The 52,448-nt window shown below is 68.8% G+C and carries 48 protein-coding genes and 4 pseudogenes; 35 read left to right on the forward strand and 17 right to left on the reverse strand.

All coding sequences use genetic code 11. The features are described from left to right. Positions 1-521 precede the first annotated feature (521 nt). From QMK30_RS32910 to QMK30_RS32985, 16 genes are all read left to right on the forward strand, one after another. Positions 522-2,138, forward strand: a complete 1,617-nt coding sequence (locus tag QMK30_RS32910; RefSeq protein WP_283521996.1) for a phage tail sheath family protein — start codon at positions 522-524, stop codon at positions 2,136-2,138. A 55-nt stretch (positions 2,139-2,193) separates the two neighbouring features. After that, positions 2,194-2,646, forward strand: coding sequence for a phage tail protein (locus QMK30_RS32915; protein ID WP_283521997.1), 453 nt, complete (start codon positions 2,194-2,196; stop codon positions 2,644-2,646). Further along, positions 2,643-3,122: a hypothetical protein gene (locus tag QMK30_RS32920; RefSeq protein WP_502963271.1), complete on the forward strand. Its 480-nt coding sequence runs from the start codon at positions 2,643-2,645 to the stop codon at positions 3,120-3,122. Before QMK30_RS32915 ends, QMK30_RS32920 begins: the two co-directional genes overlap by 4 nt. Continuing rightward, positions 3,119-3,280, forward strand: a complete 162-nt coding sequence (locus QMK30_RS32925; protein WP_283521999.1) for a hypothetical protein — start codon at positions 3,119-3,121, stop codon at positions 3,278-3,280. Before QMK30_RS32920 ends, QMK30_RS32925 begins: the two co-directional genes overlap by 4 nt. Before the next feature lie 4 nt (positions 3,281-3,284). Further along, on the forward strand, positions 3,285-3,644 hold the full coding sequence (locus QMK30_RS32930) for a hypothetical protein (RefSeq protein WP_283522000.1): 360 nt from the start codon (positions 3,285-3,287) through the stop codon (positions 3,642-3,644). A gap of 8 nt (positions 3,645-3,652) precedes the next feature. Further along, a complete protein-coding gene (locus QMK30_RS32935) occupies positions 3,653-4,087 on the forward strand; it encodes a phage tail protein (protein ID WP_283522001.1) in 435 nt (144 codons plus the stop codon). Positions 4,088-4,135: 48 nt separating this feature from the next. Continuing rightward, positions 4,136-4,840 carry a CIS tube protein gene (locus QMK30_RS32940; RefSeq protein ID WP_283522002.1) on the forward strand — a complete coding sequence of 235 codons (705 nt, stop codon included), beginning with the start codon at positions 4,136-4,138 and terminating at the stop codon, positions 4,838-4,840. 43 nt (positions 4,841-4,883) lie between these two features. Further along, a complete protein-coding gene (locus QMK30_RS32945; protein ID WP_283522003.1) occupies positions 4,884-6,674 on the forward strand; it encodes a VgrG-related protein in 1,791 nt (596 codons plus the stop codon). Between the two features lie 75 nt (positions 6,675-6,749). Continuing rightward, positions 6,750-7,079 carry a PAAR domain-containing protein gene (locus tag QMK30_RS32950; protein ID WP_283522004.1) on the forward strand — a complete coding sequence of 110 codons (330 nt, stop codon included), beginning with the start codon at positions 6,750-6,752 and terminating at the stop codon, positions 7,077-7,079. Between the two features lie 2 nt (positions 7,080-7,081). Continuing rightward, positions 7,082-7,555: a GPW/gp25 family protein gene (locus QMK30_RS32955; protein ID WP_283522005.1), complete on the forward strand. Its 474-nt coding sequence runs from the start codon at positions 7,082-7,084 to the stop codon at positions 7,553-7,555. Continuing rightward, positions 7,542-9,494, forward strand: a complete 1,953-nt coding sequence (locus QMK30_RS32960; protein WP_283522006.1) for a putative baseplate assembly protein — start codon at positions 7,542-7,544, stop codon at positions 9,492-9,494. The genes QMK30_RS32955 and QMK30_RS32960 overlap by 14 nt, the downstream gene beginning before the upstream one ends. A 62-nt stretch (positions 9,495-9,556) precedes the next feature. Continuing rightward, complete coding sequence (locus tag QMK30_RS32965) at positions 9,557-10,195, forward strand: phage tail protein (protein ID WP_283522007.1); 639 nt, start codon at positions 9,557-9,559, stop codon at positions 10,193-10,195. Between the two features lie 360 nt (positions 10,196-10,555). Then, a complete protein-coding gene (locus QMK30_RS32970; protein WP_283522008.1) occupies positions 10,556-11,425 on the forward strand; it encodes an NADase-type glycan-binding domain-containing protein in 870 nt (289 codons plus the stop codon). Then, a complete protein-coding gene (locus QMK30_RS32975) occupies positions 11,422-12,771 on the forward strand; it encodes a COG1470 family protein (RefSeq protein ID WP_283522009.1) in 1,350 nt (449 codons plus the stop codon). The genes QMK30_RS32970 and QMK30_RS32975 overlap by 4 nt, the downstream gene beginning before the upstream one ends. Before the next feature lie 42 nt (positions 12,772-12,813). Continuing rightward, a complete protein-coding gene (locus tag QMK30_RS32980) occupies positions 12,814-13,470 on the forward strand; it encodes a Pvc16 family protein (RefSeq protein ID WP_283522010.1) in 657 nt (218 codons plus the stop codon). Next, positions 13,467-15,479 (forward strand): ATP-binding protein, encoded by a 2,013-nt coding sequence (locus QMK30_RS32985; protein ID WP_283522011.1) that lies wholly within the window; start codon positions 13,467-13,469, stop codon positions 15,477-15,479. The genes QMK30_RS32980 and QMK30_RS32985 overlap by 4 nt, the downstream gene beginning before the upstream one ends. 19 nt (positions 15,480-15,498) lie before the next feature. Here the strand turns inward: QMK30_RS32985 and QMK30_RS32990 are convergent, their stop codons facing one another. The 3 genes from QMK30_RS32990 to QMK30_RS33000 all read right to left on the reverse strand — a co-directional run bounded on the left by QMK30_RS32990 (position 15,499) and on the right by QMK30_RS33000 (position 19,279). Further along, on the reverse strand, positions 15,499-16,257 hold the full coding sequence (locus QMK30_RS32990) for a transporter substrate-binding domain-containing protein (protein WP_283522041.1): 759 nt from the start codon (positions 16,255-16,257) through the stop codon (positions 15,499-15,501). A 273-nt stretch (positions 16,258-16,530) separates the two neighbouring features. Beyond that, a complete protein-coding gene (locus tag QMK30_RS32995; RefSeq protein ID WP_283522012.1) occupies positions 16,531-17,016 on the reverse strand; it encodes a roadblock/LC7 domain-containing protein in 486 nt (161 codons plus the stop codon). After that, the gene (locus QMK30_RS33000) at positions 17,009-19,279 is read right to left on the reverse strand and encodes a sensor histidine kinase (protein WP_283522013.1); all 2,271 of its coding nucleotides are present in this window, start codon (positions 19,277-19,279) and stop codon (positions 17,009-17,011) included. The genes QMK30_RS32995 and QMK30_RS33000 overlap by 8 nt, the downstream gene beginning before the upstream one ends. A gap of 178 nt (positions 19,280-19,457) precedes the next feature. Here QMK30_RS33000 and QMK30_RS33005 point away from each other — a divergent pair, with 178 nt between their 5' ends. Continuing rightward, positions 19,458-20,621 (forward strand): IS630 family transposase, encoded by a 1,164-nt coding sequence (locus QMK30_RS33005; RefSeq protein WP_283522014.1) that lies wholly within the window; start codon positions 19,458-19,460, stop codon positions 20,619-20,621. 189 nt (positions 20,622-20,810) lie between these two features. Here QMK30_RS33005 and QMK30_RS33010 read toward each other — a convergent pair whose 3' ends face one another. Further along, entirely contained in the window at positions 20,811-21,128 is a 318-nt protein-coding gene (locus QMK30_RS33010) for a hypothetical protein (protein ID WP_283522015.1), read from the reverse strand. A gap of 886 nt (positions 21,129-22,014) precedes the next feature. Between QMK30_RS33010 and QMK30_RS33015 the strand changes: the two genes are divergently transcribed. Then, positions 22,015-22,440: a nuclear transport factor 2 family protein gene (locus QMK30_RS33015; protein WP_283522016.1), complete on the forward strand. Its 426-nt coding sequence runs from the start codon at positions 22,015-22,017 to the stop codon at positions 22,438-22,440. A gap of 14 nt (positions 22,441-22,454) precedes the next feature. On the opposite strand, the gene QMK30_RS33020 is transcribed toward QMK30_RS33015, so the two are convergent. Further along, positions 22,455-23,717 (reverse strand): sensor histidine kinase, encoded by a 1,263-nt coding sequence (locus QMK30_RS33020; RefSeq protein WP_283522017.1) that lies wholly within the window; start codon positions 23,715-23,717, stop codon positions 22,455-22,457. Continuing rightward, positions 23,714-24,391 carry a response regulator transcription factor gene (locus QMK30_RS33025; protein WP_283522018.1) on the reverse strand — a complete coding sequence of 226 codons (678 nt, stop codon included), beginning with the start codon at positions 24,389-24,391 and terminating at the stop codon, positions 23,714-23,716. Before QMK30_RS33025 ends, QMK30_RS33020 begins: the two co-directional genes overlap by 4 nt. A 115-nt stretch (positions 24,392-24,506) precedes the next feature. Between QMK30_RS33025 and QMK30_RS33030 the strand changes: the two genes are divergently transcribed. Genes QMK30_RS33030 through QMK30_RS33045 form a run of 4 tightly spaced genes read left to right on the forward strand, consistent with a single transcriptional unit; the run spans position 24,507 to position 28,070 of the window. Further along, positions 24,507-25,004, forward strand: a complete 498-nt coding sequence (locus tag QMK30_RS33030; RefSeq protein WP_283522019.1) for a hypothetical protein — start codon at positions 24,507-24,509, stop codon at positions 25,002-25,004. Beyond that, positions 25,004-26,089, forward strand: coding sequence for an efflux RND transporter periplasmic adaptor subunit (locus QMK30_RS33035; RefSeq protein WP_283522020.1), 1,086 nt, complete (start codon positions 25,004-25,006; stop codon positions 26,087-26,089). The genes QMK30_RS33030 and QMK30_RS33035 overlap by 1 nt, the downstream gene beginning before the upstream one ends. Beyond that, the gene (locus QMK30_RS33040) at positions 26,086-26,868 is read left to right on the forward strand and encodes an ABC transporter ATP-binding protein (RefSeq protein ID WP_283522021.1); all 783 of its coding nucleotides are present in this window, start codon (positions 26,086-26,088) and stop codon (positions 26,866-26,868) included. Before QMK30_RS33035 ends, QMK30_RS33040 begins: the two co-directional genes overlap by 4 nt. After that, positions 26,865-28,070, forward strand: a complete 1,206-nt coding sequence (locus tag QMK30_RS33045) for an ABC transporter permease (RefSeq protein ID WP_283522022.1) — start codon at positions 26,865-26,867, stop codon at positions 28,068-28,070. Before QMK30_RS33040 ends, QMK30_RS33045 begins: the two co-directional genes overlap by 4 nt. 299 nt (positions 28,071-28,369) lie before the next feature. Here the strand turns inward: QMK30_RS33045 and QMK30_RS33050 are convergent, their stop codons facing one another. Next, a complete protein-coding gene (locus tag QMK30_RS33050; RefSeq protein WP_283522023.1) occupies positions 28,370-28,939 on the reverse strand; it encodes a nucleosidase in 570 nt (189 codons plus the stop codon). Positions 28,940-29,188: 249 nt separating this feature from the next. Here QMK30_RS33050 and QMK30_RS33055 point away from each other — a divergent pair. The 8 genes and pseudogenes from QMK30_RS33055 to QMK30_RS33090 all read left to right on the forward strand — a co-directional run. Further along, a pseudogene (locus QMK30_RS33055) lies at positions 29,189-29,422 on the forward strand (transposase family protein); the annotation flags it as partial. A gap of 35 nt (positions 29,423-29,457) precedes the next feature. After that, a complete protein-coding gene (locus QMK30_RS33060) occupies positions 29,458-30,084 on the forward strand; it encodes an ISAs1 family transposase (RefSeq protein ID WP_283522024.1) in 627 nt (208 codons plus the stop codon). 43 nt (positions 30,085-30,127) lie between these two features. Then, a pseudogene (locus QMK30_RS33065) lies at positions 30,128-31,090 on the forward strand (Tn3 family transposase); the annotation flags it as partial. Positions 31,091-31,820: 730 nt separating this feature from the next. After that, the gene (locus tag QMK30_RS33070; RefSeq protein WP_283522026.1) at positions 31,821-35,855 is read left to right on the forward strand and encodes an alpha/beta hydrolase; all 4,035 of its coding nucleotides are present in this window, start codon (positions 31,821-31,823) and stop codon (positions 35,853-35,855) included. A gap of 328 nt (positions 35,856-36,183) precedes the next feature. Then, on the forward strand, positions 36,184-36,555 hold the full coding sequence (locus QMK30_RS33075) for a transposase (RefSeq protein ID WP_283522027.1): 372 nt from the start codon (positions 36,184-36,186) through the stop codon (positions 36,553-36,555). A 115-nt stretch (positions 36,556-36,670) separates the two neighbouring features. Then, positions 36,671-36,964, forward strand: a complete 294-nt coding sequence (locus QMK30_RS33080) for a transposase (RefSeq protein ID WP_283522028.1) — start codon at positions 36,671-36,673, stop codon at positions 36,962-36,964. A 75-nt stretch (positions 36,965-37,039) separates the two neighbouring features. Then, positions 37,040-37,494: pseudogene (locus QMK30_RS33085) on the forward strand (MMPL family transporter); the annotation flags it as partial. A 390-nt stretch (positions 37,495-37,884) separates the two neighbouring features. Further along, positions 37,885-38,409, forward strand: a complete 525-nt coding sequence (locus tag QMK30_RS33090) for a hypothetical protein (RefSeq protein ID WP_283522029.1) — start codon at positions 37,885-37,887, stop codon at positions 38,407-38,409. A gap of 34 nt (positions 38,410-38,443) precedes the next feature. On the opposite strand, the gene QMK30_RS33095 is transcribed toward QMK30_RS33090, so the two are convergent. Both QMK30_RS33095 and QMK30_RS33100 read right to left on the reverse strand, forming a co-directional pair. Continuing rightward, on the reverse strand, positions 38,444-38,626 hold the full coding sequence (locus QMK30_RS33095) for a hypothetical protein (protein ID WP_283522030.1): 183 nt from the start codon (positions 38,624-38,626) through the stop codon (positions 38,444-38,446). A gap of 342 nt (positions 38,627-38,968) precedes the next feature. Next, positions 38,969-39,664: a type 1 glutamine amidotransferase domain-containing protein gene (locus tag QMK30_RS33100; protein ID WP_283522031.1), complete on the reverse strand. Its 696-nt coding sequence runs from the start codon at positions 39,662-39,664 to the stop codon at positions 38,969-38,971. Between the two features lie 112 nt (positions 39,665-39,776). Here QMK30_RS33100 and QMK30_RS33105 point away from each other — a divergent pair, with 112 nt between their 5' ends. Further along, positions 39,777-40,766 (forward strand): LysR family transcriptional regulator, encoded by a 990-nt coding sequence (locus QMK30_RS33105; protein WP_283522032.1) that lies wholly within the window; start codon positions 39,777-39,779, stop codon positions 40,764-40,766. A 33-nt stretch (positions 40,767-40,799) separates the two neighbouring features. Here QMK30_RS33105 and QMK30_RS33110 read toward each other — a convergent pair whose 3' ends face one another. Both QMK30_RS33110 and QMK30_RS33115 read right to left on the reverse strand, forming a co-directional pair. Then, on the reverse strand, positions 40,800-41,048 hold the full coding sequence (locus QMK30_RS33110; RefSeq protein ID WP_283522033.1) for an oxidoreductase C-terminal domain-containing protein: 249 nt from the start codon (positions 41,046-41,048) through the stop codon (positions 40,800-40,802). Positions 41,049-41,191: 143 nt separating this feature from the next. Further along, a pseudogene (locus tag QMK30_RS33115) lies at positions 41,192-41,479 on the reverse strand (FAD-dependent oxidoreductase); the annotation flags it as partial. Between QMK30_RS33115 and QMK30_RS33120 the strand changes: the two are divergent. Next, positions 41,370-41,891: a cytochrome d ubiquinol oxidase subunit II gene (locus tag QMK30_RS33120; protein ID WP_283522042.1), complete on the forward strand. Its 522-nt coding sequence runs from the start codon at positions 41,370-41,372 to the stop codon at positions 41,889-41,891. The pseudogene QMK30_RS33115 and the gene QMK30_RS33120 overlap by 110 nt on opposite strands. Positions 41,892-41,904: 13 nt before the next feature. Beyond that, positions 41,905-42,372, forward strand: a complete 468-nt coding sequence (locus QMK30_RS33125) for a hypothetical protein (RefSeq protein WP_283522034.1) — start codon at positions 41,905-41,907, stop codon at positions 42,370-42,372. A 49-nt stretch (positions 42,373-42,421) separates the two neighbouring features. Here the strand turns inward: QMK30_RS33125 and QMK30_RS33130 are convergent, their stop codons facing one another. From QMK30_RS33130 to QMK30_RS33155, 6 genes are all read right to left on the reverse strand, one after another. After that, positions 42,422-45,439 (reverse strand): lantibiotic dehydratase, encoded by a 3,018-nt coding sequence (locus QMK30_RS33130; protein WP_283522035.1) that lies wholly within the window; start codon positions 45,437-45,439, stop codon positions 42,422-42,424. Between the two features lie 174 nt (positions 45,440-45,613). Next, a complete protein-coding gene (locus QMK30_RS33135; RefSeq protein ID WP_283522036.1) occupies positions 45,614-45,862 on the reverse strand; it encodes a hypothetical protein in 249 nt (82 codons plus the stop codon). Between the two features lie 137 nt (positions 45,863-45,999). Continuing rightward, positions 46,000-46,224 (reverse strand): ferredoxin, encoded by a 225-nt coding sequence (locus QMK30_RS33140; protein WP_349362135.1) that lies wholly within the window; start codon positions 46,222-46,224, stop codon positions 46,000-46,002. 7 nt (positions 46,225-46,231) lie between these two features. Beyond that, the gene (locus QMK30_RS33145) at positions 46,232-47,128 is read right to left on the reverse strand and encodes a cytochrome P450 (protein WP_283522037.1); all 897 of its coding nucleotides are present in this window, start codon (positions 47,126-47,128) and stop codon (positions 46,232-46,234) included. 322 nt (positions 47,129-47,450) lie between these two features. Further along, the gene (asnB, locus tag QMK30_RS33150; RefSeq protein ID WP_283522038.1) at positions 47,451-49,307 is read right to left on the reverse strand and encodes an asparagine synthase (glutamine-hydrolyzing); all 1,857 of its coding nucleotides are present in this window, start codon (positions 49,305-49,307) and stop codon (positions 47,451-47,453) included. Between the two features lie 245 nt (positions 49,308-49,552). After that, complete coding sequence (locus QMK30_RS33155; RefSeq protein ID WP_283522039.1) at positions 49,553-50,551, reverse strand: NAD(P)/FAD-dependent oxidoreductase; 999 nt, start codon at positions 50,549-50,551, stop codon at positions 49,553-49,555. 626 nt (positions 50,552-51,177) lie between these two features. On the opposite strand from QMK30_RS33155, the gene QMK30_RS33160 reads away from it, so the two are divergent. Further along, entirely contained in the window at positions 51,178-52,236 is a 1,059-nt protein-coding gene (locus tag QMK30_RS33160) for an ISAs1 family transposase (protein ID WP_283522044.1), read from the forward strand. Positions 52,237-52,249: 13 nt separating this feature from the next. Then, a partial coding sequence (locus QMK30_RS33165; RefSeq protein WP_283522040.1) for a hypothetical protein occupies positions 52,250-52,448 on the forward strand: 199 nt, incomplete at its 3' end.

Here is a 52,448-nt window from a genome sequence, read left to right on the forward strand (position 1 = left end):
CCACGGCCACCGCTACGGCGACTTCGACTCCGACACGGAGAAGTCCGTGCGGAAATTCCAGAGTTGGGCGGCGGTGGCGGACCAGGTCGCGGCCGACACTCCAGGAACGTACGGTCCAGCCACCAGGACGGCGCTGGATCGCTGGACCTCTTGAGGGGTCACGAAAGAACGGCGCCGACATTCCAGCGTGCCACCAACTCGCGCTCCGCGTAAGAGAAAGAAAGTCGACCGCGAGCGACGGAAGTTGATGCGCCCGAGATTTGGGAGAATCCTTGGTTGAAATCCCGGCGAAGTCATCGGATTAATTTGACAGACCTGAAACGGACTGACGATGATCAGACCAAGATCAGACGCACCCTCACCGGGCGACAACACGCCTTGTGCAGAACCATGGTGACGCCCTGGCACATTTTCGCAGGGGCTCGCAGAATCGCGCGGGCCGCGGGCTTCACATCCCGTCGGCCGTGCATCGGCGCGCCGTCTGATCTCCTCTCAGTCGCACTTCAGAAAAGGACAGCTGGATGCCGAACTACTTGTCTCCGGGTGTGTTCATGGAGGAGGTGACGGGCGGCTCCCGTCCGGTGGACGGCGTGGGCACGGCGATCGCCGCCTTCGTCGGCTTCGCCGAACAGGGCCCGCTCAACGAACCCGTCCGGATCACGAATTGGAGCCAGTACACCAAGACTTTCGGCGAGTTCAGCGACGGCACCTATCTCGGGCACTCCGTCTACGGCTTCTTCGCGAACGGCGGCGGCACCTGCTACGTCGTCCGGGTCGGCGGGCAGTCGGCGGCCTCCGGAACCGAGACGGCGTCGGTCACCGCCGCGAGCCCCCAGGAGCTCGGTGGCTTCCGTGTCGCGGCGCTCCCTGCCGCAGCGGGTCGGGACGTCTCTCTCGACGTACAGCGCAAGGCACCCGACGCCGACGCCTCCGGCAAGCCGCGGCGTCCGGCGGGCGAGAAGCCGAAGACCGGCAAGGACGGCGACAGCGAGGCCTCCGACACGTACACCCTCACGGTGAAGGTGGACGGCTCCCCGGTGGAGACCTTCGAGGTCTGCGGCGACAAGTCGTCCCCCCAGTACGTGGTCACGCAGGTCAAGGAGCGTTCCCAGTACGTCCTGTTCGAGGAGCCCGCCGCCGCGACGACGAGCACTGTGCTCGCCCTGCCCGAGAAGAGCTCGCTCTCCCTGACGAGCCAGGCGGGGAATGCCGGTGCCACGGACACCAAGGATGTGGTCGGCGGGTACATCGGCGACGTCAGCCGGCGCTCCGGACTGTCCGGCCTCGAGGCGATCGACGACGTGACGATGGTCGTTGCCCCCGACCTGATGGCCGCCTACGAGCGCGGCGCGCTCAACCGCGAGCAGGTCAAGGCCATCCAAATGGCGATGGTCAACCACTGCGAGAACATGGCCAACCGCATGGCCATCCTCGACCCGCTACCGGACATGACGCCCAGCGACGTCTACGAGTGGCGACAGAACGAGGCCGGTTTTGACTCGAAGTTCGCCGCCCTGTACTACCCCTGGATCAAGGTCGCGGACCCCACCAGCGGCAAGGGGTTCCTGATGCCCCCGTCGGGCCACGTCGCGGGCCTGTGGGCGCGCAGCGACGAGGCACGCGGCGTCCACAAGGCCCCGGCGAACGAGGTCCTGCGCGGCGTGCTCGACCTGGGCATGCAGGTGACCAAGGGCGAGCAGGAACAGCTCAACCCGGCGGGCATCAACTGCATCCGCAGCTTCCCCGGCCGGGGCATCCGGGTGTGGGGCGCCCGCACCCTCTCCAGCGACGCGGCCTGGCGCTATCTCAATGTGCGCCGCCTCTTCAACTACCTGGAGGAGTCCATCTACCAGGGCTCGCAGTGGGTCGTCTTCGAGCCGAACGACGAGCGCCTGTGGGCCACGATCCGGCGCAACGTCTCCGCCTTCCTGATCGGCGAGTGGCGGCAGGGAGCGCTCTTCGGCAGCACGCCGGAGGAGGCGTTCTACGTCAAGTGCGACGCGGAGACCAACCCGCCGGACGTCATCGAGTCCGGTCAGGTCGTCTGCGAGGTCGGAGTCGCTCCGGTGAAGCCCGCGGAGTTCGTCGTCTTCCGGCTCTCGCAGGAATCGCTGTCCGGTAACTCGTCCGGCGAGTAGCGCAGACCGGCTTTGCCCCTTTCCATCCCGTATCCCGCGGCACTGAGGAGTTCCGATGGCGGAGCAGCAGTCCAATCAGTTCATCGTCTACACCTTCGGCATCCAGATCGACGGCGTCCAGCTCGAACAGCTGAAGACCGTCAGTGGAATCAGCCAGGAGCGTGAGGTCGTCACCACACATCACACGACGGACAAGGGCGTCGAGTTCATCTCGAAGCAGCCCGGCAAGCGAACCGTCCCCAGCGTCACGATCACCCGGGGCATGGACAAGAGCAAGGCGCTGAACGACTGGATCAAGATCTCGCACGACGAGGGCGACATCGACAAGGCGCGCAAGAACGTCACCATCGAGATGAAGGACAACAAGGGCACGACTGTGCGTCGGGTGACGCTGGAGCGGGCCTGGGTCAGCAAGTGGGTCAGCGGTGACCTCACGGCCGGCGAGAGCAACGCCATCGACGAGACCGTCACCATCGAGTGCGAATCCCTGAAGGTCGAGCACGCATGAGGCGGAGGAGTGTGACCGAGGGGCCGACCGCCATCGCGGCGCCGTCGCCAACACCGGATTCCACGCCCTCGCCTTCCGCGGGGGCCGCAGGATCGCAGGACGAACCTGCGGCCCTCCGCACGGAGTTCCCCTTCACGCTGCCGCGCGGCTACGTCGACTCCCGGGGGACGGTGCATCGCGAGGGCGTGATGCGGCTCGCGACCGCGCGGGACGAACTCGTGCCGCTCACCGACACCCGGGTCCGGGAGAATCCCGCGTATCTGTCCGTGGTGCTCATCAGCAGGCTGATCACTCGGCTCGGTGGGCTGACGGACGTTCACGTGGGAATCGTGGAGCAGATGTTCGCGGCGGACCTCGGCTACCTCCAGAGGTTCTACGAGAAGATCAATACGGATGGCTCCTCTCTGGCGGCCACGGTGTGTCCCGAATGTGGTCACGGCTTCGATATCGACATGGGGAGCCGCCTGGGGGAATGACGACGTACGCGGCCGACGACCTCCACTCCGAGATCGCGTACCTCGCCCATCACCTCCACTGGCCGTTCAACGAGCTCCTCGACCTGGAGCACGTGCGGCGCTCGCAATTCCTGCGCCATGTCAAGGACTTCGACCACCATCTGCGGGACAGGAACTAAGACCATGCTGCGCTGGATACGCCGGATGCACGGAGTCCGTCGCGACGCCGCCCGTGCGGAGGAGGCGGTGGCGGAGCCGGTGCGCCGCCCCGCCGTCGTACAGCCGCGACCCCTGCGCCTGTGCTGCGTTGACGTACGTCCGGTGACCGAACCGGGGCGCATGCGGTCCCGGTTGGCCGCCTGGCGGGATCACCGGCTGAACGGCGCCCCGTTCACCGCCGTGGATCCCGAGGCTCCGCTGGTCTTCGTCACGGCGGGGCCGCTGGGAGCAGCCGGGCTTCCCCGGCCCCGGGGTGCCGCACCTCTGTACTGGCCGGCCGACCGGGACACGGCGGCCCGGCACGGCCGCTCCTCGAGGAAGTGAGGTGGGCCGTGCCCGAGAGCTTCACGCAGACCACGGCGTCGCACCGGTTCTCCCTGACCATCGACGGGAAGAGGTTCGAGTTCTTCACCCGGTGCACCGGACTCGCCCTGTCGGTGGATCTGGACGAGTTCGTCGAAGGCGGGATCAGCGACTCCCTCGTTCATCTGCCCAAGCACATCAGGTATGCGCCGCTGGTTCTGACCAGGCCCGTCACCGGCCTGACCATGGAGACGTGCCGATGGGTCCAGGAGTCGGTGCGCCGTCCGACACGACGGACCGGGCGGATCGCCTGTCTCGACGCCTCGGGCGCCCAGGTCGCCAAGTGGGACCTGCTGAATGTCATGCCCGTGGCGTGGCGTGGCCCCACGCTCGACGCCGAGGGCACGCAGCTCGCCATGGAGGAGATCGAACTCGTGCATGAGGGCTTCCTTCCCATCACCTGAGGTCCATGCGCCTTCCGGCGGCGACCGAGAAAACAGAAGGGAGGCGGCATGGCGAACAACAACCACGACAAGATGGTCAAGGCCGTTCTGAAGATCTACGCACCGCCCAGCGGTGGCGGCACGGACCCCGGCACTTTCCTGGAAGAGATCTCCCTGCAGTTCAACCCGGCCGAGATCTCCCTCGTCAAGGAGGTCTCGTGGGCTCGCCATCAGGCACGCTCGGCGGAGCACACGGCCATGCCGGAGTTCCTCGGCAGCCGTCCGCGCACCCTCTCGATGAACGTGATGCTCGACGAGAAGGACAAGCAGGGGCAGTCGGTGGACCGTCGCGTGAAGCGGCTGATGGAGCACTGCGTACCGACCGAGTACAGCCGGGGCAACGAACTGCCGTCACCACCCTGGGTCAGCTTCCACTGGGGCACCTTCGAGTCGGTGTCCTTTCTCGCCTTTCTGAGCAGGGTCAAGGCGACGTACACCCGGTTCTCGGCCCAGGGCGATCCGCTGCGCGCGGTCTGTGAGGTCACGCTCGAGGAGATCGGCACGGCGATCAAGGGGCAGAACCCGACGTCCGGATCCCCCACGTCGCGCGACTCGTACACCTTCGTCCAGGGCGACTCGCTGCAGTCGGTCGCCACGCGCCAGAGCGGCCGTCCCGGTGACTGGCGTGCCGTAGCGGCGCTCAACGGAATCGACGATCCCTCGAAGATACGGCCCGGCCACGAACTGCTGCTCCCCAGCAGCACGGGCCAGTGACCAGCCGGTCGGCCACCCCCAATATGCGCAAGGAGAAACGGATATGGCGACGCATCACACATCGTCGCTCATCGTATGGGCCGACGGGAGGCAGCTCTCCGCGCGCCACGGCGCGGCACTGGTCTGGGCGACAGTCGAGGAGAGCGGGCACGCTTCCGCCGGTGCGGAGATCGGGTTCCGCGATCCGTCCCGGGCTTCGCTGCTGTCGTCGAGCGGGATCGAGTTGGGCAGCGCCCTGAAGCTGGTCGCCGTCACGCCCGGTCGCAGCACCGACCTGTTCGAGGGCGAGGTGACCGGCTGCGAGGCGCGGGCGGCGGGCGACGACGGCGTGTTCACCGTGATCCGGGCGGAGGACGGCGCCCACCGTCTGAAGCGGGGCAGCAGGACCGTCGCGTACCACCAGAAGTCGGCGGACCAGATCGCCCGGAAGCTCGCCGAGGATGCGGGGCTCAAGACCGGTGAGATCGACGCCACCTCGGTGGTGTATGAGTTCCTCACCCAACCGGCCGTCTCCGACTGGGAGTTCCTGCACCATCTGGCCCGCGAGAACGGCTGTGACGTCTTCGTCCGCGCGGGCGCGCTGCACTTCACGAAGCCCGCCAGGGCCTCGGGCGCCCCGGCCAAGGGCTCTCCCGCGCGGCAGAGCCCGTTCGCCCTCGAGTACGGGCAGAACGTGGTCAAGGTGTCCTCGGTGGCGACGCTGCGGGAGCAGGTGACGGGGGTGTCGGTACGGGGCTGGGACCCCGAGCAGAAGGGGCCGGTCACCGCACACCGCTCCCCCGCCGCCCCGCCCACCCGCGACGTGGCATGGCAAGCCGGATCCGGCGTAGTACGGGGAGAACCGCTACTGCTGGTGGGGCTGTCCCGCGCGGCCCAGCACGAGGTCGAGCAGGTGGCCGAGGCTATGGCCCAGGAGGTCGCCGCCGGACTCACCGAACTCCACGCCGTGGTACGGGGGGAGCCCCGGCTGCGGCTGCGCTCCGCCGTCTCCCTCACCGGACTCGGCCCCCGGTTCGAGGGCCGCTACACCGTCACCTCGGTGCGGCACGAGTACCGCGCGGAATCCGGCTACCTCACGGAGCTGACCGTGCGCGAGGGTGCCGACCGCGCGGTCGCCGGGCGCGTCGGCGACGGCGAGGCCGGGCTGCGCCGCTTCTTCGGGCTCGTGCCGGGCACAGTCGTCAACATCAAGGACCCTCGCAAGCAGGGCCGGGTCAAGGTGGAACTGCCGTGGCTCGCGAAGGAGTACGAGAGCAACTGGGCCCGTACCGTCCAGCTCGGCGGCGGCCGACAGCACGGTGTCGTCCTGCCGGAGCTCAAGGACGAGGTGCTCGTGGGCTTCGAGCAGGGCTGCCTGGACCGCCCCTATGTGCTGGGCGGGCTCTTCAACGGTGTCGACAAACCGGAGCCCAAGCAGAGCGGCCTCGAGCTGTACGACGGCACCAAGGGCACCGCCAACCGGCGTTCGTTCGCGTCCAAGGAGGGGCACCGCCTCGAACTCCTCGACGCGGGCGCGCAGGGCATGGGTGCGGTCCTGGTCAGCGGCGACGGCAAGCTGCGCATCCAGCTCGACCAGCACAAGACCGTCATCTCGGTGCGCAGCGACGGAACCGTCGAGATCGAGGCGAAGAAGGAGGTCCGGGTGAAGGGCGAGGGCATCATCCTCGACGCCGGCGGGAAGACGCTGGAGCTCAAGGGCCAGGAAGTCAAGGTCTCCGGGACCCAGGTGGAGATGTCCGCGACCGCCGACATGCGGGTGTCCGGGAGCGGAACGGTGAAGGTAAAGGGCGGTGCCCTGGCCGAGCTCTCCGCGACCATCGTCAAGATCAACTGATGCCTCGACCAACTGCCGCCCCCACCGACGGACGCCCCGATCGGCGCGCTCCCCGACCGCAAGGAGACAACGACCGTGCCTGCCGCAGTGCGCATCGGTGACGCCACTTCCCACGTGCCCAACCCGACACCCGTGCCCGTCCCTGCGGGAACGGGCGCGGTGACCGGCCCGCCGCTGGCTGCGACCGTCCTCATCGGCGGTCAACCCGCCGCCGTGGGCGGCTCGTTGGCGGGCTGCGCCTTCCCGGGTCACATACCACCGCTGCCGCCCATGCCGCTGATCTCCGTGCCCAAGCCGGGCAAGACGGTACTGATCGCCGGCCAGCCCGCCGCCGTCATGGGCGACAAGCTCCCCTGCGGCGCCGCGGTGGTCGGCGGCTGCCCTACCGTCACGATCGGCGGCTGAGCGTGTCCGAGCACTTCATCGGCCGGGGCTGGGCGTTCCCGATGGGCGTGAGCGCGTCCGGCGGCATCTCGATGGCGGAGGGCCGCTTCGACGTCGAGCAGTCCATCCGGCTCATCCTGAGCACGGAGCCGGGCGAGCGGCCCATGCGCCCGGAGTTCGGCTGCGCGATACGCGACAAGGTCTTCGGCTCCTTCGACGCGTCCACGAGCGGGGTGATCGCTCAGGAGGTGCGGCGTGCGCTGGACCGCTGGGAGCCGCGCGTCGTCGTCGACGGTGTGGACGTCTCCCAGGACGGCGAGCAGCAGGAAGTCCTGTACATCCATGTCGACTACCACCTGGCGCGCACCAACAGCCGCCGCAATCTGGTCTGTCCCTTCTACGTGATCCCCGCCCGCGAGGGCGAGGGGGCGCCGTCGCCCGGCAGGTCCGAGGGCGGCCCCCTCAGCTCCCGGAGTGATACCGATGTCGCTGCCTAGTCCCGATCTCGACGACCGCCGATTCCAGGATCTCGTCGACGACGCCAAACGCTTCATCCAGCGCCGCTGCCCGGAGTGGACCGACCACAACGTCTCCGACCCCGGTGTCGCCCTGGTCGAGGCTTTCGCGCAGATGGTGGACCAGCTCTCGTACCGCCTGAACCGGGTGCCCGACAAGATCCATCTGGAGTTCCTCAATCTGCTGGGTGCGCAGCTGATGGCACCTCAGGCGGCGTGCGGCGAGCTGACGTTCTGGCTGTCCGCGCCGCAGGAGGCGACCGTGACCGTCCCGGTCGGCGCGGAGGTCGCCACGCCTCGTGCCGGGAACGCCGAGGCTTGTGTGTTCACCGTCGAGCGCGCACTGGACATCCTGCCCGCCTCGTTCCGCCAGCTCGGCACCGCGACGGCGGGGCAGCCCCCGGCCCTGATCACCGAACGGTTCCTGTCCGGTGAGCCGGTGGTCTGCTTCGCGCAGCCGCCCGCCGTGGACGACAGCCTGCTCGTCGGTCTGTCGCAGGCCGTGCCCCGCTGCGCGGTGGCCCTGCGGATCGACTGCTCGCTGGACGGCGTGGGCGTCGATCCGCGCCGCCCGCCTCGGGCCTGGGAGGCCTGGTGCGGGGAGTCGTGGGTGGCCTGCGAGATCGCCAGTGACGGCACGGGCGGGCTCAACCGCCCCGGTGAAGTGGTGCTGCACGTCCCGCAGGGGCACACGGCCTCGCTGATCGGGCGCCGCCGGGCGGGCTGGCTGCGCTGCCGTGTGGTCGACACCGCCCCGGGCCAGCCTGCCTACTCGGCCTCCCCCAAGGTGAGCGCGCTGGAGGCGTACACGATCGGCGGGACCACCGGCGCGGTGCACGGCGAGCCCGTCGCGCACGACGAGCTCGGCATCTCGGACGGCACTCCCGGCCAGTCGTTCACGGTGCAGCACACACCCACCGTCGGCTCCCTGAGCTCGGTCGTCGTCGAGACCCGGACGGGAGGCGCGCAGACCTGGGTTGCGGTGGCGACGTTCGCGGACTCCGGCCCCGACGACCGCCATGTGACGGTGGACGAGGCCTCGGGGACCGTCCGGTTCGGTCCGGCGGTGCGCCAGCCGGACGGCGGGGTCCGCCAGTACGGGGCCGTTCCGGCCGTCAGCGCCCGGATCGTCGCCGGTACGTACCGGCGGGGCGGGGGCCGGGAAGGAAATGTGGCCGCGCACACCCTCACGGTGTTGCGCACCCCGATCTCGCTGGTCGCCACCGTGGAGAACCGGGCGAGCGCGGTCGGCGGCGTGGACGCCGAGACGCTCGACAACGTACGCCAGCGGGCCGGGCAGTGGCTGCGCACCCAGGAGCGAGCGGTGACCGCGCGGGACTACGAGGCCATCGCGGCCGCCGCCTGCCGCGAGGCGGGCCGGATCGAGTGTGTCGCCGACCCCTCGGGGCCGGACGGGCCCGGCCTGGTGCGCGTGCTGCTCGTACCACGCGTACGCGATGCCCGCGAGGAGGACAGCTGGCGTGAACTGGTGCCCACACAAAGGATGTTGGAGTCCGCCGCCCGGGCCGTCGAGGCCGCCCGGCCACTGGGCGTGCGGGTGTCCGTCAGCGGACCCGCCTACCAGGGCGTCACGGTCGTCGCCGGGGTCGAGGCGGTCAAAGGGGCGGACCGCCAGGAAGTGGAGGAGCGCGTGCTGCGCGCCCTGTACGAGTGCCTGAGCCCGCTGCCCGCCGCGGACGGCAACCGGCCGGGCTGGCCGCTGGGGCGCGCCCTGCGGCTGAGCGATCTGTACACCGAGGCGGCGGGCTGCGAGGGCGTCGAGTCGGTGATCAAACTGCAGATGTATCCGGCGGACTTGAGCACCGGTGAGCGGCAGGCGCCCACCGAACGGCTCGACGTCGGCCCGGCCACGCTGTTCCTCTCCTACCGCCACCAGGTCGCCGTCAAGAAGGCCCGCTGACCCCACAGGACCGGCCGTCGTACGCGAGATCCGCCGTACCGCGTCTTCGAAAGGAGGACCAAATGGACGCACACCGACCCTCCGGGCATCCCGGCGAGCTCGCCTCGCCGCCGAGTCCGGCACTCCCCCCGCTGGTGCCAGGGAGCCGCTCGTTGCGGGCGCTCCTGCCCGAGAGCTACCGGCAGGGGGACTTCGTCGACCGGTTCATCGCCGGATTCGACGACACCCTCGCGCCGGTCATCACCGCGCTCGACTGCCTGGGCGCCCATCTCAGCGCCCGGACCGCACCGGACGACTTCCTGACGTGGATGCTCCGCTGGAGCGACACCGAACTGCCCGCCTGCGTCGGCACGACCGGGCGGCGCAACGCGCTGCTTCTCGGCCGCCGCCTGCACGGTCTGCGGGGCACCCGCGCGGGTCTGGAGCTGCTCGTACGAGACGTGCTCGGCGCCAGGCTCGAGATCTCCGAGTCGGGTACGACGCACTACTCGCACGGGCCCGAGGAACATCCCGCGCCCGAGGGCGGTGCTCGGGTGCGGATCCGTGTCCTGCTCCCCTACGGCTCCACGGCCCGCGCCGGGGTGGCCGAGGACCTCGAGGACCTGGTCCGCGAGTGGGTTCCGGTCCATGTGACCGCGTCGGTCGCCGTGCTGGACGACGTGGATCCGCTGTCGGCGGCGCCGTCCGGAAGCGGTCGGTAGATGGCCTCGAATGGTTACGGGGGTCCCGGGCAGGACGGCCTGGGAGGGCGGGGGATCTGTGCCACCTGCGGCACGCCCGCCTACCGCGGGGAGATGTTCTGCGTGTCCTGCGGCGGCTACCAGGGGTGGGACATCACGGGCAGCCAGGCGGTGCTGCGTCCGGATCCGGTGGGACCCGCTCCCGGTTCGGACCCGCTGACGGCTCCGCCTCCGTCCGGGCCCGTCGGTCAGGGGCCCGGCGCGCAGGGCAACTCTGCTGACTCTGCGGGGCTTTGGGGCCGACCAGGCTCGTGGGAGCGGCCGGGTCCGTCGGAGCGGCCGGGCTCGTGGGAGCGGCCGGGCTCGTGGGAGCGGCCCGCGATGGAGGCGGCGCACCCGCCTGTCTCCGCCGAGCCCCTGGTCATCAGAGGCGAAGTGCTGGCCGGGCCACCGGTGTCGGAACCGGCACCGGTGGCAGCCGAGGCGGAGACGGCGTTCGTCGACGTTCCGCGGCTGCTGCTGTGCCCCGAGTGCCGGAGCGGCAATCCCGAGACGCGCCAGTACTGCCACCCCTGCGGGGCCCTGCTGCGCCCTGCCCCCCAGCCGTCCGAGACCTCCGAGCCGACGCGCCTGGAGCAGCTGCGCGCGAAGTGCTTCGAGCGGCCCGAGGTCTGGCACTGGGACCGGCGCTGGCTGACCATCATGGCCGCCCTGCCGCTGTTCTTCACGGCGGGCATCGCGGCAGGCGCCACGGTGGTCGCCGCAGGGGAGGCGCTGCCCTGGGTCAAGGACCGGTTCGCGGGGCAGAGCAGTGTCGCCCCGGACACAGTGGAGGCCTCCAGCGCGGCCAAAGGGTTCGACGCCAAGCTCGCCGCGGACGGGGTGGACAACCGTGCTTGGGCGCCCGAGGAGCGGGGCCAGGACCCGGTGGGCCAGACCTGGACGGCCACGTTCCAGCAGCCCTTCCGGCTCACCACCCTGGCCCTCATCAGCGGCAGCTCCCCCAAGCCGAAGGAATTCCTGCGGAACGGACGGCCCGCGAAGGTCACCGTCACGGTCACCACCGCGGGCGGCGGCAAGGTCACCAAGACCCTGCCCCTCTTCGACCAGCCGGGCCCGCAGCGATTCCCCCTCGGCATCGACGGGGCGGTGGCCGTGGAGATACGGATCGACGCCGTGCGGACCGGCCTGCAGCCCAAGTCGCCGATCGTGCTGGCGGAAGTGCAGTTCTTCACCAGGCGGACCGCATGACCCTGCGAGCCGAACTGATCGTTCCCGACGAGCCGGTGCCGCCCGGCGAGAGCCTCACCGCCCATCTGCATGTGTGGAACGAGGGCCGGATCGTCGACGCGTACGACCTGGAACTGCTCGGACCGCCGGCCGTGTGGAGCGAGGGCGGGGCATCGTTGGGCCAGCTTCCGGTCTATCCGGGCAACCACGAGAAGATCAACATTCCGATCGCGGTGCCGCGCGACGGCGACCTCGCCCCGGGCGCCCTGCCGTTCGCCATCCGTGTGGTGTCGACGGAGAATCCCGATGTGGTGGAGGTCCCCGAAGCCGCCGTCGTCATAGGCGAGTTCCGCGACGTCGAACTCGAACCGGTCCGCTCCCGCACGGCAGGCGCACTGTGGGCGAACAATCTGGTCGTACTGCGCAACACCGGGAACGTCACGATGACGGTGCGGCTGAAGTCGGCCCCGGAGCAGACGGACGCACCGCTGCGCGTCCGCATCCGCCGCTCCCGGCTGGCCCTGGCTCCCGGCGAGAAGGCGCGGGTCGCGCTCGCGGTGCGGATGGCTCCGCCGGTGTGGGTGGGTGCCCCGGCGCAGTGGAAGGTGACCACAAGCGCCACGTGGGGGGAGGAGCAGACGCGCTCCGCCGACTTCGTCCACCGGCAGCGTGCCCTGCTGCCCAAGCCGGTCTTCAAGGCACTGACGGTCTTGACCGCTCTGGTGGTGGCGGCCGCGGTGCTGTGGTTCTCCCCGGCCGGCAAGAAGACGCCGACGGCCAAGACCGAGTCGGCTCCCGGGCTTTCGCAGGCGGATGCGGTGGAGCAGAAGGAGAAGAAGGCGGCGGCGCGGGAGAAGGAGCAGGAGGAGAAGGACAAGCGACAGGAAGAGGCGGAAGGGGCACTGCGGAAGAAGACCCTGCAGAAGGCCCTGTTCGTCGACTCCGAGAGCAAGGTGCTCACCGACCGCTACAAGGTCCCCAAGGGCTACCGGCTGGTGCTGAAGACCGCGCAGATCACCGCCTCCGGTACTGAGACCAGCACGCTGCTCCTTGAGGCCGGAGGCAAGCCGCTGGCGAGCATGAGCACGCGCAGCGCCCAGGACTTCACCCCCAAGACCCCCGTCGTCGTAAAGGCGGGAGACACGGTCACGCTGACCCTGGACTGCAAGGCACCACCGCCCCCGGCCGACGACGAGAAGCCCGACACCGAAGCCGGGGGCGGGTCCGACGACGGAGACGGATCCGGTGCCGGAGGCGGGTCAGGAGAGACCGCGGCCTGCACGGCGACCGCTCTGGTCAGCGGGGACCTGGTCCCCCTCGAAGGGCCGTTCTCCGAACCCGATCCGTCCCGACCGTCCGCTTCCTGACGCTATGTCAGACATAGCCACCTGTACCCCGGAGATGACCTGGTGAGCCTGGTCCAGCACGTCGATGAACTCCTCGCGGAGCACCTGCGGAAAGGCCCGTTGCACGGCGTGAACGCGCAGGTCGTGTTCGACACGCCCAACGCCGACTGGGTTGCGCGACGCTCGGGCCCGTGCGTCAACGTCTACTTGTACGGTATCGACGAGGATCCGACCCGGCGGCAGTCGGGCGAGACCAGCATCATCGACGAGGACGGCAAGGTCGTCGGCTACAGCCACCCCCACCGCTACTTCCGGATGAGCTACGCGCTCACCGTCTGGGCCCAGTCCGTGCAGGACGAACACCGCATGCTGGGAACGCTGTTGGAGTGGTGCGTGGGCACCGACACCCTGACTCCGCTTTCCCCACGGCACCCGCAGGAGCCGCTGTCGCTGCGGCTGCGCGACAGCAAGGAGGGTGGGGAGAGCCCGCTCTCCCGCATCTGGACCGGCCTGAACTGCGCCGTGCGCCCGGCCCTCGACCTGCTGGTGACTGTGCCGGTCGGCCGCCCCGACAGCAGCGCGCAGACCCCGCCGGTGGAGGGGATGACGCTCAAGGCACGCCGCACCGACGCCACGCCCGGCCAGGGCCCCGCACCGGACTCACCGTCCGGCGCGCACGAACCCGCGCGGCCCCGGCGGCGCGTGGAGGAGATCGCATGACCGAGTCCCCGTCCGAGGACCGCACCGGCTCTCCCCTCGATGACCGCACCGGGTCCCTCTTCGAGGACCGCATGGCCGCACTGGAGGACCGGCTGCGGCGCCTGTACGCGAGCCGCTCGTCGGACCTGCCTCCCGACGCCGCCCCGTACGAGCCCGGCGCACCGGCCGAAGCGCCGGACCTCGCGGCGTTCGGCCCCGACGATCCCCTGGCCACGCTGTGCCAGGAGTTCGGTCTGAGCGCCGACGAGGCCGACCTGCTGGTCGCCGCCACGCTGCCCGAGGTGAACGGCAACTGTGCCGCCGCCTACCGCGTGCTCGGCCGCTCCGCACGCCCGACAGCCGCCGTCGCCCTGGAACTGCTCGGCCTTTCCCTCGCGGAGGGCGTGGTCAGGGGGCTGTTGCACGAGGGCTCCGCGCTCCTGTCCGGCGGGCTCGTCATCTTCGAGAACCCGCGCGACCCGTTCTCCGAGCGCTGTCTGCGCGTCCCGGACCGGGTGATCGGCCATCTCCTGGCCGGGCCGCACGACCCGCCTGCCTCTGGCGACCGGCGGCTGAGCACCGTACCGCCGCTTCCGCACACACCGGACGAGGAGGCGCTCGCCGCCGTGACCGCGCAGCTGCGCGCGGACGGCGTCGGCACGCTGTACCTGCGGGAGAGCATCACCAGTGCGGCGCTGCCCACGGCGTGCGCCGCGCTGCGAGCGACGGGCCGGACTCCGTTGCTGCTGGATCCCTTCGACCTGGAGCACACCGACGCGGAACTCCTGGACGCCGTACGCCTCGAAGGACGGCTGGCCGGGGGCGGCATCGTGATCCCGGTGTACGCGGAGGAAGGCGACCCCGGGGTGCCGGCCCTCAGCCGGCTGATCTCGGGTCTCGCCCGCAGCCCTCTGCCCGTGCTCCTGTACGGCAGCGAGGTGTGGCAGGAGAAGGTGTGGCGGACCGTGCCGCGGGCCACGTTCGACGTACGGGGCGGCAGCCGGAGCCGGCCGCTGCCCACCGCGGCGGGCGCGGTGATCGACATCGCCCGGCGCGACGCCGCGCTGCGGGGCGCGACCGTGCCGGTCGAGACCGTGCGGCGCATCGCCCATGTGCAGGCCGCCCGCAGCCTCGAACAGCTCGCCCGGCACGTCGAGCCGCAGGTCGCACCGGACGACCTGGTGCTCCCCGAACGCGTGCGGGAGCAGCTGGACATGCTGGTGTTCCGGATCGAGCGGCGTGAGGAGGTCCTCGGCACGCATGGGCTGCGGCGCGGCGGCGGCCGCGGCTGGGGTGCGACGGCACTGTTCACCGGTGAGTCCGGCACCGGCAAGACGATGGCGGCGGAGGCGGTCGCCGGACGTCTCGGCCTGGACCTGTACATCGTCAGCCTGCCCGGTGTCGTGTCGAAGTACATCGGCGAGACCGAGAAGAACCTGGAGCGGATCTTCTCCGCGGCGGAGGCGCTGGACTGTGTCGTCCTGTTCGACGAGGCCGACACGCTCTTCTCCAAGCGCGGCGCGGTCAAGGACTCCAACGACCGGCACGGCAACCTACAGATCGGCTACATGCTCCAACGGCTCGAGCAGTTCAACGGCCTGGCGATCCTGACCACCAATCTGCGCTCCAACATGGACAGCGCCTTCACTCGCCGCTTCGAGGAGATCGTCGAGTTCGGGAGTCCGACGGCGGAGGTGCGGGCGGAGCTGTGGCGCCGCTACCTCGCCGAGAGCCCGGACGCGGCGTGCGACATCGGCGCCATCGCGCACGACTACTCGCTGGCGGGCGGAAACATCCGCGCGGCCGTGGAGACCGCCGTCTTCCGGGCGGCTGCGGGCGGGCGGGCGGTGGCGGCCGGGGATGTGCTCAAGGGAGTCGAGACGGAGTACGGGAAGCTCGGGCGGCTGTTTCAGCGTCCGAGTCCGGCTTCGGGTCCGGCTCCGGACCCAGGTCCGGCTTCGGCTTCGGGTCTGGATCCGGCTTCGGGTCTGGATCCGGCTTCGGGTCTGGATCCGGCTTCGGGCGAGTAGCCGGCTCGCGGCCGCGCCGCTATTGGCCGGACAGCCTCAGGGCGCCCTTGGAGATGTGCCACTTCTTCAGGATCTTCGCGTAGTCGCCGCTGCCGAAGACGGACTTGAGAGCCGCCGCGACGGCCTCGCGCAGCTTGTCCGCGTCCTTGGAGAACGCGATCCCGTACGGCTTGCGGTCGGTCTGGGGCCCGACCACCTCGAAGTTCCCGTCTCCTTGGGCATCCCCTTGCGCTTCTCGCGCGCTGTGGGCGGCGCTCGGGTAGTCCATCAGCGCGGCGTCGGCACGGCCGCTCTCCAAGGCATCGAGAACACCCTTGTGGCTGTCATTCGGATCGACCTTCAGCTCCCCCGCGCCCGACTCCTTGCAGGCGCGCGCCTGTTGGCGTGCCGCCGCCTCCACCGTCGTGTCCGCCTGGACGGCGACCTTCCTGCCGCACAGGTCGGAGAGCCCAGCCACGAGGCGGCCGCCGCCCGTGCGGACCAGGGTCGAGGTGCCCGCGGTGAGGTAGCGGACGAAGTCGACTCCGGGACCGACCCGCGTACCGTCGTCGCCCGGGCCCCGGCGCCGGCCGGGTGTGTCGTGGATGCCGGACATGACGGCGTCGAAGCGGTTGGCCCGCAGACCCGTGAGCAGATCGGCGAACTCGGCGTGCTCGAACTGGAAGGTCACGCCGAGCCGTTCGCCCAACGCCTCGACGGGGTCGGGTTCGACGCCGACCGTCCTGCCGCCCTCCGGGCAGGCCAGGGGCGGATCGCTGTTGGTGCCTACGCGGACCAGCCCCGACCGCTGCTACTTGTCGGGGAGCATCCCGAAGAGCGGCGCGTCCGGGCGCGTCGGGTCGGACGCGGCCGAGGAGCCGGGCGGCTGTCCGCAGGCGAGACAGCCGGTGAGCAGGACGGCGGCCAGTCCGGAGGCGCGAAACGCCTTCGTACGGCAGCGGGAAGGGTGGGGCGTGACACGTCGGCCACCAGGTTCGGTTCTTCAGGCTGAAGGGCGGAGGGGCTGTAGGTCTGCGGCTGAGGGCAACGGGGCGTGGTGAGCGGGGTGTTGTCAGGCGAGCAGTACGCGGCGCAGTTCGCTGCGTACTTCGGGAGTGAGGCTGGGGCCGACCCGGTCCGCGAGCCGGGCGGCCTCGTAGGCGACGAGGCCGATGTCGCACGCGGGACCGCACAGCACGCCCATCGCGGAGCCCTCGGAGACGGACATGATGCAGAGGAATCCGCCGTCGGCGTCCATGTCCACCAGGATCTGGTTCATCCGGCCGCGGCCGTGGATCGAGACCGCTCCCCTGGCCAGGGCCACGAAGCCTGAGACGACGGCGGCGAGGCATTCCCGGTTCTCTCGGGGCAGGCCGCCCGAGTCCGCCAGGGTCAGCCCATCCGCGTAGACCAGGACAGTACTGGTCACGCCGGGCGTCTGCGCGGTGAACTCGTCGATCAGCCGGCCGACTTGGACCTCTGCGGCCTCCGGTGCGTTCAAGGCATTCAAGGAGTTCAGATTGTTCAGTGCGTTCCAGGGCACGTGGGTCTCAGTCATCGGGTCGGCCTTCCTTGTCGCTGTCGTTGTCCTGCCGGGCCCGGCTCGTGCCGGTGCAGAAGCCGCTCACCCTGCGCCGTGTCTCGGCCGGGTCCGTCCGCCGGGCCATGCTGTCGTGCGCCGGTGGAGGCAGATGCCCGCGCAGCGTCGCCCGGGGATCGCGGCGCGGGAGGCCGCCCGGTCCGGGGCGCTGCGCCGCCGGCATGGTCCGGGTCTCTCCGGCGGGGTCCTGGGCCGGGGCCTGCGGGGGCGGATCCTGCGCCAGCGGGTGCTGCGGAGGAGATTCCTGCGGGAGCGGGCCCGACATCGGCGGCGGGGGCGGGGCCACGGACAACACCGTGTCCGGGACGACCACCGACGCCGTGGCGCCCTTGCCCGTCGACCCGATCCTGACCCGGATCCCGTGGGCGGAGGCCAGTCGGCTGACGACGTAGAGCCCCATCCGGTGGGTGGTCGAGGGGGCGACGCCCGGCGTCTCGCGCAAGGCGGCGTTGAGCCGGACCAGTTGCGCGGGCCCGATGCCCACTCCGCTGTCCTCGATGGCGATCAGTACGTCGCCGGTGACGGTGACCCGGCTGACCGCCATGACCCGGGTGGCCGGGCTCGAGTACTGCGTGGCGTTCTCCATCAACTCGGCCAGGAGATGAGTGAGGTCGTGGACCACGGGCGCCGCCACCCACGCCTCGGCACCGCCGACCACCTGGATGCGGGCGAACTGCTCCACCTCGGCGGCGGCTGCCCGGAGTACGTCGACGAGCGGGGCCGGAGCCCCGTACACCCGGCCGGGGTTCTGACCGGCGAGCACAAGGAGGTTCTCGCCGTGCCTACGCATACGCGTCGCCAGGTGGTCGATGCGGAACAGCTCCCCCAGCTTGTCCGGATCGGCCTCCGTGCGTTCGAGGGCTGAGATGACCGCCAGTTGACGGTGGATGAGGACCTGGCCGCGCCGGGCCATGGAGGCCAGCACGTCGTTCACGCTGCTGCGCAGCTTGGCCTGTTCGGCGGTCTGCTTGAGGGCTTCCGCGAAGACCTGCTCGAAGGCGCGCGATACGTCGCCGATCTCGTCCCGCGTACCCAGGTCCAGCGCCACGGACCGGTCAGGGGCCACCGACTGGTCCGCGTCCTTTGACTGTTCCGGGGCAGCTGAAGGGCTCGGGGCGGACGACGGAGCCTGGGCGGCCGAACGGTACGAGGCCACGTCCGGGCCGCCTTCGGCGATCGACGCCGCCAGCGCCGGCAGTTCCTGGCGCGCGGCCCGCAGCGCGGTGCGCCGCAACCGGCTGAGCTGGCGCACCGTGGCCTGCACGATCCACGTGGCGAGCAGGAGGGCCAACAGCAGCGCGAACCCCACGACGCCGCCGCTCCACCAGGCCTCCTTCTGCGCCTCGTAGCGTTCATGCGCGACGTCGTCGGTGATGCGCTGGGCGATCCGGGTCTCGATGCGGTTCAGGTCCTCGATGACGCGGGTCGCGGACGTGTTCCACTCCTTGACCAGGGCCGCGTCCAGTTCGGACGGCTCGGCGTTGGCGGCCTTGCTCACCATCGCCGCGATGTACGCGGAGTCGAACGCCTTCCGGAACTGCTCGGCGTCCTTCTCGTCGGCGGCGACCAGGAACTGGCGGAACACGACCTTCTGCAGTCCGCCGTGCGAGGCGGCCTCGGCCCACTCGTCCTTCTCCACCTTGCCGCGCGAGAAGCCCGCGTTGAGCAGGGCCCGCTGACTCGACAGGGACGCCTTGCCGATGGAGAGCGAGCTCAGCGCCCAGGTGTCGGAAGCGGTGGAGCCCTCGCCGCGCCCGGCTTTGATGGCCAGGCCGAGCAGCGGAGTGATCATGTCGGCGTACGCCAGATCGGTGGCCACCGAGTCGAAGCCCTTGGAGTACGCCTTCGACCGGAGCTCGGCCAGCCCCTGGAGCGCCGCTTCGGTGTCCGCCACGCGCTCGGTGATTCCGGGCCTGCCGAGATTGGCCGAGGCGCGGTCGACGTAGTCGGCGAGCCGCTCGTCGGTTTCCGTCCGGAACGGGGCGATGGCGACCTTCGCGCTCTTCTGCAGGGCGGCGAAGTCCCGTTCGTTGGCGAGGGCGTGGGCGAGCTGTGTGGCCGAGAGGACGAGTGCGGCCGACTCCTCCGTGACTTTCATCCGCTCGGCCCGGGCGAGCGAGCCGCGGATCTCCGATACCGCGAGCCCCAGGGCCAGCAGCGTGGGAGAGAGCAGGGCGACCGCCATGCGGGTGGAGATCTTCCAGTGCTGGGGCGACAGCACGGTTCGGAACGTGCCTCTGCGGCCAGCCGTGTCCGGCGGGCTCTTCTTCGTTTTCATCGGCGGCGCTGGACCTCTGGATACGCGAGCTCTTCGCCCCAGCAGCGGCGTGGGACCCTGCGATGCTATGAACCGGTGAAGCCGCCGAATAAGGGTGGAAGTTTACACATCGCGTCGGAAGATGATTGAGCGACTCTGTCTTGTGATTCTGTTTGTGGAACCTGAGGCGTCTGTGATCGTTGAGTCTGGTATGGATCTCTCCTCTGAACAGGTTTCCGAGCTGTGGGAGTTGGCGGGTTCGCGGGATGTGCCGGCTGTCGTGGCGCTTCGTGCGCGGATCGTGTTGTGGTCGGCCGAGGGGTGGCGTCGAAAGGACGTCGCCGAGCTCGCCGGTGTGGCACCGCTGACGGTGGACCGCTGCAAGTCCCGCTATGCCGAGCGGGGTGTTGCCGGGCTGGAGGACAAGCGCCGGGGCGGGCCGCGAACTCAGGTGCCGCCCCGGACGCGGGCCCGGGTGATCGCCTTGACGAGGATGTCCCCGCCGGCGGATTCCGGTCTCTCTCACTGGTCGACGCGAACGCTGGCCGACCACTTGAAGCGGCGCGAGGGCATTTTGGTGTCCTGGCACTACATCGCGCGGGTCTGGCGTGAGGAGAATCTGAAACCGCACCGCAGCGGCACCTTCAAAATCTCGAAAGACCCGGCGTTCGCGGAGAAGGTCGCCGATGTCGTCGGCCTGTACCTGGCCCCGCCCGGTGGCGCCGTGGTGCTGTCAGTCGACGAGAAGACGCAGGTGCAGGCCCTGGACCGGACTCAGCCGGTGCTGCCGGTCGCGTTCGCGGCCACCGAGAAGCGCACCCACGACTACGTCCGGCACGGCACCACGAACCTGTTCGCCGCGCTGAACGTCACGACCGGTGAAGTGCTGGGCGAGTGCAAGCCGAGCCGGAACGGCGCGGACTTCCTGGCGTTCCTGAAGAAGGCCGTCAAGCCGCATACGGGAAAAGAGATCCACGTTGTCCTGGACAACCTGTCCACACACACCACCCCGGACGTGAAGGCGTGGCTGGCGAAAAACCCGCGCGTCCATTTCCATTTCACCCCCGTCGGGTCCTCGTGGCTGAACCAGATCGAGATCTGGTTCGGGATCATCACCCGGCAGTCCATCCGCCGTGGCACGTTCTCCAGCGTCAACGTCCGGGTCAAACAGATCCGCGACTACATCAACTCCTGGAACGAGAACGCGAAACCCTTCACCTGGACCGCCACCACCGACGAGATCCTCGCCAAGGTCCGGCTCGTCCAGACCAACGTGAAGAAGCTCGTCAATAACAACTCGAAGTAACACAATCAGGATCACGAGACACTACGCCAGTGCATGACAGGCGAGGACCGGGACCCCGGCATCACTGCTCTTCGGAGAAGGGTGATTGATCGGGCTTTTCGCTGCGTTCTTCAAAGGTGGATTCTTTGCGTCACATGGCTACTCCTGATCGCCGTGAGGAGATAGACATGGGGAGATGGAAGGGGAGGGCTATGTGTGAGGACCGCGCTGAATCGCGATGCGGGCCGGCTGTTCCGCCGTCGTAGCCCGTGTCCTCACCAGCTTGCAGGAGTCCGCCTGCTTCAGACGGTTGTACTCCTCGTGTTGCACTGTGCGGACGTTGAGTACTTCCCGGACCACCTCCGGCTTCAGGCGGCCCTTCACGCAAACCTCCTGGGACCCCTTCGCGAAATTCGCCGCTCGATCCTTGGGGTTCTTGAAGATGGCCTGAAACGTCTGCGGTGCGGTGGTGTCCGCGTAACGTTCCCGGTCGGATCGGATGAGCTCAGGGATATCCACGACGGCCACCCTGCCTCGTCCTCGACCGCCCTTCGCTGCCCAAGCGGCGGCAACCTTCAGGCTGCGGCTGAACGATGTGTACTCCGATTTCAGCCGTACGCTGCGCTTGCTGCCGCTGGCGATATGATTCCGGACGGAAATGGAGAGGCCTCCGCGTCCCGGTGGCACTAATCCCTTGCGGAGAGGATCCTCGTCCCCTCTGAGTGCCCGGTAAAGGACGGTGGGGTCGTCACTTTCTGAATCACCGTCAGAGTCGGGGTGGATCCTTCGAGTTCGGGGACGGCTGGTCTTCATGGGCTTGCGCTCTTTCCGGCCTGTTGCCGTGGTGGGCGCGGATGTGTTGGAGCCGGAGGAGAGAGCACTCGAGGACCAACTGTCCAGCTGTGCTTGGAGACAGTCAATGCCGAGATCGCCACGGCCCCAGCGATCGCCAACCCAGGAGAGCCCTGCTCGTGCGGCCTCGCTCTGCCTACGTATGGCCTCCTCTTCTCTTCTCGGTATGTGACTCGGAGTGGTTTCCTGCTTGAACATAGAGGGACACCAACGTGCTGAGGTCTGGGTCGGGGACGTGGACAGCAATACCGATAATTCAACGTACCTGTCGACAGCGAGTTGAACCGAATCGCAGTCGGTTTAACCCTTGGATGCGGGTTGTCCTCTTTCGGCGAGTGTCTTGCCCGGGAGCCGACTGCTTACCGGTAGTTCGTTAAATCCGGCGGTAGAGGTCGATGCCGTGTCCGGTGGTGACCGCTTCGATCAGGGCCTGGAGCTCGGCGGGTGGGTCCTTGTCGGTCCAGGCTCGCCACCATTTGCGCGTGGTGATGGGCTGTGTATGACATAGGCAGGACGGGGCGGTCAGGGATCGGCTGGCCGTATGGACTTGAGGTGAGTGATCGTGGCTGCTGCTGAGCTTGTGTCCGCCTACTTGGCCGGACTGGAACGCGCGGATTCCGAGGCGGTGCTTGAGCTGTTCGCACCTGGAGGCATGGTGCATTCGCCGCTGTACGGCCCCAGATTGGCCACGGAGTTCTACCCCGAACTCTTCGCCGACACGAGCCGTTCGCGCCTGACGCTGCTCGGTGTGATGGAGGGCCGCAGCCAGCAGGGAGCCGTGCTGGTCTCCTTCTGGTTCCACTTCGACTGGCGCCTGCCGTCGGGTGCTGCGGCCCCGTTCGATGTGGTGGACTTGGCCGAGCTCGCCGAGCTCGCCGAGGACGGCCGGATCGCCGCACTGCGCATCGTGTACGACACCGTCAACGTCCGCCCGGTCTTCGAACGCGAGACAGGCGCATCGTGGAACCCGGACGCGGAGGGCAGCTGACGGGCAGCAGCACTTCACCGCCCGCCCGTCGTCGGCCGCTGGAATTCCTTGTCGAAGGTCACCCGGACGGTGAGGCCCCCGTCCGGGTTGGCCTCGGCCCGGACCTTCGCCGCGTGCACGCGGGCGATGGCGGCGACGATGGAGAGGCCGAGGCCCACGCCTTCGCCGGGTGCCTGACGGCGTTCGGCGAGCCGGTGGAACGGTTCGAAGAGGAGGGGAACGGTCTCGGCGGGGATGACCGGGCCCGTGTTGGAGACCGACAAGCCCTCGGGGCCGGTGCGCAGCGTGACGTGACCGCCGGGGTGGTTGTAGCAGATGGCGTTGCCCACGAGGTTGTGGATCAGGCGTTGGAGAAGGACCGGATCGCCTTCCACTTCCAGGGGTTGGGCGTCGAGGTCGAGGGTGACGTTGCTTTCCGTGGCGTCAGGGGCGAGTGTGACCTTGACCGTGGCGGCGAGTTCGTCGATCGGCACGGGCTCGCGGCGCTCCAGGCCGCGCTCGGTCGTGGCGAGCAGCAGCAGGCCGTCGATCAGGCGCTGACTGTGTTCGGCGACGCCGATGAGTTCGGTACGGATGTACGCGACCTGCTCCTGATCGGGCTCACCGGCCAGGCCGATCTCGGCGGCGGCCCGTTGCAGGGCGAGCGGGGTGCGCAGCTCATGGGCGGCGTTCGCGGCGAACCTGCGTTGCGCACCGACCAGTTGTTCCATCCGGCCGAGCATCTCGTCGAAGGTGTCGGCGAGCCGTTTGAGCTCGCCGGGCGGCGCGTCGAGGGTGATGCGCTCGTGCAGGGTGGCCTCCGAGAGATGCCTGGCCTTCTCGGTGATCACGCCCACCGGGCGCAGCACCCGGCCCGCCATCCACCAGGCGAGGACGACGGAGAGGACGGCGAAGACGGCGAGCGCGATCAGGCAGACGGTGAGCACCCGGCCCAGCGCGGTCTGCTCGAGGTCGGCGGCGAAGTCGGAGCCGGACTCGTCGAGCCGCCGGGTGATACCGCACGCCAAGCTGTTGGGATCGGTCGCTGAATCATGCTTCTGGGAGAGCGGAGCCTGCCGCACGACATCGCTGATGCTCCCGTACAAGCTGTCCCGCAGCAGGATGTACACCAGGGCGATGAGCCCACCGCCGGCGAGCAGGATCAGACCGGCGTAGAGGGCGGTCAGGCGCAGCCGCTCACCGGCACGCGGCCAGGGACGTCTGCGCGAGCGCGGGCAGCGAAGAGGTGCGGCGCTGTCCTCTCCGGGCCCCCGGTCTGCCCGGTCCCCACGGATCACGCCGACGCCTCGTCGTCCGAGACCATCCGGTATCCCGCGCCCGGCACCGTCTCAATCACCGGCGGATCGCCCAGTTTGGTGCGCAGGCGGCTGAGGGCGACGCGGGCGGCGTTGCTGCCGTAGCCGATGTCTTCCTGCCAGACCTCTTCGATCAGGTCCTCGCGGCTGACGACGCCGCCGGCGGCGCGCATCAGGGTTTCGAGGACCGCGAACTCCTTGAGCGAGAGCGGCAGCGGGCGGCCCTCGCGTGAGGCCTTGCGGGCCGAGGTGTCCAGGCGGATTCCGGACCGCTCGAGGACCGGGGGCAGTGCGGGTCGGCTGCGTCGGCCGAGGGCCAGGACGCGGGCGAGAAGCTCCTCGTACGCGAAGGGTTTGCCCAGGTAGTCGTCGGCACCGAGACCGAAGCCGGAGACCTTCTCGGAGAGCGAGTCGGCGGCGGTGAGCATCAGGATGCGTGTGAGCAGGCCCTGGGCGACGGCTCGGCGGCACACCTCGTCGCCGTGCAGTCCCGGCAGATCACGGTCGAGGATCATCACATCGTACGCCCCGAAGCGCAGCTTCTCCAAGGCCTGCAGGCCGTCGGCCGCCACATCCACGGCCAGGGCGTCACGCCGGAGCCCGTCGGCGATCATCTTGGCGAGAAAAGCCTCGTCTTCCACCACCAATACACGCATACCGTCCTGTGTACCGGAGTCTCGTCTTTCACCGACGTAACAGGTGCTGTTAAAGAACTGAGACGGCGTCTCCCCGCAGCGTATGGAGCAATAGCACCGACCTGGGGAGGTCCCCGTGAAGAAGCACCGCATGCAGCTGGCCGTGGCCGCTGGACTCTCCGCACTCGCGCTGTTCGGCGCGGCCTGCACGCCCGATGACGGCACCAAGGACAGCGACACGAGCAAGTCGCAGGACGCGGGCGCCAAGGAGGCCAAGCAGACGGACTGTCTGCGCAGCAAGGGCATGAAGATCCAGAAGGGCGAGGACGGCCAGAAGGACGCCATATCTCCGGGTGATCTGTCCCCGGACGAGATGCAGAAGGCCCTGAAGGACTGTGGCGTCCAGGACACCTCGGGCGGTGCCGGAGCCGGTGACTCCGGGGGGCAGGGGATCAGCCAGGCGGAAAAGGACAAGTACCTCGCGTACGCCAAGTGCATGCGCAAGGAGGGCATCGACATGCCCGATCCCAAGTTCGTCGACGGTCAGGTGCAGAGCGGCACGATGCCCGACCAGCCCGACCGGTCGAAGTACATCAAGGCCGACAAGGTCTGCGCCCAGAAGGCCGGCTTCTGATGCGGCGCAGGAAACTGCTCCTCGGCGTCGCGGCCACCATGCTGGTCGCGACGGCGGGCGGCGTCGCCGTGAACACCTTCGGCGAGGCACAGGCCGACGGCGGCAAAGAGCAGCAGGACGGCGGCCTTCCGCAGGTCACCGCCGAGGTCTCCCGGGGCGACCTCACCTCTGCCGTGCAGGTCCCGGGCAAGCTCGGATTCTCCGCCGGGCGGAAGATCAGCGCCGGGGCGGAGGGGGTCCTTGCCTGGCTGCCGAAGAGCGGGGACACCATCGGCCGCAGCGAGAAGCTGTACGACGTCAACGAGAAGTCCGTGTACCTCATGTTCGGCGAGCGCCCCATGTACCGTGAGCTGAAGACGGGGAACAAGGGCACGGACGTACAGCAGTTGAAGCAGAACCTCAGAGCGCTGGGCTACGGAAATCAGCTGGCCGACGACAACGAGTTCACGCCCGGCACCGCGCAGGCCGTGAAGGCCTGGCAGAAGGCCAAGGGCCTCAGCCAGACCGGCAGGATCGGTGCGGAGCAGATCGTCTTCGCGCCCGGCTCGCTGCGTGTGCAGAAGGCCGAGGCCACGGTGGGCGACCGGCTGGCGCCGGGCAAGCCGGTGTTCTCGGCGACCGGCGCCGGACGCGTCGTGACGTTCGACATGAAGGTGGCCGAGTCAGGCCAGCACAAGACCGGCGACAAGGTGACCATCAAGCTGCCCGACGGCACCGAGGCGTCCGGGAAGATCTCCTCGATCGGGAAATCGGCCGAGGAGTCGACGCCGGACGGTCAGGGCGGCGGGGGCGGCGACAAGACGCCCAAGGTCAAGGTCACCGTGGAGTTCGACCGGCCGGACCGGATCAAGGTCATCGACCAGGCACCAGTCACCGTGTCCCTGTCGGGCGAGAGCCGCAAGAACGTCCTCTCCGTCCCGGTCGAGGCACTGATCGCACTGCCGGGCCGCGGCTTCGGGGTCCAGGTCGTCGAGAACGGCAAGGTGCGTGAAGTCTTGGTCGAACTCGGCCTGTTCGCGAACGGGCGGGTCGAGGTGTCCGGGGGCGGGATCGCGGAGGGCGAGAAGGTCGGGGTGCCCAAGTGATCTACGAGCCCCATGAGATGCACGAGATGCATGACGTACGCGAGACACATGCCGTACCTGAGGTGAATGACACCCACGCAACGCATGCGAATGCCGTCGTCACCCTCAGCGGCGTCACCAAGGAGTACCCCGGCGGCGTCACCGCCCTGAGCGGAGTGGATCTGGCGATCGACGGGGGCGAACTCCTCGCCATCGTCGGCCCTTCGGGCTCCGGCAAGTCCACCCTGCTGCACATCGTCGGCACCCTCGACGGGCCATCGGCCGGCACCGTCACCCTCGCCGGACACGATGTGAGCCGACTGTCGGACCGTCGCCTCTCCGCACTGCGCGCCCAGCACGTCGGCTTCGTCTTCCAGGCCTTTCACCTGGTGCCGGGCGCGAGCGCGCTGGCCAACGTGGTGGAAGGGCTGCGCTATTCGGGCCTTTCGCACAGCGAGCGGCGCCGACGGGCGGCCGAGGCCCTGGAGCGCGTAGGCCTCGGCGACCGTACGCAGCACCGGCCGCACGAGCTGTCCGGCGGACAGAAGCAGCGCGTCGCGATCGCCCGTGCCGTGGCGGGCGAGCCCGATGTGCTGCTCGCGGACGAGCCGACCGGCGCCCTCGACTCGGCATCCGGCGCAGCGGTCATGGAGCTCCTGCGCGAGCTGAACGCGGACGGCGCCACCATCGCCGTCATCACCCATGACATGGAGCTGGCCGCCTCCCTGCCCCGCCAAGTGCGGCTGCGCGACGGGCAGATCGTCGCCGATACGTACACGGGAACGGCTGGTGCGCGATGAGCCGGAGCGGCAGGAACCTGATCCCGGCCCGGCTGACCGCACGCGACGTGACCGAGGTCGGCTCGGCAGGGCTGCGCGGCCGCCCGATGCGTGTGGTGCTCTCCGCCCTCGGCATCGCGATCGGCATCGCCACGATGATCGCCGTGGTGGGGATCTCGTCCTCCTCCAAGGCCAAGCTGATGCAGGACCTCGACAAGCTCGGCACCAACATGCTGGTGATCACCCCGGGCCAGAACATGCTCTCCGGCGACAGTGCCAAACTGCCCGAGAAGGCACCGCAGATGGTCGGGCAGATCGACGGCGTGGAGCACGTGGGTGCCGTCGGCACGGTGGACGCGAACATCTACCGCTCCGAACACACCCCGGCCACGCAGACCAACGGCCTCTCCGTACAGGCCGCGTCCGAGAGCCTGTTGAAGACCCTGCGCGGATCCATGGGCTCGGGCAGGTGGCTGAACGCGGCCAACTCCACTTACCCGGCCGTCGTCCTCGGCGACCACGCCGCGAGCCGCCTCGGCGTCACCAAACTGGGCCAGCAGGTCTACATCGACGGCAAATACTTCACCGTCGTCGGCATCCTCGGTCCGCTCCCGCTCGCCGAGGAGATCAGGACCTCGGCCCTGATCGGCTGGGACGCCGCCAAGAAGCTGCTCGGCTTCGACGGCCATCCGACATCCATCTACGAACGCTCCGCGGACGACAAGGTCGAGGACGTACGCGACCGGCTCCAGCGCACGGCCAACCCCCAGGCCCCGCACGAGGTCCAGGTCTCCAACCCGTCCGACGCCCTGGCGGCCAAGGCCGCATCCGAAGGCGCCTTCACCAAGCTGCTGCTCGGACTCGGCGGGGTCTCACTGCTCGTCGGCGGTGTAGGAGTCGCCAACACCATGATCATTTCAGTGCTCGAACGACGCCACGAGATCGGCCTGCGCCGCTCGTTGGGCGCCACCCAGGGCCAGATCAGGCTCCAGTTCGTCACGGAATCCCTGATGCTCTCGGGGCTCGGTGGAATCGCGGGCGTACTCCTCGGCTCACTCGCCACCTGGGTGTACGCGAGCACCGGCGGCATGCCCTGGGTGGTACCGCCGATGGCCATGGCGGGCGGCTTCGTGGCAACCCTGGCCATCGGCACGGTGGCCGGCCTCTATCCGGCGGTCCGGGCGGCGCGGCTGTCGCCCACGTTGGCGCTGCATGCGGGGTGATGGGGGGTGCGGTCCGACCTCTTGGGCATCCATGGTCACCATGGGGGAGTGAAGCTGCTCACCACTTCGTGCTTGGGACTTCCCCAAGCTCACGTTGAGGCACGGCGCGAAGCCCCCGGGACGATCTCCTCCCTGCGCCTTGGGAGTGGTCTTCAGGGGCTCAAGTCCTGTGCGGCTGTGCTGGGCGAGTGAGGCCGGTGGGCCGGGTGCGGGGCCTTCTGGCGCCTGCATGCGACCCAGCCCGGACGCCGGAATGCGACTCGGGATCCGTTCTTCGCGGATCGTTGGTCGAATGGGCGCTACAGGTGGTCCTTCGTCCAGGACGCCAGATTCTGGGCACAGTCGTCAACGGCTTCCCGCCAGGTCCGAGACGCGTCTTCCCCGGCGTCATCGCTGATGTGCTTGACGATCCGAATGGGAACATCGAACTGTCGCGCCACGGACGCCACGGCGTAGCCCTCCATGTCGGCCAGGTCCGCGTGAGCAGCGAGGCGTGCGCGGGCCGCCTCGTCGGAGACGAAGACATCCCCCGTGGCCAGGGCGGGGCCGTCGTCAGCGATCTCCATGGGCAGCCCGACTCTGTGGGCGGTGACGAGGTAGAGGAATGCTGTGTCCAGATCATGCTGGTGCACACGGCTCACCTCGTGGGTGCCGTGCCATCCGGGACGCAGCGCTCCCGCAGTGCCGAGATTGACCACGGTGGAGGGCCGATTGCCCCGGCCGAGGGCGGCCGCGAGGCCAGCGGCCGCATTGACCTTGCCCAGGCCGGTGAGGAGCACGGGTAGGGCTCCGTCGAGATGAGCCGCTTCTTCCTCCAAGGCCACGACGAGCAGGGGGCGGTCGGGCTTTATCACGCCTATCAGCTTCATGGCCACAGGCTATTTCGGTGGCCATGAAGCGCCTCGGGCAAAAGTTGACTGAGGCAGCTGGAGGGAGACTGGCTGGGGCGTTGGGGCGTCGCGCTCAGGCCCTCGACCCAGGGCGATTTCAAAGTCGTGGTGATCTTGTAAGTGTGCAGGTCACGACGGTGTGACGATGTCTGGTGAGCGCGCGACGTACGCAACGAAGCTCCGTTGGCAGGTGACCTTGCCAAGTCGCCTTCGCCCAACGGAGCTTCGATGTGCCGTCAGTCTTCCACCGTCTGCCTGATCAAGTCGCCCAGCCGTCAACACCGTTCGGTCGGTTCGCTGGCGCTGCGGCTGCAAACGCTGGCCGATCCGCGCTCTCGGCGCGGGAGGCGTCACCCGTTCGTGGCGGTGTTGCTGGTGGCCTGCTCGGCGGTGGTGGCCGGTGCGAAGTCCTTCTCGGCCATCGGGCAGTGGGCCAAGGACGCGCCGCAGGACGTCCTGGCCCGGCTCGGGGCCCCGCCACGGCGTTCAACGTACGGATGGCGCCCAGTGGCGCGACGATCCGCCGGATCATTCAGCGGACCTGCCCCGGCGGACTGGCCGACCTGTTGGGATGCGAGCCGAGCGGGTGCGAGACGCTGGCCGTGGACGGTAAGAGCGCGCGCGGCTCGCGTCACGGCACCACCGCGGCCGCCCATCTGCTGGCCGCGATGACCGGCAGCGGGCAGACCGTCACCCAACTGAGAGTGCCCGACAAGACAAATGAAATCACCTGTTTCGCCGCCCTCTTGGAGCCCTATGACCTGACCGGCATCACCGTGACTGCCGATGCCCTGCACACCCAGCGTGACCATGCCCGCTTCCTGGTGGAGACCAAGAAAGCCCACTACGCGTTCACCGTGAAGCGCAACCAGAAGTTGCTGCATCAGCAGTTGCGCACGCTGCCCTGGCAAAAGGCCACAGCGAAGTTCTACGACCGCGCCGAGGGACACGGGCGGCTGGAGACCCGGGTGGTGCGGGCCCTGACCGTCACCGACCTGGGCGTGGACTTCCCACACGCCGCCCAGGTCGCGAAGATCGTGCGACATCGCACCACGAGCTATCGCGTCAGCCTTGAACTCCTCCGAGTACGGCTTTCGTGCCATCGGTGCCATCTCTTCCTCTGAATCCACGAGATCCAGTGTCCGCGATGTCTACCAATCGGGGGGAATCTCCGACAAACTGGTGCCGGCGCACTGGCGCAAGGCGGCGTACGCGAACGAGGACCTGCCGCAGGGGGCGGTGGACCGCGATGCGTACGTGGTGTGCGTGCTGGAACAGCTCTTCGGAGCCCTCAGGCGCCGCGACATCTTCGCCTCTCCCTCGCACCGCTGGGCCGACCCGCGCGCCCGCCTGCTCCAGGGCAAGCGGTGGGAGGCGGTGCGCGAGGACGTCCTGGCGGGCCTGAGCCTGGACGAGGACGCCGAGCAGCACCTTCGGGAGCTGGTCGAGGTGCTGGACGCGACGTGGAAGCAGATGGCGGAGCGGTTGGAGGAGGCCGGCGACGACGCGAAGATCAGCATCGAGGTGCAGCCCAATGGCCGGGCGAAGTTGAACGTGGAGAAGCTCCACGCGCTGGGTGAGCCGAAGTCGCTGAAGTGGCTGCGCGAGCGCGTCGAGAAGATGCTCCCGAAGATCGACCTGCCGGACCTGCTGTTCGAGGTGAACGGCTGGACCGGGTTTCTGGACGCCTTCGTGCACCTGGGCGACGGCAAGACCCGCATGAAGGACTTGACGATGTCGATGGTCGCGCTGCTGGTCTCGGAGGCGTGCAACATCGGCATGACGCCGGTCATCAACCCGGGCTACGAGGCGCTGACCCGGTCCCGGCTGGTCCACGTCGACCAGTACTACCTGCGGAGCGACACCATCGCCGCGGCGAACGCCGCGCTGATCGCCGCCCAGGCCCGGGTGCCGATCGTGCAGTTCTGGGGCAAGGGCCTGCTCGCCTCCGTCGACGGCCTGCGCTTCGTCGTCCCCACGCGGTCCATCAACGCAGCCCCCTCGCCGAAGTACTTCGCGAAGAAGAAGGGCATCACGTGGCTGAACGCGATCAATGACCAGGTGATCGGCATCGGGCAGATGGTGGTGCCCGGCACTCCGCGCGACTCCCTGTTCATCTTGGACGCGCTGACCCGGACCCCCTGGCGACCGGATACACGACTGTCAACCCTCGACGGCAACTGTCGACGCCTGACGGCCTGACAGGTGGAGGGTGTGCTCGATCCTGTGCGTATGAAGACTGTTTTGACCGCCGGGACTTTCGCCCCTTTCGGCGATTTCGGTTTCTGCCTGACGCGGGCCCGTACGCGATGATCGGAGCATCTCCGCGCGCTGGTGCTGTGGCTGAGGCCGTGTCAGCGGCTCGGGTACTTTCCCACTCCGGCTGCGGTATCGGCTGGTCGTGGCACGTGTCCGGGCGAGCGGCGGAGAGCCGTCGTTCCGGGGCCCGTGAACGCCTCGGACGGGTGCGGGGCCCGTCGCGGACGGCGCTGGAGGGAATCGTCGGGGTGGGTTGGAGCTGCCCGGCTCTCCACAAGGGACCGGATGGGGGCCACGGTCCGGACGCGGGTGGAGGGGGATGGCCGCAGGGGCGCCCGGCCCAAGTGAGCAGGGCGACCCGTGCCTTGGGCCCTCGTCTCTGATGACCTGACGCCGGGGTCCGCGCCGCGCATCACGGCAACGAACTCCACTCCGCTGGTGCCGGAATCCAGCCCACCCGCTGACGGGTCCGTCGACCGCGCACACGCCCGCCTCCGGGAACCGCCGAAAAGAACCATCGCGAGGAACCAATCCGGCTCGTCCTCCCCAGAACCACGCCGACCCCGGCCAGCCCACCCCAATCGCCCTGGAAGGCTCACCCATGCCAACGCACAAGCCCGCAGAACCGCAGGTTCGGGCGAGCAAGAACGAAGCACCGCAGGCAAGGGGGAAGCAGCCCTCCCAGCAGGGCGCAGACTTCTCCGGCATTTCCCGCTGGTACGGCCGGATGGCTTGGGCACCGACCGACAAGGGCGGTGTCTTGGGCAATCTGGAGAACGCGGCTCGTGCTGAGGGGGCGATCGATCGGGAGCTGAGTGAATCGGTCAACCGGGAACGCAGACTGGCCGGCCAGGTGCCCGGGCTCGTGGAGTGGGCGAACAGGATTGCGGCGGGGGTCGATGAAGAAGTAGCGAATATAGAGGGCGAGGAACTGGGTCGGCTGTACCCGACCCTGCCGCGGACGGAGCCCACCCCCGTCGTGACGGAGAACGCTTTCAAGCGCGAGCACCAGAGCAACTGGACGCGGTACACGTGCGATCGGTCGTCACTCAATGAGGGGATCCAGAAGAAAGCCGGGTTCGTGAGGGATTCGGTGGCCGCGATCGGCGGGAAGGGCCACACGTTGCTGGTCTGCGATCCGGGCTTCGAGGACGGCCTGGGGCGTGCGGCCTTGGCTGTCGGCGACATGGATACGGCGGACTACGTCGCAGTCCTGGTCCCCGGCATGGGCAGTTCGCTGGAGACGCTTCCCGAGCTCGCCCGGCACGCACGCAGCCTCTACGAGGAGTGCCTGCGCATCAGCCCCGGAGCCAAAGTCGCCATCGTCGCCTGGATGGGCTACAAAGCCCCCCGGAGTCCCCTGAAGGGCACTCTGGAGGTCACCGGGGAGGAGCCGGCCAGGAAGGGCGCCGAACTCCTCAGGAGCGACCTGAATCAGTGGCGCGTCCACTGGCAGGAAAGCCCCGCCCGCAACAACCGCGGCCTGCCCACCTACCCGCTGCTGACCATCAGCGGACTGAGCTACGGAAGCGTCGTCGCCGGCCACGCGGTCGCAGGCGGAGCCTTGAGCGGCGCTCTGAGCAGCACCGTCAGCGGAGCCACGCGCGGAGCCATCAGTGGAGCCGTCACGAGCAACCCCGTGACCGCGGCAGTGACAGGAGCCCTGAGGGGCGAAACCGCGGGCGAAAGGGTGAGCGGGGCCGCGCGCGGAGCCGTGAGCGGAGCGGTCAGGGGAGCAGTCGTAGGCGGACCTGCGGGCGGAGCCACAACCGGAGCCGCGAGAGGAGCCGCAGGCGGCGCCCTCAGGAGCGCGACCGCAGTCGGAGCGCTGAGCGGAGCAGCTCCAGACAACCTCATCCTCCTCGGCAGCCCCGGCACGGGCCGCCGCCCCCAGCATCTCGACGTCCCCTCCGGCAGCATCTTCGTCGCCGCCAACGATTCGGACGCCGTCAGTATGCTCGACTGGTTCAGCATCGACCCGACTCACAAGAAGTACGGCGATGTCACCCGCATGAGAACCGGCTATCAGCGGACGCCGGGAAACGGGCCGATCGAGAGCGCTGTAAAAGCACATACCAGCTACTACAACGTCGGCACCGAATCCTTGACCAACATCGCTCGCGTGGTCGTCGGAAAACCACAGGAAGTAACCAGCAAAGAACAGCGCACCAGGCCGGTAGGGGGAGGCTACCGAAATCCACTCGGCCGCGCCTTCACCAACTCACCCATTAAATCCAGGAAAACACGATCCACATCACCCGAATCCGGCACCGCCGTCCCGTCGGATCCCGTCGCGGTCTCCTCTGCCGATACTGACGATGACCTGATAAACCCGCTACTGAACAGCCAGAAGGCCGAATCTGTCAAGGATAGGGCACAGGCGGCACAGGACTACGTGGACGGCATCGTGAGGAAGGTGCTGAGGGAGGTCGTTCCGTCGGCCGATACCGGAAACATGTCCCTCGACGAGAAGTTCACCGTCACCTTTCTGGAGGCCCCGGCGACGGGAGGTACGGGGCTGCGCACGACGGAGAGGTACACCCTCAGAGAACTCGCGCTGGGCGTTCCGTATCGAAGAGTCATGCTGCGCTTGGGACTGTCGGTGACGATCCATCAGATCGAACCAATCCGAAGCGACTTTCCTTCCGCAGTCTCGCAGGCCCTGAAGCAGGACCGAATTCGCTCGGGAGTCTCCGGTAAGTTCTCCAAGGATGCGGACCGCATGGCAGCGGATGACGCGTTCAAGACGACGTTTTCGGAGTTCTCTCGGTCAAGGCTCCGTGGCAGGATGAATAGGTGCCTGGCGGAATCCAAGGATCCTCGGGTGGAGTTTTTCGCCTACATGTGGCTGGCCGGGGACCTGAAGGAAGGCCTTGTCGAATTCCAGGGCAAGGTCGTCCCCGACGTGGTGGCGATAGGGTTCAACGACTTCAGCCTTCTTGTCTCGCTCGCAACCGGTGAGACCTACATGTGGCGCAAGGACGACTCGTCAAGCGGGTTCCAGAAGTTCATCAAGGGGCATCTTTCCGAATTTGACAGTGCTGCCACACGATCGGGCGATTTCATTCCGCACCTTCCGCCGGATCCTCGTGTCCAGGGCGGCAATGCGAGGACGCAGTTCACGTTCATGGAGCCGCGCATCAGCTTCCGGCAGGTTCCAGACATCTTCGATGAGCTCTGCAAGGCATCCGTCCAGCGGGTGAAGTCCAATCTCAACGGCTACGTCTACACGAAGGCGGAAGAAGATGGGGCATGGACCGCGCAGTTCGGTCGCGCGGCCATGCAGGGCGGTGAAATCCTGATGGTAATCGTGGCGTCCGCGATGTCCGGCGGCGCTGGCGCGGTAGCCGCGTTCGGCTCGGGATTGGGCTTCGGCTTCGGTTCCGCGCACTTCAACAGGAAGATCGCGGAGAACGCGGACCGGGGTGATGTCTACCGTCAGGCCATGGTGGATGCCGAGCTGGACACATGGCTGGCGGTCGGCATGTCAGCCATAGACTTCAAGGCCGCCTTCTCCGGCATCCGTACCGGCGTCAAGGGAGCCAGGAGCACGGCCGTCAAGCTGATCGGCGACGGCATGGCAGTCGCACGGGAGAAGGTTCTCCTGAGTCAGCTGGCGCCACGCCCGCGCGCCGCCCGTATCGGGTCGAAGGGCGCAGGGACCCAAGCCTTCACGGACAGGGTCGCCGCCAACGGAGCTGGCTGCTGGGACGCGGTGGCCGACGTTCAGCACATGGCCGGAGTCATCACACCTCAGGAGCTGTCGGCGCTCCGCAGCGTACGCGCGCACAGTTTCGAGAACTATCTCGGCGGAGCCGGTAAGGAGATCGCGAACACCGAGAGCCTGGCTCGGCTGGCCGGGGGGTACCGAGTCGCTTTCGTCGTCGATGACGGTGGCCGCCCCAACATGATCCACGCCATGCTCAGCACAGGAGATGGCCGGCTGGCAGGTCTGAACAACGCGGGGATCCGTCAGGACCTGTCGCCTGGATTCGCAGAAATTGATTTCACGAATGGCGGTCCGCTGTCCTTCGCGGACGGCGGCTTCCAACTCCCGGACGGCCGCCGGGTGCGGATCTATGCGGAGACCAATGCTCCGGAGTTCCAGATCGAGACGCGCCGCCCTGCTGTTGCCGACCAGCCGCAGAATGCGGTGGACAGCAGGCTGGCCGAAAAGGCCCTGGCCGACCTGCGGCGCCAAAACGCGGTGAACACCATGATCAACAATCCCGCACAGAACTGCGAGAACCTGATCACGCCGACTCGGAACTACATGAAGACTCACGGCTTCACCGCCATCAAGTATCGCGGGATGGCCATCTGGGACAACGCCCTTGAGGCCTCACACGCAAACCACTATGTGGTGGTCGGGAACCGTGGCGGAAGCACCTATGTGTTCGATCTGTCCGCAGGCCAGTTCGCGAACCGGGGAATGCGCGGGTTCGACGGACCCGTCATCACGACCGAGGCGAAGTGGGCCAAAATGTACCAAGACGGCACAACTCGCAAGCTCATCAAGTACCAGGACTTCGCCACCAGTCAGGAAGCGAAGGATGCGGTCAGGCCGACGAAACTGCTCGCGCCCAAGGACTACCTGCCCGGAGCGACCGTCCTCACCTCCCCCAATTGGTACTGACCAGTCGAGCGATGTGAACGGCGGGGCAGGTCAGGTAGGGGCCGCTGGGCGTGCACCGCCGGGGGCCGACGTGAAGAAGATCGAGTCCTACGCGAGAAATGCCCATGACGCGGAGCTGCGGAATCTCGGACACATCCTCGACTAACCCGCGCATCATCTCTCTCGACCTCGTCGGCGTGCTGGCGTTCTCCGACAAGGGAGTGCCGATCGGCACCCTGTTCGCGGACCAGGTGGAACTGCCCGGGGGAGACCCGGCCAAGGCCCAGGGTGCTGCGGACAGGTACCGGAGATTCCCCCCGATTGGTAGACATCACGGACACTGGATCTCGTGGATTCAGAGGAAGAGATGGCACCGATGGCACGCAAGCCGTACTCGGAGGAGTTCAAGGCTGACGCGATAGCTCTGTACCGGTCCAACCCGGGGCTCACGTATGCGCAGGTCGCGCGGGATCTCGGGATGAATGCCGAGACGGTGAGGCAGTGGGTGCGCGATGCTGGGGCGGCTCCGGGCCCGGACGGGCGGATCGCTCCGGCAGCCGGGCCGGAGCGGGCCGGGGGCACGGCCTGCCGACGCGCCGTCTTCCGATGGCTGACCAGGTACAACACCTGGCGCAGGCACTTGACCAACGGACAGCTCTGCCCTATCGACTACGAACGCGAGCACGCACTCACGTCAGATAGCCTGGGGCTCACCGCATAACCATACAAACCGGTGTCTACCACCCGGGGGGAAGCTCCCTCCGGCCCTGACCCCGGAGTCTGGACACCGTAGACACTAGATCTTGAGGATCTGGGAGAACGGAGTCCCTGTGGGGATGAAGCACTATCCGCAGGAGTTCAAGGCGGACGCGGTCGCGTTGTACCAGTCACGGCTGGGAGCGACGACCAAGCCGGTCGCCGCCGATCTGGGAGTGAACACGGAGACGCTGCGGAACTGGATCCGGGCGGCCGACGGACGGCGTCCAGGTGCGCACTCCGACCGCCCGGCCTCCCCGGCCCAGGCCACGACCGGGGCGGAGGCGGAGGTCGCCGCGCTGCGCAAGCGGGTCCGCGAGCTGGAGGAGGAGGTCGCGCTCGCCCATCCCGGCCGCACGACCCAGGCAGGTTAGGTTCCGGTCGACCGTGGCGGCCGTCCTCGTCGTCGCGGTGGGGCTCCCGCATTAGCACGCGGGCGTCGACCGGGCATCCCGCTCCTGGGCTTCGTCTTCCTCGTCGCCCTCGGCATCGACTACAACATCTTCCTGATACACCGGGTGAAGGAGGAAGTCGGGCTGCACGGCCACGCCAAGGGCGTCATCAAGGGCCTTGACCAGCACCGGAGGTGCGATCACCAGCGCGGGCATCGTGCTCGCCGCGACCTTCGCGGTCTTCGCCGTGCTGCCGCTGGTGACCATGGCCCAGATGGGCATGCTCATCGGCGTCGGCGTCCTGCTCGACACCTTCCTGGTACGCACCCGTCCTGGTGCCGGCCCTCGCGCTGGACCTCGGTCGGCGCTTCTGGTGGCCGGGTCACCTCTCGCGCGTCGATGACTCGGTCGATGACGCCGGCGTTGTCGATGTCGATGTCGATGTGCCGGGCCCGGTGCCGCCGACTCCTGCGGCACCCACAACGACGGACCACGTTCCCGAGCGCGTCTGACCGGAAGCACCCGTCAGCGCCCTGGGCGCAGCAAGCACACGGCCTCTGTCGCCCCGCATCCCGCGCGGGCGGCAGAGGCCGTTGGCCGTTGGGGCGTGACTGCGGAAGTGGCTACGCCGCGATGTCCCGTACCGACGCCAACGACGCCCGTACGCCCCGGCCCCTTCGTCCGGGGCCGCCCCGGCGAACTGCCGCTCGCCCCGGCCTCGGCCACCAGCCGCACCCGCGCCGCCGCCGAACGCCATGTGCTGGCGGCCGGCGGCGCCGTCCTGCGCCCGCACCTCGTCTACGGCGCGGGCGACCGCTGGGTCGTGCCCGGCCTGCTGCTGTGCCGGCTGCTCGCAGCGCGGGTGGCGGGGAGCCACGCCCGGCTCTCCATGATCGACGTGGATGTTCTGGGCCCGCGTCGTGCTCGGGTCCGCACTGTCCCCGAAGCCGCTGGCAGGCGTACGGCATGCCAACCACCCAGAACCGGTGACGAGTTCGGCCTTGCTGGAGGCCGTCGCCGAGCACCTCCGGTTGCCCGCCGACCATCGGCGGGAGCTGGACGTCGCAGCCGCGCGGGTCCGGCTCGCCACGGAACCGCGCGCGCTGAAGATCCCGGACATGCTCACCACGGATCACTGGTTCGCCGACGACGGCATCCGGCAGGACCTCTGCCTCGACCCGGGGCCCGGTCAGCCGACGTCCGTCGCCCAAACTCCCAGCAGGCCGGCCAGCAGCGCATCCGTGGCGGGGCGGAGCAAGCGCGCCCTGCTCCGTGAATTCCAGTCCGCGGACGAGCGCGATGCAGATGTCGGCAGCGGTGGCGGGGTCGGTGGCGCGAGCGCTGGGGGCGACCGAGCCGACCAGGCCGACCGCTGCGGCGAGGCCCGTGGCTGTGGCAGGGCCGGACGTCGACGTGCCGCCGGGTGAGCCTCGTGAGCCGAGCCCCGGCTCGGCGCGCGCCTCAGCCGACACCCCAGCCCCGCCGGCCCCCGTCGGCCCCCGCCGTCTCCGCCGTCTCCGCGAAAACCTCCATCAGCAACCCCCGCAGATCCGCCGTGAACCCATGGCAGATGTCGCCGAACAACCGCGCCTTCTCGTCCAGCAGTTCGGCGGTGTGCGGGGAGTCCCCGCTGAGGTCCAGCACCAGGTCGAGTTTGGCCGACAGGATCCCGTGGACGCGGTCGGCGGGCGGGGCGTCGGCCGCTGCCCCCGTCGGGCCCGCGCGAGCGCCTGGGTATGCAGGCGCTCGGCGTGGCGGCGGAAGGCGTCGTCCTTGTTGCGTACGTACTGGTAGACCGCCGACCGGGACACCCCCATGGCGGTGGCGATGTCGTCCATCGTGGTGCGACGTACGCCGTACCTGGTCAGGCAGGCGTACGTCGCGTCGAGCACCTCGGTCTGCCGGTCCCGGTCCCGGTCCGGTCGGTCCCAGCCCCGTCGTCCATGTCCATCACGTGGTGCCCATCAGCGGGTGTCCGTCAGGTGCTCAGTTCAGCGCCTTGAGGACCTCGGCGGCCAGCGGAGCGGACGACACCGGGTTCTGGCCGGTGAACAGGTTGCGGTCGACGACCACCTTCGGCGCCCACGGCTCGCCCTCCTGGAAGTCCGCGCCGAGCTCGACCAGCCGGTCCTGGAGCAGCCACTTGGCCTTGTCGGCGAAGCCCGCCTGGGTCTCCTCAGCGTTGGTGAAGCCGGTGAGCCGGTAGCCGGCGAACGGCCAGGAGCCGTCGGCGCGCTTGGCCGCGAGCATGGCGGCCGGGGCGTGGCAGACCACGGCGAGCGGCTTGCCGGATTCCAGGGCGGCGGTCAGCAGGCGGCCGGAGTCGGCGTTGACCGCGAGGTCCTCCATCGGGCCGTGGCCGCCGGGGTAGAACACCACCGCGTAGTCGGCGAGGTCGGCCTCTTCGAGCTTGATCGGCTGCTGGATGGCGGTGATCGACGCCAGTTCGGCGGCGATCGCGTCCGCCGCCTCCTGGCCGCCGTTCAGCTCGGGCGCGAGGCTGCCCTTGTCCAGGGGCGGGACAACGCCGCCGGGCGTGGCGACGACGATCTCGTGGCCGGCGGCGGTGAAGGCGCGGTACGGGGCGACGGCCTCCTCGGCCCAGAAGCCGGTGGGGTGCTTGCTGCCGTCGGCCAGCGTCCACTGGTCGGCACCGGTCATCACGAACAGGATCTTGGCCATGTCACTTCTCTCTCCACGGGCGACGCTCTGACGTTCCGCACGCAAAGCGTCATTTCGTTGACGCTCTCGAACGTAGGCCGCCCTGCCATTGAGATCCAATAGGCTCACCATCATGAAGCATAGGGAATCCAATGGCGGGAACCCGAGGGCACCCCTCCCGAACGAGGGAAGCGGGGGAATCGGCGGAGCCGCCTCCGCCGGGCCGCTCGACCTCACCCTGCTGCGGACCTTCCTCGCCGTGCACCGCGCCGGATCGTTCACCGCCGCCGCCCGGCTGCTGACCCTGTCCCAGCCGACCGTGACCACCCAGATCCGCGCCCTGGAGAAGAAGCTCGGGCGCGAGCTGTTCGAACGGCTGCCGCGCGGCGTCGCGCCGACCCCGGTCGCCGACGACCTCGCGGCCCAGGTCGCCGCCCCGCTGGACGCGCTGGAGGCGGTCACCGACCGGGGCCGTACGGGCGTGGCCGCCGCCACCGAACCCGTACATCTCGCGGGCCCGGCCGAGCTGCTCTGCGTACGCGCGCTGCCCGGGCTCGCCCCCCTCGTGGAGCGCGGTGTGCGGCTGCGGATCACCACCGGGCTCACCGACAGCCTGCTCGACGGACTGCTGGCGGGCCACCACGATCTGGTGCTCTCCACCATCCGCCCGCGCGGCCGCGCGCTGATCTCCGTACCGCTGATGGACGAGGAATTCGTGCTGGTCGCGTCGCCGGGGTGGGCGGCCAGGATCGGTGTGGAGCGGGTCGCGGCGCAGGGCTCCGCCGCGCTGCACGGGGTGCCGCTGGTGACGTACGCGGACGACTTGCCCATCGCCCGCCGCTACTGGCGGCACGTCTTCGGCGTACGGCTGACCGGCCCGGCGGCGGTCGTCGTGCCCGACCTGCGCGGCGTGCTGTCCGCCGTGGTCGCGGGGGCCGGCGTCACCGTGCTCCCCCGCTACCTCTGCCACGCCGAGCTCGCCGCCGGCGCGCTGGTCGCGCTGCTGACCCCGGACGATCCCCCCATCAACACCGGCTACCTCGCCCAGCGCCCCGGCCCCTCCGGCAACCCGCACCTGGCCCTCGTCCGCGACCACCTGCTGAGCGTGGCCCGCGACTGGTGAGGCGGGGCCTGGGGCAGGGGCGAGCCTCGGCCCTCAAGCGGGCGCGGCGGCGAGCCCCTTGAGGTACGCCTTGAGCGCGAAGCCCTCCCCCGCCGCCTCCTCCGGGCTCAGCCCGCATCCGTTGGCCAGCAGCCGCCGGGCCGCCATGTGGTCGGCGGGCCGGTTGACGGACTCCACCGCGACCAACCGCCCGTCGCGGAAGAGCAGCACCGAGAACGCGCCGCCCGCGTCCCCCAGCGGCACCGCCGTGTCATGGCCGTCCCCGACTCCCGCGATCTGCAAAGTCGAGGCGGACTGGTCGCTCCAGAACCACGGCAGGTCACCGTACGGCCGCCGCTCCCGGTGATCCGGGTCGCGACGCAGCGGGCGTGGTCGACGGCGTTCTGCACCGACTCCAGCCGGACCCGCGCGCCGGTCTGCACGCTGGGGAACGACGCGCGGTCGCCGATCGCCGAGATGGCCGGATCGCTGGTCGTCAGATGCGCGTCGACGACGACGTCGTTCACGTCGAGCCCGGCCAGCCGCGCCAGCTCGGTGTCCGGGGCGACCCCGACGCCGACCAGCACCAGATCGGCCGTGGACCCGTTCGTGCTGCTGTGCGCGGTGACGACCACCGCACTGTTCGCCGCCCACGGAGCGGCGTTCCTCGCACTCCGCTCCACCGAGGAACTCGCCGTACGAGCATGGGCGTTGGCCAAGGCGCTGCTGACCACCGCGATGGCGGGCGCCGCCCTGGCCTTCCTCGCGGCGGTGGCGGGCTGCGGGGCCGACGCGGTGACCAACCCGTTGGTCGCGACCCTGCTCGTGGTCGCCCTGCTGGTGGCCCTGGCCGCTGCCCGGCTCGCGCTGACCAAGGGCCGCTCCGGGCGCGCGTTCGCCGCCACCTGCTGCGCCGCGGCACTGCCCGTGCTGCTGATCGGGGCCGCCCAGTACCCGTACGTCCTGGTCTCCACGGAGGCCGAACGGTTTGGGATGACCGCCACCGAGGGCGCGGCCGACGGCGCCACGCTCGGGCTGCTGATGGGCTTCGGGGTCGTGCTGATCCCGGTCATCGTCGCCTACCAGTTCTGGAGCTGGTGGGTCTTCCGCGGCCGCGTCGACCACCGCACCCCCACCTACTTCTGAGGTTGGCGCCCTGATGCCTCCTTCCCCCGAGGGGCAGTCCCCGAGTCCGCGCGCGACCCAGCGCCGCCTGATGCGCGAAGTACCGGCGCCGCACCGGCACATGCTCGCGACCACGGCCCTGACCGTGGCGTCGGCCGTCGTCGTCATCGCCCAGGCCGGGCTGCTCGCCGCGGTCCTCGCGGGCGGCTTCACCGGCGACGCGTCCAGCCCGGCCCTCTACCGGCTGCTGCTCGCGCTCGGCGTGGTCGCTGTGCTGCGGGGCGGTGCTCGCCTGGGGGCAGACGGTGCTGGCCGCCCGCGCCGCCGCGGTCAAGGCGGACCTGCGCGACCGGCTGGTGGGCCGCACGCAGCGGCTCGGGCCGGTACGGCTGGCCCGCTGGCGGCACGGCGCTTCGGCTTCGGGGCCGGGTCGGCAGCGGGGTTCGTACTGGTCATGGGGGTGGTACTCCTGTTCGCACCCTGTCAGACTAACCCGGCATAACGGGATGTTTCACCCACGGGTGGCAGGGAGGGCACCGCCCAGGGCTCCATCAAGTTGACAACGCCGGCCGAAGGCGTGCCTTACGGGCATGAAGAAGGTCTCTGAGCAGGGCCAGGCTCGTCGCCTCGTTGTCGATCCCGGAAGCAAGCCGGTTGTGGTGCATGTGCGTGAGGGATCTCAGGACACTGTGGAGCGTTGACTCGTCAATCAGGCCTGAGGAGCGCAAGGCCCGTCCGTAGGCGGATATCGCTGGTACGCGGTCGCGCCAGCTCTGGAAGACGCGCTCGCCCCCCGGGGTTTGGCGCAACGCACTCCAATTGTCCGCGTCGTCGGCGAGCGGGGTGACCAGAGCTCGTGACCGTCGCAGAGCAGGGCGATCCGGATGCGGCCGAGCGGTGGCGGACAACGACAGCAGCACATCGCCGTCACCGTGTCCGTCGCCGGTGAAGGCACGTGCCAGATCAAGGTAGTTGAGACAACTCAGTACGGTGGTGTCGAAGGGGCAGTCGGGGTCTGAGAGGACCCGCAGTTGCTGGAGCACGGCCATGCTGTCCGCGTGGAAGGCTCGTTCGGCGGCCTCGATCACGTCGGGGCCGCCGTAGCGGGCGGTTTCGGGGCAGTACTCGTCAACGACCAGGGCACGTGCAAGGCCCTGCCCACGCAGGCCTGCGGCCCAGGCGCCGATGGCGGGCAGAACCTCGCGGGTGAGGACGTCTGGTTGGGCGTGGAAGCGTAGACGCAGGTGTGGATCGGGGTCTGCGTAGCGCAGGAAGAACCAGCGGTCCATGGACTCGGGCAGTTCACGGAGCAGCGGGGAAAGGCGACGCGTGAGGATCTCGTCGTGTCGCGCGGAAGAGGCGTACAGCTTGGCGCTCAGCCACTCGCTGCCAAGCGGGTACGACCTTGAGCCAGTGTCGAGAGGCGGGTAGGAGCGGTGGTGGGTGCGTGACGGGGCATGTGCGCTGCTGTGCAGGGAGAAGACCAGTTCGCAGGCGTGAGTGGGGTGATCGAGCCAGCAGGACGCGTCGTGCTTGATGCTGGTGGCTTCATGAATGGTGCTGTTCGGATTGCGCCGCAGTTCCTCCCGGAGCAGACGGAGATGCATCGCCTTGCGGAGGTCGAGTGTCAGGCGCCGGTCGCCGGCACCGACGGAAACATGCTCGGGAACGCTCCAGGCCGCGCGCCAGGCGTCCACCTGGGTGCACCACTCCTCCCAGGTGTCGGCCGTCGGCGACAGGAAGGCGCTGTTCCAGCGCGCCGGACACACGATGGCCCGTCCGTAACGGACGCGGGGCAGGCGCGGCAGGTCGGCGACGGGGCCCCAGCTCCAACCGTGGAATGCCGTGCGGCCGACCCCGCAGATGGCCTGCAGCAGACGGACGGCGGGAAGTTCCCGCTCGTCGTTGAGCATGTCCAGTTGAGCGGGCAGAACTTCACGGCCGAGTGAGGCGGAGTAGGCGTACAGGCGGTCCTTGTGGGCGCCTATGTAGATTTCGTCCAGGCCGAGTTGGTCCAAGGCTTGGTCGTGGAAGGACCCGATGTGGACAGTTGGCATGGTGTCGGCGCCGGTGCGGGTGAGGTTCCCCCCGCGAGGCGTACGGGGGTGAAAGTCCAGGGCGACGCGCACGGCATGAGGAGCGCCAGGATCACTGCGCTGCGCTTCTTGGCGGCAGTGCGCGGCCACGGGGGCGCCCAGGAGGTGGGTGAACCGTCCCTTGAGGGCGCCGGCCTGCCGGGTGCCGGTGCCGAGCACCACGTGGAAGTCACCGGCGTCCACGGCTTGGGGCGATGCGGCCTGGAGCGTTGCCGTCACATCCATGGTCGGGGGTGGTGATCCCTTGCCGGGAACGGCGAGTTGGCGCAGCCGTTCCCGGTCGAGGAGTACTTCGGGGAGCCCATCTCGCACAGCGTTCGCAGCCAGCTCGGCCAGCGCCCTGTCCCGGAGCGGCGTGGACCTGGCGGGCCTGGCTGTTCCGTCGCCGGTGACGACCGGGCCCAAACCGCGCTCCGGATCGAGGAGTTCGGTCAGTGGTACCAGCTGTGTGGTGCCGTATCGCTCCAGGAAGCGTTCAAGGTATGCGTCAAGGCCGGGGAACCACTCAGCGTGCGGGGTGATTCCCCACAGCGCCCCGGCCGCGATTCCCACCTCGTTCGAGACGGCGCGGGGAAGAGTGATGGAGGCGTCGACAGCGACATCGACGTGCAAGGGGTGCGCGCTGTCGTGGAACTGCCGCATGTGTCGAACGATGTCACGCGGCCTCTGGGGATCCCGGCCCACCTCAGCAGCGGCGTACTCGGCCATGGTCTCTCGCAGAGACGTCAGGGCACGTGCGGCCACGGACTGCGGAGCGGCGCGCTCCAAGCGTTGCAGTGCTTGGTCGAGAGGGGAATCCACCCGCATCGGCGGGTGCAGATCGGTGACCAGGAATCCGTGGGTCACCAAAGAGTGCACGAGGCGTTCCGAGAGCTCGTGGGACTTCTGGGGGAAGGCGTTGTGGATGCGTTCGGCCAAGTCGGTCAGAGCGATAGGGGATTTCGCTTCTGCCAGTGCTGTGGCGACAGTCGGCGTGTAGCGGATCGACGTCCTTCCCTGATCGCCCTGCTGAGGAAGGATCAGCCTCTCGCCCCGCACCACGGACAAGGGGTTAATTCGGGCGCGCAGTCCAGCCGTGATTGCGGGATCTGTTTCCATCGCCGCCAGGACGTTCCGCAGCCAGGACGCATCCGGACGCACGCCCTTGCGGTGCTTGCTGCCGACGGACACCGCGGTAGGGCCTTCGGACACCAGCGCCACACCGGCGAAGAGACCGAAGGGGACGGCACGACTTGCTATCCGCAGGTGGTACCGGAGAAGTGACAACAGCGTGCGGCGTGCCTCCCGCGTGGTGCGAGCCTCCCCTTGAACAAGCCGCTCCGCCGCCTCGAACAGAGAGGGCGACGCAAGCAGGAGAGCTTCCCGGAACACCGGATCCGCCAGAGCGGCCTCCCCCGCCGCGGTCAGTTGCTCAGCCGTCGCATCGGCCGCACATGGATCGTCGCCACCGTCCCACAGGCGGGCACGGGGCAACACGGACACCCTGGCGACGACGGGACCACTGACAGAAAAACGCATGCGCCGCCCTCTCTTGCCGGTTCGTGATGCCACCGCGACCGCCGGACTGGTCTGTTCAGCGGGTGTCTGACTCAAAGGTCTTCGGGATTGAGCTGGTTACGCCGCTCAATCCCGAAGACCCCATCGACGTCAGAACGGGCAGCACATGCAACCGATGCCGCTCGTCATCTGCGGCTCGTTGCCGAGATCCGCCGACTGATCCGCCGTCTTCACGTCGAGTTCGAATTCATCCATATCGACGACTGTGTCCAGCATGGAAGTGTGATTCATATTCTTGGCTTCTCTCATATCGGTGAGTGCCCGACGGGGCAGGCAGAGGATGGGCGTTACCCAGAACAGCCATTGTTTGCGCGGCCGTTGGTGCTTGACCTGCCGCATAGTCTAATTTCTCTGGACCGGAGAAGCGAGGGACTTTGGTCCTGTGGCCGCCGGACTTTATGCCCAGCGCTGTCGGCTCGGCCGTGACACCGACAGGCACCGTCCCGTCATCGGACGTGGGAAGTACTAATGGCACGTCAAAACCCTTGATCCACTTGCACATCGATGGCGGCGGATGGGCAAAGGCCGGCAGCGTCCGCCACAGAACCGTATTGATCTGATGAGGGAGCAGGATCAAGGAGTACCACAATCCCGTCCTTGTCTCGCTGGTCAAACGTCGAAGGTGCGCTCATGACGCAGTGACCGGCTCCAATGCAGCGTTCTTCACTCACGGCTATTCGCAGTCCGCCCACAGGACTCATCGTCGAATCACCAGGCCACCGGGAGAGATTCCACACCGCCGACAAATCCTTGAGTTCTGTATCGAATATCGCCTTCAGGAGCCGCCAGACGCAGTGATGGGAATCGTTGGAGCAGAGCCGGGAAGACGATTTTGAGTACCGCGCGGGCCAGTTGCTGACCCAAGCACTGATGGATGCCGTACCCGAAAGCGAGGTGGCGGCTGACGGGGCGCTTCACGTTGAAAGTGTCCGCATCCTGAAGAAAACCTTGATCATGGTTGGCCGAGGCGAGCGAGGTAACAATCATGTCGCCGGCCTTGATCACCTGACCGCTGAGTGTCAGATCTCGGGTCGCCCAGCGCGGCGTCGCGGTGTGGATCAAGGCCTGATACCGGAGGATCTCCTCAACGGCTGTACGAAGGACATCCTCCTCGCCCTCGCGGACGTCCGCCAGCTGCTCCGGATGCTGCAGCAGCAGCAAAGTGCCCAGCCCCAAGGCGTGCGCCGTAGCCTCATGTCCGCCGACCAGCAGGAAGCAGCCGACGCCGATCAATTCTTGATCGGAGATGTTATCCGCATGCTCACGAATCAGCCTTCCCAGAATTCCATCTCCCGGGTTCTCCCGATGCCCGGGGATGAGAGTGGAAATATAGGTGAGCGTTTCGTGATAGTTCTTCATACGGCGTTCCATCGGCAGTGACGCATCGAGCATCACTTCGCTGAGTCGCTGAAACTCGGCACGTTCCTCGCACGGGATGCCAAGGAGTTCCCATATGGCAAATGATGCGATCGGAAATGTGAACTGCCGTATGAGATCTGCCGACTGGCCTGCCTGCTCCATCCCATCGAGTTGCGCGGCGACTATCTCCTCGAGCCGCGGCCGCAGCGCCTGAATCCGCTTGACCGTGAACTCTCGGGTGAGCATGCGTCGGATGCGGGTATGGTCCGGTGGGTCCATGGACACCAGGACTCCGGGCTGTCCGGCGCCCACTCCTCCTCCGTCATGGCAGACATTGCTGACGTGCGGGCTGCTCAGGACTGTCCGTACATCGTCGTAGCGAGTGACCAGCCAAGCGTCACAAGGCTCTCCGTTCTGGGACCGGCCTTTCCTCTTGACCACTGGGTCTTCCCTGCGCAGGCGGGCCAGTGACGGCGACGGGGCGGGCGCCTTCACCACCGCCTGCTGTCGGCACTCAGATCCGGACGTGGCCTCCGGCATGACGTCATCCTTTCCGCGAGAGGTGCGATCAGATCTCCAGGCTGATGTCGTAGCGGCGCAGCCAGCCGTCGAGATTGAGGACGAACTCACTGCCGATGCGCAGCTCGACGCCGCTCGCCGACTCGATGACCCGCTGGGCCGCGTCGGTGTCGAGCAGGGCGCGCACCGGCGCCTCGGGGTCGGCCAGGGTTGTCCGCAGCTCGCTCCGCAGCGCCTCGTCGTACCGCGGGTCCTGGATGCTGGGGTACGGGCTCTTGACGCGGTCGGCCACCTCCTCCGGCAGCAGATCACGGGTGGCAGCGCGTAGCAGGGACTTCTCGCGGCCGTCGAAAGCCTTCATCTTCCAGGGGGTGTTGAAGACGTACTGGACAAGACGGTGGTCACAGAAGGGCACGCGCACCTCCAGGCCGGTGGCCATGCTGACCCGGTCCGTGCGCTCCAGTGGGAACTGCACGAAGCGGGTGAGATGCAGGTGGCAGATCTCCCGCATGCGCCGCTCCAGTCCCGTCTCACCGTCCAGGCGTGGCACCTCAGTGAGGGCTTCGCGGTAGCGGGCCGCGCGGTATCCCGGCAGGTCGAGCTTGGTCAACAGGCCGCCGTCGAGCATGGCTTCGCGGGGGCTGCGGCGCACGTCCGCGCCGGCGCCGCGGGGCCCGACGGGGGAAAGCCACGGGAAGGAGTGGGAGCGCACCTGCTCCGGGGAGTGGAACCAGCGGTAGCCGCCGAAGAGTTCGTCCGCGGCCTCGCCCGACAGGGCGACCGTCGAGCTCTCCCGGACCGCCTTGAACAGCAGGTAGAGGGAGACGTCGCCCTCACCGAAGCCGGTGGGCAGGTCACGGGCGTTCAGCACGGCGTCCCGGTCGGCCCGGTTCATCAGCGCCGCGGTGTCGAGCACGATGTCGCGGTGGTCGGATCCCACGTGCTCGGCGAGGGCGCGTGCGTAGGGGGCGTCAGGGGTGCCGCGCAGCCAGTCGGCCGTGAAGTTCCTGCTCTGGCCGACGAAGTCCACGGCGAAGGAGCGGACCGGTCCGGCACCTTTACGAGCCCGTCCCCGCTGGGCGAGCGCGGTGATGGCCGAGGAGTCCAAGCCGCCGGATAGCAGGGTGCACAGCGGCACGTCGGCGTCGAGCTGGCGGGTGATGATGTCGTCCAGCAGCTCACGGACCCGGGCGACAGTGGTCCCGGTGTCGTCGGTGTGCTCGCGGGCCTCAAGTGCCCAGTAGCGACGGGTGGTCAGGCCCTCTCGACGCACGCGTACGACGTGACCGGCAACGACCTCCTTCATGCCCTGGTAGATGGCGTGCCCCGGGGTCTTGGTGAGCGCGAGCAGCTCCGCGAGCCCGTCGGTGTCCACTGCGGCCCGCACGGACGGATGGGCGAGGATGGCCTTCGGCTCGGAGCCGAAGAGCACGCCGTCCGCGGTCGGGTAGTAGTAGAGCGGCTTGACGCCCATCCGGTCGCGGACCAGCAGCAGTTCTTGCTCACGCGGGTCCCACAGGGCGAAGGCGTACATGCCGTTCAGCCGCTCGACGAAATCAGCGCCCCACTCGAGATAGGCGTGGAGCACGACCTCGGTGTCGCTACCGGTGCGGAAGGAGTGCCCCAGACCCGCTAGCTCGGCGCGCAGCTCGCGGTGGTTGTACACCTCGCCGCTGTACGTGGTGACCAGCACGGTGCGGCCGTCGCGTTCGGCGGCCATCGGCTGCTTGCCGCCGTTGATGTCGATGACGGCAAGGCGGCGGTGTCCGAGTCCGGCGTGGGTGTCCAGCCAGACGCCGTCCGCGTCCGGGCCGCGGCAGACCATGGTTTTGGCCATGGCGGCGAGTGTCCCGCGTTCGGTGGTGAGGTCCCTGTCGTAGGAGACCCATCCGGTGATGCCGCACATGTGAGCGTGTCCTCCTGAAAATTCACTGACTGTCGTGCGCCCTGGTGGCGGCAGCCCGTGCCGATCGGGACGGGCTGCCGAGCGCCGCGCGTGCAGTCCGTGGCCACCAGGGCGAAGCGGTCGTGCGGGGCCGTCCTGCGGGTCGACTCGGGCCGGACGGGGTGGTTCGGGTCCGAGTCGGGCCTCAGGATGGCCTCAGCGTGTCGGCGCGCGGTCCGGTGGGGTGGCGCTTCACACAGCCGCGTTCAGGCCGGGGCCGAGGGCGACTTCCGGTGGGCGGCGACCTCCTCCCGGATCTCCTTGTCGACGAGGTCAGCGTTGATCTGGGCCGCGGCCGAGACGCCCGCGGCCGCGGCCGCGGCGGCCCGGTCGACCAGGCTGGTGACGTTGCCCGCGACCCACACTCCGGGCACGGTGGTGCGCCCGCCCTCCGCGCAGGGGATGTACGCGCCGATGCCCGCCGGATGCTCCACCGGCCGCAGTCCAAGCTCCGCCAGGAGGCCGCCGCGCGCCACCAGCCGTGATGAGGCCACCAGCACTTCGCAGTCGACTACTGTGCCGCCGCCCAGGCGCACTCCGGCCAGCCGGTCCCCGTCGGCCTCCAGGGCCACCACCTCGCCGTCCACCACACGGATGCCACGAGCGGCCAGCTTTTCCGCGTCCTCGGCGGACGGCACCGGGTTGGTGTGGGCGAAGTACGTGACGTTGTCGCTCCACTGCCGGAACAGCAGCGCCTGCTGCACCGACAACGGCCCGTTCGCCAGCACACCGATGGCTCGGTCCCGGACTTCCCAGCCGTGGCAGTAGGGGCAGTGCAGCACGTCCTTGCCCCAGCGCTGCCGCAGTCCTGGCACGTCCGGCAGCTCGTCCACAAGACCGGTGGTCACCAGCAGTCGGCGCGTACGGACCGAGCGGCCGTCGGCCAGCGACACCGTGAAAAGGCCTTCGCCGTCCCGGGCCGCCGCGGTGACCTCTCCGGTCGCCACGTGACCGCCGTAGCGGCGGACCTCGGCCCGGCCGCGTTCCAGCAGCTCGCCCGGTGCGATCCCGTCCAGAGCCAGCAGACCGTGCACGCCCTCGGCCGGAGCGTTGCGCGGGGCACCCGCGTCGATCACGACGACCGAACGCCGGGCCCGTGCCAGCACCTGCGCACCGCTCAGCCCCGCGACGCCGCCGCCGATCACCACCACGTCACAGCCGTTCTGCGGCTCTAGAGTCACCATGACCACCTTCGCGAGAGCCATGCGGCCCAGGGGGAAAATGCTGCTATGTCCTACGATTCTTCAGATGCCAACCTGCGACTGGGCTAGTTGGCGGAGACTCACGGCGCGACAGGGTCAGGGCCACGTCGCGCTGAGCCGTGGCCGGCAGATGCGCCGCACCGTTTCGGTGAGCTGGCAGTCCATCACCAGGATGTGACCGGTCCGACTGCCCGTGGCGGATTCACTTGCAGGGCAGTGTCGGCCCTGCACCGTCCATGACGGCAGTCGTTACCGGTTCGCTTTTCTCTGAGTGAAGCTACCTTTTCTCTCCTTGCCGAGCCGATAGCCGATAGTTGACACATTGAATGGATAGTCGACAACACCGCTAACTTGACTCTGTCGGGGATCTTGGAGTTACCGAGGTCAGCTGCCCAGGCAGGGCTGATTCAAAGTCCAGGTGATCATGTGACGCTGCTGGTCGCTGCTGTGTGACGCTCCTTCAGGTGGCCGTCACCAACGCAACGAAGCTCCGGTTGACGGGGTGACCTCGCAAGTCGCCCTGAACACCCGGAGCTCCGATATGCCGTCAGTCTGCCACCGTCTGCCTGGCCAAGTCGCCCTCGCGTCAACAACGCGAACTCCCCGGCACGGCAGCCCGGCTGGCCGTCCTGCCCGACCCACGCGACCGGCGCGGGCGTCGGCACACCCTCACCTCGGTCCTGCTGACCGCCGCCTGTGCGGTCCTGGCCGGTGCCCGCTCCTACCTGGCCATCGGCCAGTGGGCCCGCCACGCACCCCAAGACACCCTCGCCCGCCTGGGGTTTCATATGCGCGGACCGCTCGGCGTGCGCCGTCCGGCCTCGCCCTCTACCCTGCGTCGCGTGCTGACCCTGGTGTGCCCCGGCGGGCTGGCCGACCTGCTTGGACACGATCCGACCGGGACGGAGTCGGTCGCGGTGGACGGCAAGACCGCCCGTGGCTCGCGCACCGACGCCGCCCTGGCCGCCCACCTCCTGTCCGCAGTCACGGCCGCCGGCCGCGCCGTCAGTCAGCTGCGGGTGCCGGACAAGACCAACGAAATCACCGGCTTCGCCGCCCTGCTGACCCCGTTCGACCTGGCCGGCACCGTGGTGACCGCCGACGCTCTGCACACCCAGCGTGAGCACGCGAAGTGGCTGGTGGAGGTGAAGAAAGCGCACTACCTGCTGGTCGTCAAGGGCAACCAACCGACCCTGCACACGGCGCTGAAGTCCCTGCCGTGGAAAGAGGTGACCGCCCGCCGCTACGACCGCGAGGCCGGGCACGGGCGGCGCGAGACCCGCTCGGTACGCACGCTCACCCTCACCGGCCTCGGCCTGGACTTCCCCCACGTCGTCCAGGCGGCGAAGATCCTGCGGCATCGCACCGACGTCAAGACCGGCAAGGTCACCCGACAGACCGTCCACGTCATCACTGACATGACCGCGCGTGAGGCATCGCCGCAGCTCATCGGCCGTCTCGCCAGGTCGCAGTGGGGCATCGAGGCGGTCCACCACGTCAGAGACGTGACGTTCGCCGAGGACGCCTCCAAGGTCCGGACCGGACACGGACCGGAGAACATGGCCACGCTGCGGAACTTCGCGATCAACACCCTGCGGGACGCCGGCCACCACAGTATCGCCGCCGGACTGCGGGAGGTCTCTTACACGCCGTTCACCCGCCCGCTCGACCTGCTCGGGCTTGCCTGACCAGCATCGCCACATGATCACCTGGACTTTGAATCAGCCCTGGCTGCCCAGGGTTCGCCAGGATTTCGGCCGGGGGATCTGGTGCATCGAGGTAGTTCTGGAAGGCGGTCGGCTGACGGGGCGGGGGTGCTTCCGCGGTCGGTGGCAGTCTGCTGAGGCGCTCGATGTTGACGGCGATGGCGGTCAGGACGTGCTGGAGGTGGGCCTTGTCC

The organism is Streptomyces sp. H27-C3 (assembly GCF_030063415.1).
Lineage (GTDB): Bacteria > Actinomycetota > Actinomycetes > Streptomycetales > Streptomycetaceae > Streptomyces.

Excerpts from the sequence above, each read along its gene's own strand:
- QMK30_RS32910 (WP_283521996.1), top strand. The coding sequence starts at position 522 with ATGCCGAACTACTTGTCTCCGGGTGTGTTCATGGAGGAGGTGACGGGC.
- QMK30_RS32915 (WP_283521997.1), top strand. The coding sequence starts at position 2,194 with ATGGCGGAGCAGCAGTCCAATCAGTTCATCGTCTACACCTTCGGCATC.
- QMK30_RS32920 (WP_502963271.1), top strand. The coding sequence starts at position 2,643 with ATGAGGCGGAGGAGTGTGACCGAGGGGCCGACCGCCATCGCGGCGCCG.
- QMK30_RS32925 (WP_283521999.1), top strand. The coding sequence starts at position 3,119 with ATGACGACGTACGCGGCCGACGACCTCCACTCCGAGATCGCGTACCTC.
- QMK30_RS32930 (WP_283522000.1), top strand. The coding sequence starts at position 3,285 with ATGCTGCGCTGGATACGCCGGATGCACGGAGTCCGTCGCGACGCCGCC.
- QMK30_RS32940 (WP_283522002.1), top strand. The coding sequence starts at position 4,136 with ATGGCGAACAACAACCACGACAAGATGGTCAAGGCCGTTCTGAAGATC.
- QMK30_RS32945 (WP_283522003.1), top strand. The coding sequence starts at position 4,884 with ATGGCGACGCATCACACATCGTCGCTCATCGTATGGGCCGACGGGAGG.
- QMK30_RS32960 (WP_283522006.1), top strand. The coding sequence starts at position 7,542 with ATGTCGCTGCCTAGTCCCGATCTCGACGACCGCCGATTCCAGGATCTC.
- QMK30_RS32965 (WP_283522007.1), top strand. The coding sequence starts at position 9,557 with ATGGACGCACACCGACCCTCCGGGCATCCCGGCGAGCTCGCCTCGCCG.
- QMK30_RS32970 (WP_283522008.1), top strand. The coding sequence starts at position 10,556 with ATGGAGGCGGCGCACCCGCCTGTCTCCGCCGAGCCCCTGGTCATCAGA.
- QMK30_RS32975 (WP_283522009.1), top strand. The coding sequence starts at position 11,422 with ATGACCCTGCGAGCCGAACTGATCGTTCCCGACGAGCCGGTGCCGCCC.
- QMK30_RS32985 (WP_283522011.1), top strand. The coding sequence starts at position 13,467 with ATGACCGAGTCCCCGTCCGAGGACCGCACCGGCTCTCCCCTCGATGAC.
- QMK30_RS32995 (WP_283522012.1), bottom strand. The coding sequence starts at position 17,016 with ATGACTGAGACCCACGTGCCCTGGAACGCACTGAACAATCTGAACTCC.
- QMK30_RS33005 (WP_283522014.1), top strand. The coding sequence starts at position 19,458 with ATGATTGAGCGACTCTGTCTTGTGATTCTGTTTGTGGAACCTGAGGCG.
- QMK30_RS33025 (WP_283522018.1), bottom strand. The coding sequence starts at position 24,391 with ATGCGTGTATTGGTGGTGGAAGACGAGGCTTTTCTCGCCAAGATGATC.
- QMK30_RS33035 (WP_283522020.1), top strand. The coding sequence starts at position 25,004 with ATGCGGCGCAGGAAACTGCTCCTCGGCGTCGCGGCCACCATGCTGGTC.
- QMK30_RS33045 (WP_283522022.1), top strand. The coding sequence starts at position 26,865 with ATGAGCCGGAGCGGCAGGAACCTGATCCCGGCCCGGCTGACCGCACGC.
- QMK30_RS33050 (WP_283522023.1), bottom strand. The coding sequence starts at position 28,939 with ATGAAGCTGATAGGCGTGATAAAGCCCGACCGCCCCCTGCTCGTCGTG.
- QMK30_RS33060 (WP_283522024.1), top strand. The coding sequence starts at position 29,458 with ATGGCGCCCAGTGGCGCGACGATCCGCCGGATCATTCAGCGGACCTGC.
- QMK30_RS33070 (WP_283522026.1), top strand. The coding sequence starts at position 31,821 with ATGCCAACGCACAAGCCCGCAGAACCGCAGGTTCGGGCGAGCAAGAAC.
- QMK30_RS33080 (WP_283522028.1), top strand. The coding sequence starts at position 36,671 with ATGAAGCACTATCCGCAGGAGTTCAAGGCGGACGCGGTCGCGTTGTAC.
- QMK30_RS33090 (WP_283522029.1), top strand. The coding sequence starts at position 37,885 with ATGTTCTGGGCCCGCGTCGTGCTCGGGTCCGCACTGTCCCCGAAGCCG.
- QMK30_RS33100 (WP_283522031.1), bottom strand. The coding sequence starts at position 39,664 with ATGGCCAAGATCCTGTTCGTGATGACCGGTGCCGACCAGTGGACGCTG.
- QMK30_RS33105 (WP_283522032.1), top strand. The coding sequence starts at position 39,777 with ATGAAGCATAGGGAATCCAATGGCGGGAACCCGAGGGCACCCCTCCCG.
- QMK30_RS33125 (WP_283522034.1), top strand. The coding sequence starts at position 41,905 with ATGCCTCCTTCCCCCGAGGGGCAGTCCCCGAGTCCGCGCGCGACCCAG.
- QMK30_RS33135 (WP_283522036.1), bottom strand. The coding sequence starts at position 45,862 with ATGCGGCAGGTCAAGCACCAACGGCCGCGCAAACAATGGCTGTTCTGG.
- QMK30_RS33140 (WP_349362135.1), bottom strand. The coding sequence starts at position 46,224 with ATGAGTCCTGTGGGCGGACTGCGAATAGCCGTGAGTGAAGAACGCTGC.
- QMK30_RS33145 (WP_283522037.1), bottom strand. The coding sequence starts at position 47,128 with ATGCTCACCCGAGAGTTCACGGTCAAGCGGATTCAGGCGCTGCGGCCG.
- asnB (WP_283522038.1), bottom strand. The coding sequence starts at position 49,307 with ATGTGCGGCATCACCGGATGGGTCTCCTACGACAGGGACCTCACCACC.
- QMK30_RS33155 (WP_283522039.1), bottom strand. The coding sequence starts at position 50,551 with ATGGCTCTCGCGAAGGTGGTCATGGTGACTCTAGAGCCGCAGAACGGC.